General features: G+C 61.9%; 49 protein-coding genes and 1 tRNA gene (1 of these 50 running past the window's edge). 24 read left to right on the plus strand and 26 right to left on the minus strand.

Annotated elements, in window-relative coordinates; translation table 11 throughout:
* Positions 1-105: 105 nt before the first annotated feature.
* Entirely contained in the window at positions 106-1788 is a 1683-nt protein-coding gene (locus ACLCGK_RS17895; protein WP_410952581.1) for an AMP-binding protein, read from the minus strand.
* Positions 1789-2148: 360 nt separating this feature from the next.
* Here ACLCGK_RS17895 and ACLCGK_RS17900 point away from each other — a divergent pair, with 360 nt between their 5' ends.
* The 4 genes from ACLCGK_RS17900 to ACLCGK_RS17915 are packed head-to-tail and all read left to right on the plus strand — an operon-like array spanning position 2149 to position 7707.
* Positions 2149-3312: an isovaleryl-CoA dehydrogenase gene (locus ACLCGK_RS17900; RefSeq protein ID WP_013973339.1), complete on the plus strand. Its 1164-nt coding sequence runs from the start codon at positions 2149-2151 to the stop codon at positions 3310-3312.
* Between the two features lie 19 nt (positions 3313-3331).
* Positions 3332-4939 carry a carboxyl transferase domain-containing protein gene (locus ACLCGK_RS17905; RefSeq protein ID WP_013973340.1) on the plus strand — a complete coding sequence of 536 codons (1608 nt, stop codon included), beginning with the start codon at positions 3332-3334 and terminating at the stop codon, positions 4937-4939.
* Positions 4940-4942: 3 nt separating this feature from the next.
* On the plus strand, positions 4943-5758 hold the full coding sequence (locus ACLCGK_RS17910; protein ID WP_039613144.1) for a gamma-carboxygeranoyl-CoA hydratase: 816 nt from the start codon (positions 4943-4945) through the stop codon (positions 5756-5758).
* Complete coding sequence (locus ACLCGK_RS17915) at positions 5755-7707, plus strand: acetyl/propionyl/methylcrotonyl-CoA carboxylase subunit alpha (protein WP_410952582.1); 1953 nt, start codon at positions 5755-5757, stop codon at positions 7705-7707. The genes ACLCGK_RS17910 and ACLCGK_RS17915 overlap by 4 nt, the downstream gene beginning before the upstream one ends.
* Before the next feature lie 134 nt (positions 7708-7841).
* On the opposite strand, the gene ACLCGK_RS17920 is transcribed toward ACLCGK_RS17915, so the two are convergent.
* Positions 7842-8507, minus strand: coding sequence for a LexA family transcriptional regulator (locus ACLCGK_RS17920; RefSeq protein ID WP_410952608.1), 666 nt, complete (start codon positions 8505-8507; stop codon positions 7842-7844).
* 107 nt (positions 8508-8614) lie between these two features.
* Positions 8615-9268: a LexA family protein gene (locus tag ACLCGK_RS17925; RefSeq protein WP_063912625.1), complete on the minus strand. Its 654-nt coding sequence runs from the start codon at positions 9266-9268 to the stop codon at positions 8615-8617.
* A gap of 130 nt (positions 9269-9398) precedes the next feature.
* Between ACLCGK_RS17925 and ACLCGK_RS17930 the strand changes: the two genes are divergently transcribed.
* The gene (locus ACLCGK_RS17930; protein ID WP_410952583.1) at positions 9399-9710 is read left to right on the plus strand and encodes a DUF6124 family protein; all 312 of its coding nucleotides are present in this window, start codon (positions 9399-9401) and stop codon (positions 9708-9710) included.
* A 438-nt stretch (positions 9711-10148) separates the two neighbouring features.
* Entirely contained in the window at positions 10149-10664 is a 516-nt protein-coding gene (locus ACLCGK_RS17935; protein WP_410952584.1) for a DUF4880 domain-containing protein, read from the plus strand.
* Positions 10665-10717: 53 nt separating this feature from the next.
* Here ACLCGK_RS17935 and ACLCGK_RS17940 read toward each other — a convergent pair whose 3' ends face one another.
* Positions 10718-11908, minus strand: a complete 1191-nt coding sequence (locus ACLCGK_RS17940; RefSeq protein WP_410952585.1) for an MFS transporter — start codon at positions 11906-11908, stop codon at positions 10718-10720.
* A 239-nt stretch (positions 11909-12147) separates the two neighbouring features.
* Positions 12148-13068: a LysR substrate-binding domain-containing protein gene (locus ACLCGK_RS17945; RefSeq protein WP_054572477.1), complete on the minus strand. Its 921-nt coding sequence runs from the start codon at positions 13066-13068 to the stop codon at positions 12148-12150.
* A gap of 197 nt (positions 13069-13265) precedes the next feature.
* On the opposite strand from ACLCGK_RS17945, the gene ACLCGK_RS17950 reads away from it, so the two are divergent.
* The 4 genes from ACLCGK_RS17950 to ACLCGK_RS17965 all read left to right on the plus strand — a co-directional run bounded on the left by ACLCGK_RS17950 (position 13266) and on the right by ACLCGK_RS17965 (position 17256).
* A complete protein-coding gene (locus ACLCGK_RS17950; protein ID WP_013973349.1) occupies positions 13266-14015 on the plus strand; it encodes an SDR family NAD(P)-dependent oxidoreductase in 750 nt (249 codons plus the stop codon).
* A gap of 75 nt (positions 14016-14090) precedes the next feature.
* Positions 14091-15389: an MFS transporter gene (locus tag ACLCGK_RS17955; protein ID WP_015271017.1), complete on the plus strand. Its 1299-nt coding sequence runs from the start codon at positions 14091-14093 to the stop codon at positions 15387-15389.
* 23 nt (positions 15390-15412) lie between these two features.
* Positions 15413-16261 carry a transketolase gene (locus ACLCGK_RS17960; protein WP_013973351.1) on the plus strand — a complete coding sequence of 283 codons (849 nt, stop codon included), beginning with the start codon at positions 15413-15415 and terminating at the stop codon, positions 16259-16261.
* Positions 16258-17256: a transketolase family protein gene (locus ACLCGK_RS17965; RefSeq protein WP_015271019.1), complete on the plus strand. Its 999-nt coding sequence runs from the start codon at positions 16258-16260 to the stop codon at positions 17254-17256. Before ACLCGK_RS17960 ends, ACLCGK_RS17965 begins: the two co-directional genes overlap by 4 nt.
* Positions 17257-17423: 167 nt before the next feature.
* On the opposite strand, the gene ACLCGK_RS17970 is transcribed toward ACLCGK_RS17965, so the two are convergent.
* The 4 genes from ACLCGK_RS17970 to ACLCGK_RS17985 are packed head-to-tail and all read right to left on the minus strand — an operon-like array spanning position 17424 to position 20266.
* Positions 17424-18158, minus strand: coding sequence for an amino acid ABC transporter ATP-binding protein (locus tag ACLCGK_RS17970; protein WP_015271020.1), 735 nt, complete (start codon positions 18156-18158; stop codon positions 17424-17426).
* On the minus strand, positions 18145-18792 hold the full coding sequence (locus tag ACLCGK_RS17975) for an amino acid ABC transporter permease (protein ID WP_013973354.1): 648 nt from the start codon (positions 18790-18792) through the stop codon (positions 18145-18147). The genes ACLCGK_RS17970 and ACLCGK_RS17975 overlap by 14 nt, the downstream gene beginning before the upstream one ends.
* Positions 18793-19458, minus strand: coding sequence for an amino acid ABC transporter permease (locus tag ACLCGK_RS17980; RefSeq protein ID WP_003258372.1), 666 nt, complete (start codon positions 19456-19458; stop codon positions 18793-18795).
* 22 nt (positions 19459-19480) lie between these two features.
* Positions 19481-20266, minus strand: a complete 786-nt coding sequence (locus tag ACLCGK_RS17985) for a transporter substrate-binding domain-containing protein (RefSeq protein ID WP_013973355.1) — start codon at positions 20264-20266, stop codon at positions 19481-19483.
* A 262-nt stretch (positions 20267-20528) separates the two neighbouring features.
* Here ACLCGK_RS17985 and ACLCGK_RS17990 point away from each other — a divergent pair, with 262 nt between their 5' ends.
* The 4 genes from ACLCGK_RS17990 to ACLCGK_RS18005 all read left to right on the plus strand — a co-directional run bounded on the left by ACLCGK_RS17990 (position 20529) and on the right by ACLCGK_RS18005 (position 25697).
* Positions 20529-21215, plus strand: a complete 687-nt coding sequence (locus tag ACLCGK_RS17990; RefSeq protein WP_061551121.1) for a FadR/GntR family transcriptional regulator — start codon at positions 20529-20531, stop codon at positions 21213-21215.
* A gap of 167 nt (positions 21216-21382) precedes the next feature.
* A complete protein-coding gene (locus ACLCGK_RS17995; protein ID WP_061551120.1) occupies positions 21383-21694 on the plus strand; it encodes a hypothetical protein in 312 nt (103 codons plus the stop codon).
* A gap of 170 nt (positions 21695-21864) precedes the next feature.
* Complete coding sequence (locus ACLCGK_RS18000; protein WP_061551119.1) at positions 21865-24111, plus strand: putative bifunctional diguanylate cyclase/phosphodiesterase; 2247 nt, start codon at positions 21865-21867, stop codon at positions 24109-24111.
* Complete coding sequence (locus tag ACLCGK_RS18005) at positions 24108-25697, plus strand: methyl-accepting chemotaxis protein (RefSeq protein ID WP_410952586.1); 1590 nt, start codon at positions 24108-24110, stop codon at positions 25695-25697. The genes ACLCGK_RS18000 and ACLCGK_RS18005 overlap by 4 nt, the downstream gene beginning before the upstream one ends.
* A gap of 30 nt (positions 25698-25727) precedes the next feature.
* On the opposite strand, the gene tssM is transcribed toward ACLCGK_RS18005, so the two are convergent.
* From tssM to vasI, 3 genes are read right to left on the minus strand one after another with little or no spacing between them, the layout of a single operon-like run.
* On the minus strand, positions 25728-29336 hold the full coding sequence (gene tssM, locus ACLCGK_RS18010) for a type VI secretion system membrane subunit TssM (RefSeq protein ID WP_410952587.1): 3609 nt from the start codon (positions 29334-29336) through the stop codon (positions 25728-25730).
* Positions 29311-30801 (minus strand): TssA family type VI secretion system protein, encoded by a 1491-nt coding sequence (gene tssA / locus ACLCGK_RS18015; protein WP_410952588.1) that lies wholly within the window; start codon positions 30799-30801, stop codon positions 29311-29313. Before tssA ends, tssM begins: the two co-directional genes overlap by 26 nt.
* The gene (vasI, locus tag ACLCGK_RS18020) at positions 30789-31361 is read right to left on the minus strand and encodes a type VI secretion system-associated protein VasI (protein ID WP_410952589.1); all 573 of its coding nucleotides are present in this window, start codon (positions 31359-31361) and stop codon (positions 30789-30791) included. Before vasI ends, tssA begins: the two co-directional genes overlap by 13 nt.
* A gap of 360 nt (positions 31362-31721) precedes the next feature.
* On the opposite strand from vasI, the gene tssB reads away from it, so the two are divergent.
* Both tssB and tssC read left to right on the plus strand, forming a co-directional pair.
* Positions 31722-32225 (plus strand): type VI secretion system contractile sheath small subunit, encoded by a 504-nt coding sequence (tssB, locus tag ACLCGK_RS18025; RefSeq protein ID WP_003258364.1) that lies wholly within the window; start codon positions 31722-31724, stop codon positions 32223-32225.
* A 17-nt stretch (positions 32226-32242) separates the two neighbouring features.
* A complete protein-coding gene (gene tssC, locus ACLCGK_RS18030; protein ID WP_410952590.1) occupies positions 32243-33688 on the plus strand; it encodes a type VI secretion system contractile sheath large subunit in 1446 nt (481 codons plus the stop codon).
* A gap of 2620 nt (positions 33689-36308) precedes the next feature.
* On the opposite strand, the gene ACLCGK_RS18035 is transcribed toward tssC, so the two are convergent.
* The 7 genes from ACLCGK_RS18035 to ACLCGK_RS18065 all read right to left on the minus strand — a co-directional run bounded on the left by ACLCGK_RS18035 (position 36309) and on the right by ACLCGK_RS18065 (position 41041).
* Positions 36309-36384: transfer RNA gene (locus ACLCGK_RS18035), tRNA-Gly, on the minus strand.
* 64 nt (positions 36385-36448) lie between these two features.
* Positions 36449-37009: a CDP-diacylglycerol--glycerol-3-phosphate 3-phosphatidyltransferase gene (gene pgsA, locus ACLCGK_RS18040; protein ID WP_025339908.1), complete on the minus strand. Its 561-nt coding sequence runs from the start codon at positions 37007-37009 to the stop codon at positions 36449-36451.
* Positions 37010-37041: 32 nt separating this feature from the next.
* Complete coding sequence (gene uvrC / locus ACLCGK_RS18045; RefSeq protein ID WP_013973365.1) at positions 37042-38865, minus strand: excinuclease ABC subunit UvrC; 1824 nt, start codon at positions 38863-38865, stop codon at positions 37042-37044.
* Between the two features lie 6 nt (positions 38866-38871).
* Positions 38872-39510, minus strand: coding sequence for a UvrY/SirA/GacA family response regulator transcription factor (gene uvrY / locus ACLCGK_RS18050; RefSeq protein WP_015271036.1), 639 nt, complete (start codon positions 39508-39510; stop codon positions 38872-38874).
* Positions 39511-39573: 63 nt separating this feature from the next.
* The gene (locus ACLCGK_RS18055; protein WP_410952591.1) at positions 39574-39963 is read right to left on the minus strand and encodes a helix-turn-helix domain-containing protein; all 390 of its coding nucleotides are present in this window, start codon (positions 39961-39963) and stop codon (positions 39574-39576) included.
* Between the two features lie 117 nt (positions 39964-40080).
* Complete coding sequence (locus tag ACLCGK_RS18060; protein WP_075045798.1) at positions 40081-40512, minus strand: GNAT family N-acetyltransferase; 432 nt, start codon at positions 40510-40512, stop codon at positions 40081-40083.
* A gap of 142 nt (positions 40513-40654) precedes the next feature.
* A complete protein-coding gene (locus ACLCGK_RS18065) occupies positions 40655-41041 on the minus strand; it encodes a DUF488 domain-containing protein (RefSeq protein WP_410952592.1) in 387 nt (128 codons plus the stop codon).
* A 128-nt stretch (positions 41042-41169) separates the two neighbouring features.
* Between ACLCGK_RS18065 and ACLCGK_RS18070 the strand changes: the two genes are divergently transcribed.
* Positions 41170-42786, plus strand: a complete 1617-nt coding sequence (locus tag ACLCGK_RS18070; RefSeq protein ID WP_410952593.1) for an inorganic phosphate transporter — start codon at positions 41170-41172, stop codon at positions 42784-42786.
* A gap of 132 nt (positions 42787-42918) precedes the next feature.
* Here ACLCGK_RS18070 and ACLCGK_RS18075 read toward each other — a convergent pair whose 3' ends face one another.
* The 3 genes from ACLCGK_RS18075 to ACLCGK_RS18085 form a co-directional block, all read right to left on the minus strand.
* Positions 42919-43614: a glutathione S-transferase N-terminal domain-containing protein gene (locus ACLCGK_RS18075; RefSeq protein WP_085614405.1), complete on the minus strand. Its 696-nt coding sequence runs from the start codon at positions 43612-43614 to the stop codon at positions 42919-42921.
* Between the two features lie 87 nt (positions 43615-43701).
* Positions 43702-44199 carry a PaaI family thioesterase gene (locus ACLCGK_RS18080; protein ID WP_410952594.1) on the minus strand — a complete coding sequence of 166 codons (498 nt, stop codon included), beginning with the start codon at positions 44197-44199 and terminating at the stop codon, positions 43702-43704.
* A gap of 61 nt (positions 44200-44260) precedes the next feature.
* Positions 44261-45643: an amino acid permease gene (locus tag ACLCGK_RS18085; protein WP_054572495.1), complete on the minus strand. Its 1383-nt coding sequence runs from the start codon at positions 45641-45643 to the stop codon at positions 44261-44263.
* 255 nt (positions 45644-45898) lie between these two features.
* On the opposite strand from ACLCGK_RS18085, the gene gcvA reads away from it, so the two are divergent.
* Together gcvA and ACLCGK_RS18095 are read left to right on the plus strand one after the other, a co-directional pair.
* Positions 45899-46795 (plus strand): transcriptional regulator GcvA, encoded by an 897-nt coding sequence (gcvA, locus tag ACLCGK_RS18090; RefSeq protein WP_410952595.1) that lies wholly within the window; start codon positions 45899-45901, stop codon positions 46793-46795.
* Positions 46796-47031: 236 nt separating this feature from the next.
* Positions 47032-48282 (plus strand): aspartate aminotransferase family protein, encoded by a 1251-nt coding sequence (locus tag ACLCGK_RS18095; protein ID WP_410952596.1) that lies wholly within the window; start codon positions 47032-47034, stop codon positions 48280-48282.
* Positions 48283-48285: 3 nt separating this feature from the next.
* On the opposite strand, the gene ACLCGK_RS18100 is transcribed toward ACLCGK_RS18095, so the two are convergent.
* Complete coding sequence (locus tag ACLCGK_RS18100; RefSeq protein WP_100413759.1) at positions 48286-48588, minus strand: hypothetical protein; 303 nt, start codon at positions 48586-48588, stop codon at positions 48286-48288.
* A 246-nt stretch (positions 48589-48834) separates the two neighbouring features.
* Between ACLCGK_RS18100 and ACLCGK_RS18105 the strand changes: the two genes are divergently transcribed.
* Both ACLCGK_RS18105 and fusA read left to right on the plus strand, forming a co-directional pair.
* A complete protein-coding gene (locus ACLCGK_RS18105; RefSeq protein WP_015271047.1) occupies positions 48835-49260 on the plus strand; it encodes a hypothetical protein in 426 nt (141 codons plus the stop codon).
* 73 nt (positions 49261-49333) lie between these two features.
* Positions 49334-51445, plus strand: coding sequence for an elongation factor G (fusA, locus tag ACLCGK_RS18110; RefSeq protein ID WP_054572494.1), 2112 nt, complete (start codon positions 49334-49336; stop codon positions 51443-51445).
* A 112-nt stretch (positions 51446-51557) separates the two neighbouring features.
* Here fusA and ACLCGK_RS18115 read toward each other — a convergent pair whose 3' ends face one another.
* Positions 51558-53000 (minus strand): SulP family inorganic anion transporter, encoded by a 1443-nt coding sequence (locus tag ACLCGK_RS18115; RefSeq protein WP_410952597.1) that lies wholly within the window; start codon positions 52998-53000, stop codon positions 51558-51560.
* Between the two features lie 164 nt (positions 53001-53164).
* Between ACLCGK_RS18115 and ACLCGK_RS18120 the strand changes: the two genes are divergently transcribed.
* Together ACLCGK_RS18120 and aceA are read left to right on the plus strand one after the other, a co-directional pair.
* Complete coding sequence (locus tag ACLCGK_RS18120) at positions 53165-53899, plus strand: secretin N-terminal domain-containing protein (RefSeq protein ID WP_410952598.1); 735 nt, start codon at positions 53165-53167, stop codon at positions 53897-53899.
* 489 nt (positions 53900-54388) lie between these two features.
* Entirely contained in the window at positions 54389-55714 is a 1326-nt protein-coding gene (gene aceA, locus ACLCGK_RS18125; RefSeq protein WP_013973380.1) for an isocitrate lyase, read from the plus strand.
* Between the two features lie 229 nt (positions 55715-55943).
* Here aceA and ACLCGK_RS18130 read toward each other — a convergent pair whose 3' ends face one another.
* Positions 55944-56207 (minus strand): DUF3077 domain-containing protein, encoded by a 264-nt coding sequence (locus ACLCGK_RS18130; RefSeq protein WP_023660664.1) that lies wholly within the window; start codon positions 56205-56207, stop codon positions 55944-55946.
* Positions 56208-56362: 155 nt separating this feature from the next.
* Positions 56363-56605: a hypothetical protein gene (locus tag ACLCGK_RS18135; protein ID WP_023660665.1), complete on the minus strand. Its 243-nt coding sequence runs from the start codon at positions 56603-56605 to the stop codon at positions 56363-56365.
* Between the two features lie 466 nt (positions 56606-57071).
* On the opposite strand from ACLCGK_RS18135, the gene ACLCGK_RS18140 reads away from it, so the two are divergent.
* On the plus strand, positions 57072-57671 hold the 5' portion of the coding sequence (locus tag ACLCGK_RS18140; protein ID WP_410952599.1) for a lysoplasmalogenase. It continues 63 nt past the right edge of the window; the window shows 600 of its 663 coding nt (coding positions 1-600); it begins with the start codon at positions 57072-57074; its stop codon lies beyond the right edge, outside the window.

The following is a 57671-nucleotide window of genomic DNA, read 5'->3' on the forward strand; positions in this document are numbered from 1 at the left end:
TCTTCGCGGGCACGCCCGCTCCCACAGGTATTTCACAGAGCCCGAGGGCAGTGAAGTACCTGTGGGAGCGGGCGTGCCCGCGAAAGGGTCGGAACGGCCAATGCATCAACCAGCAGTAACCGCCGAGATCTCCGCCACACTGATCTCCCGCATGCGGAACTTCTGCACCTTGCCGGTCACCGTCATCGGGTATTCGTCAACGAACCGGATATGCCGTGGCACCTTGAAGTGTGCGATGCGCGCCTTGCACCAGCCCTGCAGTTCCTCGACCGTGGCACTGTGCCCCGGGTGCAGCTTGATCCAGGCGACGATCTCCTCGCCATACCGGTTGCACGGGATGCCGATCACCTGCGCATCGGCCACCGCCGGGTGGGTGTAGAAGAACTCTTCCAGTTCACGCGGGTAGATGTTCTCGCCGCCGCGAATGATCATGTCCTTGTTGCGCCCGACAATGCGCACGTAGCCGTGCTCGTCCATCACCGCCAGGTCGCCAGAATGCATCCAGCCGGCCGGGTCGATGGCATCTGCCGTGGCCTGGGGGTTGTCCCAGTAGCCGAGCATCACGCTGTAGCCGCGGGTGCACAGCTCGCCGATCTCGCCGCGCGGGACGATGCAGCCGTCGGCGTCCACCAGCTTGTTCTCCAGCTGCGGCTGGGTGCGGCCGACGGTGGTCACGCGCAGCTCAAGGTCGTCGTCCGGGCCGGTCTGCAGTGACACCGGGCTGGTTTCGGTCATGCCGTAGGCGATCTGCACTTCGGCCATGTGCATCTGGTCGATGACCCGGCGCATCACCTCGATCGGGCAGGTGGCGCCGGCCATGATGCCGCTGCGCAGGGTCGACAGGTCCATTTGCGCGCGCGCGGGGTGGTCGAGCATGGCGATGAACATGGTCGGCACGCCATAGAGGATGCTGGCGCGCTCTTCGGCCACGGCGCGCAGGGTGAACTCGGCGTCGAAGGCGTCGTTGGGGTAGATCATGGTGCTGCCATGGGTGATGCAGCCGAGGTTGGCCATGACCATGCCGAAGCAGTGGTACAGCGGTACCGGGATCACCATGCGGTCGCATGCGGTCAGGCCCAGGCTTTCGCCGACCATGAAGCCGTTGTTGAGGATGTTGTAGTGGCTGAGCGTGGCGCCCTTGGGAGCGCCTGTGGTGCCGGAGGTGTACTGGATGTTCACCGGCTGGTCGAACTGCAGGCTTTGCTGGCGCTTCGCGTAAGCCTCGACGGAGGTCTGCCCTGCCCGCTCGGCCAGCGCTTGCCAAGGCAGGAAGCCTGCCGGCGGGTTGGCGGCCAGGCTGACCACACCACGCAGGTCGGGCAGGCGTTCACTGGCCATTTCACCGGGGGTGGCGCTGGCCAGCTCCGGCGCCAGTTCCTGAACCATGGCGTGGTAGTCGGACGTCTTGAAAGCATCGGCACACACCAGCCAGCGGCAACCGGACTGGCGCAGCACGTATTCCAGCTCGCCCACGCGGTAGGCCGGGTTGATGTTGACCAGAATCGCACCGACCTTGGCGCTGGCCAGCTGCAGGATGCACCACTGGGCGCAGTTGGGCGACCAGATGCCGACCCGATCGCCGGTGTTCACGCCCAGGGCCATCAGGGCACGAGCATGCACCTCGACCTGCTCGGCCAACTGCCGCCAGCTGTAGCGCAGGCCCTGATGGCGCGACACCAGGGCCTCGCCGTCGGCACAACGGGCCACGGTGGCGTCGAAGGCCTGGCCGATGGTCTGGGTCAGCAAGGCTTGGTCCTGGCGACCGCGGGTATAGCTTGGTTGACTCATGGGTGTCCCTTCTTGTGGTTGTTCTGGGCACGACTGAAGCAAGCGGGAATACTCTGGCGCAGATTTACGTTTACGTAAAGGTGATGAGTCGATTGACAGTGAGCGCACGCAGGTTTACGTTAACGTAAAGGTGATGAACGACACCGCCCCTCAGGCATGACGCCGAACCCTGTGGGAGTGGGCGTGCCCGCGAATGCGATCACTCAGGCAATGACGGTGGTCCTGCTGACGCATTCGCGGGCAAACCCGACCCCCCAAAGGCCGTCGCCAGACCCCTTCGCCAGAGCTCCCACAGGGTCCGGCGCCAGATCCTTGAGCCAGAGTGTTTCCCATATTTCAAGAACAACAAGGTGCCCCAGCATGCATTACCCCACCCTGAACTTCGCCCTGGGCGAAACCATCGACATGCTCCGCGACCAGGTGCGCACCTTCGTCGCCGCCGAACTGGCTCCGCGCGCCGCGCAAATCGACCACGACAACCTGTTCCCTGCCGACATGTGGCGCAAGTTCGGCGACATGGGCCTGCTGGGCATCACCGTGCCGGAAGAATACGGCGGTGCCGGCCTGGGCTACCTGGCCCACGTGGTTTCGATGGAAGAAATCAGCCGTGGCTCGGCCTCGGTGGCCCTGTCCTACGGTGCCCACTCCAACCTCTGCGTCAACCAGATCAACCGCAACGGCAGCCACGAGCAGAAGCTCAAGTACCTGCCCAAGCTGATCAGCGGCGAGCACATCGGCGCCCTGGCCATGAGCGAGCCCAACGCCGGTTCCGACGTGGTGTCGATGAAGCTGCGCGCGGAAAAGCGCGGCGACCACTACGTGCTCAACGGCAGCAAGACCTGGATCACCAACGGCCCGGACGCCAACACCTACGTGATCTACGCCAAGACCGACCTGGAAAAGGGCGCGCACGGCATCACCGCGTTCATCGTCGAGCGTGACTGGAAAGGCTTCAGCCGCAGCAACAAGTTCGACAAGCTGGGCATGCGTGGCTCCAACACCTGCGAGCTGTTCTTCGACGGCGTCGAAGTGCCGGAAGAAAACATCCTCGGCCAGCTCAACGGTGGCGTGCGCGTGCTGATGAGCGGCCTGGACTACGAGCGCGTGGTGCTGTCCGGCGGCCCGACCGGCATCATGCAGAGCTGCATGGACCTGGTAGTGCCCTACATTCACGACCGCAAGCAGTTCGGCCAGAGCATCGGCGAGTTTCAGCTGATCCAGGGCAAGATCGCCGACATGTACACCCAGCTCAACGCCAGCCGCGCCTACCTGTATGCCGTGGCCCAAGCCTGCGACCGTGGCGAGACAACCCGCAAGGACGCCGCCGGAGTGATCCTGTACACCGCCGAGCGCGCCACGCAAATGGCCCTGGAGGCGATCCAGATTCTCGGCGGCAACGGCTATATCAACGAATTCCCGGCAGGCCGCCTGCTGCGCGACGCCAAGCTGTACGAGATCGGTGCCGGCACCAGCGAAATCCGCCGGATGCTGATCGGCCGCGAACTGTTCAACGAAACCCGCTGAGCACAAGGGACGGGCGCACATGGCTACCTTGCACACCCAGATCAACCCGCGTTCGGCGGAGTTCGCCGGCAACAGCGCGGCCATGCTCGAACAGGTCCAGGCCCTGCGCGGCCTGCTCGCCCAAGTGGCCCAGGGCGGTGGGCCCAAGGCTCAGGAGCGGCACACTTCGCGTGGCAAGCTGTTGCCACGCGAGCGTATCGACCGCCTGCTGGACCCGGGCTCGCCGTTCCTCGAAATCGGCCAACTGGCTGCCCATGAGGTGTATGGCGAAGACGTGCCCGCTGCGGGCGTGATCGCCGGCATCGGCCGCGTCGAAGGCGTGGAATGCATGATCGTGGCCAACGACGCCACGGTCAAAGGCGGTTCCTACTACCCGCTGACGGTGAAGAAGCACCTGCGTGCGCAGACCATCGCCCTGCAGAACCGCCTGCCGTGCATTTACCTGGTGGACTCCGGCGGCGCCAACTTGCCACGGCAGGACGAAGTGTTCCCCGACCGCGAGCACTTCGGGCGGATCTTCTTCAACCAGGCCAACATGAGCGCACTGGGTATTCCGCAGATTGCCGTGGTGATGGGCTCGTGCACCGCCGGCGGTGCCTACGTGCCCGCGATGGCCGACGAAGCGATCATGGTGCGCCAGCAGGCGACCATCTTCCTCGCCGGCCCGCCACTGGTGAAGGCGGCCACCGGCGAGGTGGTTAGCGCCGAAGACCTTGGCGGTGCCGATGTGCACTGCCGCACCAGCGGCGTGGCCGACCACTATGCCGACAACGACGAACACGCCCTGGCCCTGGCCCGACGCAGCGTGGCCAACCTCAACTGGCACAAGCTGGGCAAGCTGCAGCGCCTGGCCCCGGTGGCACCGCTGTATGCCGCCGATGAGCTGTATGGCGTGGTGCCGGCCGACGCCAAGCAACCGTTCGACGTGCGCGAGGTGATCGCGCGCCTGGTCGACGGCTCGGTGTTCGACGAGTTCAAGGCGCTGTTCGGTACCACCCTGGTGTGCGGCTTCGCCCACCTGCACGGCTACCCGGTGGCGATCCTCGCCAACAACGGCATCCTGTTCGCCGAAGCGGCGCAAAAAGGCGCGCACTTCATCGAACTGGCCTGCCAGCGCGGCATCCCGCTGCTGTTCCTGCAGAACATCACCGGCTTCATGGTCGGCAAAAAGTACGAAGAAGGCGGCATTGCCAAGCACGGCGCCAAGCTGGTCACTGCCGTGGCCTGCGCCCAGGTGCCGAAGTTCACGGTGATCATTGGCGGCAGCTTTGGCGCCGGCAACTACGGCATGTGCGGCCGTGCCTACGACCCGCGCTTCCTGTGGATGTGGCCCAATGCGCGGATCGGCGTGATGGGGGCCGAACAGGCCGCCGGCGTGCTGGCCCAGGTCAAGCGCGAACAGAGCGAGCGCAGTGGCCACCCGTTCAGCGCCGAAGACGAAGCCCGGCTCAAACAGCCGATCCTTGACCAGTACGAGCACCAGGGCCACCCCTACTACTCCAGCGCCCGCCTGTGGGACGACGGTGTCATCGACCCGGCCCAGACCCGCGACGTGCTCGGCCTGGCGTTGTCCGCCGCGCTGAACGCACCGATCGAACAGAGCCGCTTCGGCATTTTCCGGATGTGATCCATGAGCGATTTCAGCACCCTCGAAGTGATCCGCGACCCGCGCGGCTTCGCCACCCTGTGGCTGAGCCGCGAGGACAAGAACAACGCCTTCAACGCCTTGATGATCCGCGAGCTGATCGTCGCCCTCGACCAGTTGGCCGAGGACGCCAGCCTGCGCTTCGTGCTGCTGCGCGGCCGCGGCCGGCACTTCAGCGCCGGCGCCGATCTGGCCTGGATGCAGCAGTCGGCGCAGCTGGACTTCAACACCAACCTGGATGATGCCCGCGAGCTGGGCGAGCTGATGTACGCCCTGCACCGCCTCAAGGCGCCGACCCTGGCCGTGGTGCAAGGCGCGGCCTTTGGCGGCGCGCTGGGCCTGATCAGTTGCTGCGACATGGCCATCGGTGCCGAAGACGCTCAGCTGTGCCTGTCGGAAGTGCGCATCGGCCTGGCCCCGGCAGTGATCAGCCCGTTCGTGGTCAAGGCCATCGGCGAGCGTGCCGCGCGCCGCTATGCCCTCACCGCCGAGCGTTTCAGCGGCGTGCGGGCCCGCGAGCTGGGCCTGCTGGCCGAGGTCTACCCGGCCAGCGAACTGGACGCCCAGGTCGAAGCCTGGGTGAGCAACCTGCTGCAGAACAGCCCGCAAGCGCTGCGCGCCACCAAGGACCTGCTGCGTGAAGTGGACGACGGTGAACTCAGCCCGGCCCTGCGCCGCTACTGCGAAAACACCATCGCCCGCATCCGCGTCAGCGCCGAAGGCCAGGAGGGCCTGCGCGCCTTCCTGGAAAAACGCCGCCCCGCCTGGCAAACCGACGACAAGAAGGAGCCGCGCCCATGAGCCGCCCCGCTTTGACCACCCTGCTGGTCGCCAACCGCGGCGAAATCGCCTGCCGGGTGATGCGCACCGCCAAGGCCATGGGCCTGACCACCGTGGCCGTGCACAGTGCCACCGACCGAGATGCCCGGCACAGCCGCGAAGCCGATATCCGCGTCGACCTCGGCGGCACCAAGGCTGCCGAAAGCTACCTGCTGATCGACAAGCTGCTGGCCGCAGCCAAGGCCAGCGGTGCCCAGGCCATCCACCCGGGCTATGGCTTCCTGTCCGAGAACGCAGGCTTCGCCCGTGCCATCGAAGAGGCCGGGTTGATCTTCCTCGGCCCACCGGCCAGCGCCATCGACGCCATGGGCAGCAAGTCGGCGGCCAAGGCGCTGATGGAAGCCGCCGGCGTGCCGCTGGTGCCGGGCTACCACGGCGAAGCCCAAGACCTGGACACCTTCCGCGCCGCCGCCGAACGCATCGGCTACCCGGTGCTGCTCAAGGCCAGCGCCGGCGGCGGTGGCAAGGGCATGAAAGTGGTCGAGGAAGAAAGCCAGCTGGCCGACGCCCTGGCGTCGGCCCAGCGTGAGGCGCAGTCGTCGTTCGGCGATGCGCGCATGCTGGTAGAAAAGTACGTGCTCAAGCCGCGCCATGTGGAAATCCAGGTATTCGCCGACCAGCACGGCAACTGCCTGTACCTCAACGAGCGTGACTGCTCGATCCAGCGCCGCCACCAGAAGGTGGTGGAAGAAGCCCCTGCGCCAGGCCTGTCAGCCGAATTGCGCCGGGCCATGGGTGAGGCGGCGGTACGCGCGGCCCAGGCCATCGGCTACGTGGGCGCCGGCACCGTTGAGTTCCTGCTCGATGCCCGTGGCGAGTTCTTCTTCATGGAGATGAACACCCGCCTGCAGGTGGAGCACCCGGTTACCGAGGCCATTACCGGGCTCGACCTGGTGGCCTGGCAGATTCGCGTGGCCTGCGGCGAGGCTCTGCCGATCACCCAGGACCAGGTGCCGCTGATCGGCCATGCCATCGAAGTGCGCCTGTATGCCGAGGACCCGGCCAACGAATTCCTGCCCGCGACCGGCAAGCTGGCGCTGTACCGCGAGTCAGCAGCCGGCGAAGGGCGACGGGTGGACAGCGGGGTCAGCGAAGGTGATGTGGTGTCGCCGTTCTACGACCCGATGCTGGGCAAGCTGATCGCCTGGGGCGAAGACCGCGAGCAGGCGCGCCTGCGCTTGCTGGCCATGCTCGACGAGTTTGCCATTGGCGGGTTGAAGACCAACATCGCCTTCCTGCGGCGCATTCTCGCCCACCCGGCGTTTGCTGCAGCGGAGTTGGATACTGGCTTCATTCCGCGTCACCAGGAGGTTTTGCTGCCCGCGCCTCAAGCGCTGCCGGCAGGCTTCTGGGAAGCCGCGGCCGAGGCCTGGTTGCAGGGCCAGGCCGCACACCAGCGAGAGGACGACCGCAGTTCGCCGTGGGCCGAGCGCAACGGCCTGCGCCTGGGCCTGCCGGCGCGCAGCAGCCTGCACCTGGCGAGTGGTGGGCAGGACCAGGCGGTTGCCCTGGAACGCAGCGCTGCGTCTACCTGGCAGTTGCTGGGCGAGCAATTGGTGCATGACCAGGCTGGCGTGCGACGCCAGCATCTGGCGATTCGCCGCGGTGGCACGTTGTACTTGCAGTGGGATGGCGAGATGCATGCCATCGAAGCCTTCGACCCGATTGCCGAGGCCGAGGCCAGCCACAGCCACCAGGGCGGCCTGGGCGCGCCCATGAACGGCAGCATCGTACGGGTGCTGGTGGAGCCTGGGCAGGTGGTGGAAGCAGGTACGGCGCTGGTAGTGCTGGAGGCCATGAAGATGGAGCACAGCATCCGCGCGCCGCATGGCGGCACGGTGAAGGCGTTGTTCTGCCAGGAAGGGGATATGGTCAGCGAAGGGACGGTGCTGGTCGAACTGGCGGAGTAAGTCCTGGGGGCCGCCTTGCGGCCCTTTCGCGACACAAGGTCGCTCCTACAGGTACGGTGCATGCCCTGAGGTTGGTGCGGTACTTGTAGGAGCGGCCTTGTGTCGCGAAAGGGCTGCGCAGCAGCCCCGGCAATCTAGAAGGAGCCATGCACTCGCACGACCACACCCAGAAACTCGCAGCCTTCCTCACACAACAGCGCCGGGTAGTTGCTGTTGAGTGCCTTCAGGTACCGTTGCCCACCTTCCTCCGCCAACTCACGGAAAATCGCCGGTTTGCCCGGCTGACGAGCGATAACCAGACGCCCTGGCTCGGCATCTACCCCAGGATCCACCAACATCCGCATGCCCTGCGGCACACTGCGGCCACTGGCGGCACTCATCGCATCATTCTCGACAGTCAGCCAGAACGCCTTGCCTTGGGCCAGGTAGTCCGTCTGCTCGAACACACCTGGCTCCGCCCCCTCTGCGATACCTAACTCATCCCAGCCCAGCACCGGGTAGCGGAAGCACACGATGTATTGCATGAGGTCCAGGTCATCATCGGAGTCATCGACCTCGTAAACACTCCGCTCCCCGTCAACCTGCCCCTGAATGCGCAGCTGCAAGCTGACGCTGTAATGGGGCATGCCAATCTCGACGAGCGTGCGATTCATCGACTCGATCTTCGGCTGTCGCCGCTTGTTCACCCAATGCCCCACGCTGCCTTGAGACACGCCAACGCGCTCGGCCAGCTGTTCTTGAGTGAGCCCTAGCTCTTCCATCCGGTTACGGACCAGGGCGATCCATTTATCCATATTCATCGCTGCCATCAGCCTCCTGCAAAGGCGTGCGTCACGATAAAACCCGACGCGACCGCTGTAGGAGCGGCCTTGTGTCGCGACAGGGCTGCACAGCAGCCCCCGGCAAGCTAGAAAACCTCGTGCCCCCGCACGACCACGCCCAGAAACTCGCAGCCTTCTTCACACAGGACTGTCGGATAGCGCGTATTCAGCGGCTTGAGCATCTTGTCTCCGCCCTCCTCGACCAACTGCCGCAATACTGCCGGCCGCCCGGGCTGCCGCGCGATTACCAACCTCCCTGGTTCTGCCGGCAGGCCGGTATCCACCAGCACACGCATGCCCTCAGGCACGCTCTTGCCGCTGGCGGCATTCATCGAGTCGTTTTCTACCACCAACCAGAATGCATTGCCTGCGGGCATATAGTCCGTCTGTTCGTGGGCCTTGCTTGTCTCTGGCAAAGGCCCCTGCAAGTCAGCCCAACTCAGCACCGGGAAGCGAAAGCTCGCATACAGCAGCGCTTCGGCCGAAACCGGCTGTTCAGCCGCATAGTGACCAGGCGATTCGCGCACGATATCGCGCTCCACCACCATGACTTGGGCTTCCAGAAACACCAGCCCAAGCTTTTCGAGCTTTTCGTTGATGGTTTCCAGCGTCGGCCGCCGCGTGCCACGCAGCCAATGCCCCACGCCCCCCTGAGTCATGCCCAGGCGCTCGGCCAGTTTGAGCTGGCTGAGATTGTGTTCGCGCTTGTAGCGCTTGAGAAATGCGTTCCAGTTTTCCATGAGCGGCAACAATACGGACTGTATTACTCGCAGCAATACACAATCTGAGTTATTTATTTTTCGATAGATAGTACAGACTGACCTATCCTGTGATTCCCGCGTGTTTGAAGGGAAATCAGAAGGTATCGCGATGAAACATCCGAAAAACGACGAAACAGATCTCGACAGCGAAGCCGCCCGCCGCGCCCTCGACTACTACCTCAACCCCAACCCGCCGCGCCCCACCCTGGACAACAGGATCTGGACCCTGCACGAGGGTGTAACCGGCGACCAGGCCCAGGAACATGCCATCGCCCTGCTGCGCTGCGCCGCCGCCACCGCGCAGGAAACCGCCACCCACCAGCACGGTAGCCAGCGCGAACTGACCTTTGCCCTGATGCACATGATGGACATGGCGCGCGCACTGCTCGAGCACAAACGCACCGTGGAATCGGGTTTGTAAACAAGAAAGAAGGGAGAGAACGTGATGGCCGGGTAACGGCGAAGGCCCCGATTGCCGGGACAAGGAAGCGCGCCGGTAAAACTTTTTTACCGGATTACCGAAAATTCATTTGACTGGCAAATGATAACGATTATTATTGCACTCAGCTGATCGCAAGATCTGCTGGATAACCTGGAGCTTAGGTCGCTCTCAGATTATCTCCTCATCAGGCTAATCACGGTTTTTGACCCAGCTTTTTGCTGGGTCTTTTTTTTGGCTCTTCAGGCTAATGAAGATCGTGATGGCGCGCATGATAGCAAAGGTGTTTCAGGGCGTGAACGCTCATTACAAAACTTTGCGGAATCAGCACTTGAGAATCAATCTCGTTTCACCTACGCTGATCACGCATCACGGAAGATGCCCCCATCCCTCCCCCCTCCATAGAGCAAGGAGCTGTCCATGAGCCGTCTGCTGCTGCCCCTTGAGCACCCAAACCCTGCTGCCGAACATCATGCCGACGACGCCCTGCTGCACGCCCTGAGACGCCTGCCACGGCGTGTGCAACAAGTATTCCTGCTCAACCGCCTCGACCAGCTGGACTTCGCCATCATCGCCGCCCGCCTCGACCTGCCATTGGCGAGCATCGAGCGGCACATGGACCAGGCACTGCAGGCCGGTCGCTCGCGCCGGGATGTGCTGGCGAGTGTTGCCGGACAATGGTATGTGCGCTTGCAGAGCCCACAGGTGACGGCGTGCGAGCGGATCGATTTTCGCCGTTGGCTGGATGCGGACACGGCGAACTTGCAAGCGTTTCATGACACGGAACTGCACTGGCGCAGCCTGTTGGCACCGGCACGGCAGCTGGGCCAGGATGGTTGGTACCGGCAAGGTCGGGCGGCACTGTCGTTGGGCGGCTGTTCGGTTGCGGTCGGGCTTGGCGTGGCGGCGTTGGTGCTGTTTGGTTTCTGGGCCTGATCAACACCTGCGCTACACCGTTATCGTTTTCACCGCGGATGGCTCGGTCGTTATCAAGTTCGAGTGCTGGTCAGCGTTTCCGTCAGGCATGCAAGCAGTAGCCATCCGCACAAACTGATACCCAGGAACAGAAGCCCCAGGCTCATCGGCAGCTCGCTTTCGACGCCAGCAACAAGACTGCCGGCCAAACCACCACCTGCGAACAACAATGTCGTATTGAGCGACGCTGCCGCACCGGCTTGCTGCGGGTAACGCGCCAAGGCTTGGGTCGTCGCAGCAGGACGCACCAGCGTTGTCCCCGTCGTGCAGATGATCATCGGCAGCATAAGACTCGCCACCGTCAATCCCGCTACCTGTTCCCAGATCACCAGTGTGATGCCCCCGGCAGCAATCAGCAGGAATCCCGTCTTGATCTGAAACTGCGGGGTTACGCGATTGTTCAAGTAGGTCGCGGCTACTCCGCCAGCGATATACGCAAGCCCATAGGCGATAAATACCACCGAGAATTGATATGGCGTCAGCCCCAGGCTGTCCATCAACGCCAATGGCGCGACAACGATGAAGGAAAAATGGCAGGCAAACGCGAGGCTGGACAACAGGGAGTGCGCAAGATAGGTCGTATCACGCAGCATGACCCAATAGCTGCGCATGCCCGACGTACGGCCTCGCGATGCAGGCGTGTCCTGCAGCAATGCATATGACAGGCATGAAACGGTCACGGCTATGAAAGCGAATACCGTAAAACTGCCCTTCCAGCCAAAGGATTGTTGGAGAAAAGCGCCTGCGACCGGTGACAACGAGATGAACAGCCCACTTGCGCTGGTCAGCAGGATACGCATGGCATTGCGCTGCCTACCACTGTACAGATCCTGCACGAGCGCCTGGCCCAGCACGAAACTCCCGCAACCCAAGGCCTGCAGCAAACGGAACGCCATGAACGTCTCATAGCGGGTTGAAAGTACACAACCCATTGCCCCTGCAATGGACACTCCCAACCCAGCGAGCAACAACCGCTTGCGCCCCATGCCATCCGACAATGGCCCGATCACGATTTGCGCCAAGGCGACACCAAACGCAAAGAAGCTCACCGAGTAAGCTATCTGCTGTGGCTCGACGTGAAACTCGCCTGCGAGCGCCGGGAATGACGGCAGGATCACATCCAGAGGGAATACGCCCAATAGACACAATAGAATCAGCAAGGCCGAGCGCAGAAAGCTACTGAGCGAACCCAAGGGCTGATTCACGCTACCAACCTCGCCTTCTTGTATTGCCGGAAGTAGTCACTGGAAACTCCATGAAAGCGCCGAGCCCTGATGGTAGCGACACCCTGAAGATGTACAACCCGAACCGGGCAGCGAAACTTCCGATAGCGTTGTAGGGCTTTTCCCTTGTTGCTTATTACCGTTGAGTTCTGGTGCTATCCAGCCTTCTGCTGACTCGATAGCCGGCCCCTAGCGCAGTTGATCTGTTGTGCAAACTGCTCTCAGTAATTGAAGTCATGACCGAGCTGGCCCTGCACCCATTCAAGGAACTGGCGAACCCTGGGAGCTTCAGCATGGCCTCGCGGAAATACCAGGTGGTGGGCACTGACGGGCGTCGCCAAGTCTTCCGCAAATACCGGTACCAACTCGCCCCGGGCGATATAGTCCTGCGCCAACAGGGAACTCTCCAAGGCCAACCCATACCCATGGCTGGCGGCCTCCAGGCTCATGTAGGAGCGATCGAAGCTCAGGGCGTAAGGGGTTTGTGGCAACGCCACGCCTTGCTGTGCGAACCATTGGGGCCATTGCACCAATGCGGCTTCCGACAGGATCAGGTTCTGCCCCAGCAGATCGCCCGGCTGCTTGATAGGCGTACGCTCGAGAAGCTGTGGCGAGGCCAGCACAGTTGCACGTTCATGCCGGATGGTACGCACTTCCAGGCTGGGCCAGTTGGGGTAGCCATGACGGATATCCAGATCGATCTGATGGCGGCCGAAGTGCAGCGACTCGTAGGAGCACGACAGGTTGATCTGGATCTGCGGATGACTGTTACGAAAATGGTCCAGGCGCGGCAGCAACCAGAGCAGGCCGAAGCTGGGCGCGGAATGAAGCCGCAAGCAATCGAAGCCCACCGAGTTGCCGGCGCGCTCGGTGGCCGTAGCCAGGCTTTGCAATATGCCTGATACCTCGCGCAGGTACTGCTCTCCGGCCGGGGTCAATGCAACACCGCGCGCCTCGCGAATGAACAATGGACGACCGATCAAGGCTTCCAGGTTAGCGATCTGGTGGCTCACCGCAGAGGGCGTGAGGTTCAACTGCTCTGCGGCCCGTGCAACGTTGGCGAAGCGAGCGACTTGCTCGAAGGCCTGAATTGCTTTCAGGGAAGGGATCTGAGGCGATTTTCTGAGGATGTCCAGGCTCATGACCATTTCCTGAAGGATTCGAAGCGATACCAAGGCTTTTACCTTCCTGTAAGCCCAAGGCACAAGTCGAGGGCTGAATTTTTTTCAGCACCGGGTGAAGGAGGCAGCGTTGCTCGGGGTGCTGTCCGGGACGAAGCTGTGCCTATCGGTTCTGCCTGAACCACTGCTCACAACAACAACCATCTGGAGCACCTTCGATGCTGTTAACAGGAAAATTTGCCGTGATCACTGGCGCGGCCTCTGCCCGCGGCATCGGCCGCGCAACAGCCCAGGCGTTTGCCGCTCAGGGCGCCAAAGTCGCGATCCTGGACCTGGACGCCTCCGCCGCGACCGAGGCTGCCGCTTCACTGGGCGAAGGCCACCTCGGCGTGGCTGCCAACGTTGCCGATGAAGCACAAGTGCGTGATGCCATCGCTCAAGTGCTCGCGCAATTCGGTCGGATCGACGTGCTGGTAAACAATGCCGGCATCACTCAGCCGGTGAAAACCCTGGAAATCACCGGGGCTGACTATGACCGGATTCTCAACGTGAACCTGCGTGGCACATTGTTGATGTCCCAGGCGGTGATCCCAACCATGCGGGCGCAACGCGCCGGCAGCATCATCTGCATGTCATCTGTGTCTGCCCAGCGTGGTGGCGGCATCTTCGGTGGCCCTCACTACAGCGCGGCGAAGGCTGGCGTGCTCGGTCTGGGCAAGGCGATGGCCCGTGAACTGGGACCGGACAATATTCGCGTCAACTCGATCACGCCAGGCCTGATTCACACTGACATCACCGGTGGCCTCATGCAGGATGAGCGCCGTCACGCCATCATCGAAGGCATCCCCTTGGGCCGCCTGGGCGAGGCGCGCGATGTCGCCAATGCAGCTTTGTTCCTGGCCAGTGACCTGTCCAGCTACCTGACGGGCATTACCCTGGATGTCAACGGCGGGATGCTGATCCACTGAGCACCCGGTGCATCGTGACCTGCACCCGAGCCCGGCGCAGGCCACGCGTTCGATAACAACAAGAGATCAGAACGAATGACCACATTAGCGCTCGATGCGGTATCCGCCGCACGCAGCAGTGCCTACCGTAAAACGGCCTGGCGACTGATGCCTTTTCTCATGCTCTGCTACCTGTGCGCCTATCTGGACAGGGTCAATGTCGGCTTTGCGAAGCTGCAGATGATGGACGACCTGGCCCTTTCCGAAGCGGTCTACGGGCTGGGCGCCGGCATGTTCTTCATTGGCTACTTTCTCTGCGAGGTGCCCAGCAACATCATTCTGCACAAAGTGGGCGCTCGACGCTGGATCGCTCGCATCATGATCACCTGGGGCATCATCTCGGCGATGTTCGCCCTGGTGGAGACAGCCTGGCAATTCTATACCCTGCGGTTTTTGCTGGGGATCGCCGAAGCAGGCCTGGCACCAGGGCTTCTGCTGTACCTGACCTATTGGTTCCCGTCTTACCGCCGAGCGAAGATGACCGCGCTGTGGTTCATCGCGATTCCGCTGTCGGGCATGATCGGCGGCCCCTTGTCGGGTTGGATCATGGAGCGCTTTGCCGGCGTTCACGGCTGGGCGGGCTGGCAGTGGATGTTCCTGCTCGAAGCCATCCCCACGGTACTGGTGGGCGTTCTGGTGCTGAGCTACCTGAAGGATGGCGTCGATCAGGCTCACTGGTTGAGCGACGAAGAAAAAGCCCTGGTGCGCAAGGAGCTGGCTGAAGACGAACAACACAAGGTAAACCACGGCTCGGTGGCCGACTTCATCCGCGACCGTCGGCTCTGGTTGCTGGCGGGCATCTACTTCTGCGTAGTGATGGGCCAGTACGCAATCACGTTCTGGCTACCCACACTGGTACGCAATGCCGGCGTCAGCGAACCTTTGCACATCGGCCTGCTGACCAGCCTGCCGTACCTGTGTGCCATCGTCGCGATGCTGTGGGCCGGGCGCAGCGGCGACCGTCACCGTGAACGCCGCTGGCACCTGGCGATCCCCATGTTGATCGGTGCACTGGGCCTGAGCCTCGCCGCAGCACTGGGCAGCAACCTGACGTTGTCGATCCTCAGCCTGTGCCTCGCTGCGGCTGGAGTGCTATCCGCCTCTTCACTGTTCTGGATGCTGCCCACCACGCTGTTGGGAGGTGTATCGGCGGCGGCAGGCATCGCGGCGGTGAACAGTTTCGCCAACCTCGCCGGCTTCTGCTCGCCCTACCTGATCGGCTGGGTCACTACCACCTTGGGCAGCAATGCCATCGGCATGTATCTCATCACGGCGGTACTCATGTCTGGCGCCTTCCTGGTGTCGCGAGTACCGGCCCATCTGGTCAATCGTTGATTCGAAAAAAAGGAGTCACTTCAATGACTGCTGTGCCTACCTACACCGAGGCGCTGCCGCTGGCTGTGCGCGCTCGCAATATCCGCCGCCACGCATTGCGCATGGGGCAAGTCCAGGGCCAGGGCTATGTCGGCCAGGCGCTGGGCGCCGCCGACCTGCTGGCGGTCGCGTATTTCCATGCGCTGCGCCTCGACCCCGGCAACCCCGAATGGGAGCAGCGCGACCGTTTCTACCTGTCCATCGGGCACTACGCGATTGCCCTCTATGCCGCACTGATCGAGGCCGGCGTAATCCCAGAGGATGAGCTTGAAACCTACGGTAGCGACGATAGCCGCTTGCCCATGTCTGGTATGGCTGCCTATACCCCAGGCATGGAGATCACCGGTGGCTCGCTCGGCCACGGCTTGGGCATCGCCGTCGGCGCCTGCCTCGGGCTCAAACGCAAGGGGTCGGACAGCTGGGTGTACAACCTGCTGTCCGATGGCGAGCTCAACGAGGGCTCGACCTGGGAGGCCGCCATGTCGGCCAGCCATTGGCGCCTGGACAACCTGATCGCCATCATCGATGTGAACAACCAGCAGGCGGATGGCCATTCCAGCGAAGTACTGGCCTTCGAGCCAATCGTCGACCGCTGGCAAGCCTTTGGCTGGTTCGTTCAACGCGTGGACGGCAATGACCTGGATGCGCTGGTCGGCGCCTTCGACCAGGCCCGTGCCCACGCCGGGGCGCAACCGCGCGTGATCATCTGCGATACCCGCATGGGCAAAGGTGTGCCTTTCCTGGAAAACCGCGACAAGACGCACTTCATTCGCGTCGATGAAAACGAATGGGACCTCGCCCTGAAAGCGCTGGACGCCGGGAGCCAAGCATGAGCACAGTGAACTCACCCAAGAAACGCCTGACCACCTCGGCCATGATCGCCTCGATTGCCGCCGACGGCCAGCCGACCCGCCCTGCCCCGTTCGGCCATGCCCTGGCAAGCCTTGCCGAGCAACGTCAGGATATAGTTGGCCTAAGTGCCGACCTGTCCAAGTACACCGACCTGCACATCTTCGCCAAAGCCCACCCCGAGCGCTTCTATCAAATGGGCATGGCCGAACAGCTACTGATGAGCGCCGCTGCCGGCATGGCACGGGAAGGCATGACCCCCTTTGCCACCACCTATGCGGTGTTCGCCTCCCGTCGGGCCTACGACTTCATCTGCATGGCGATTGCAGAAGAGAACCTCAACGTCAAGATCGTCTGCGGGCTGCCTGGCCTGACCACCGGTTATGGTCCTAGCCACCAGGCCACGGATGACCTGGCCATCTTCCGGGCGATGCCCAACCTGATGATCGTCGACCCCTGTGATGCGCTGGAGATCGAGCAGGCTGTGCCAGCGATCGCCGCCCATCAGGGGCCGGTCTACATGAGGCTGCTGCGCGGCAACGTACCCTTGGTGCTCGATCGCTACGATTACCAGTTCCAGCTGGGCAAGGCACAGGTGCTGCGCGGTGGCCGAGACGTGCTGTTGATAGCCAGTGGCCTCATGACCATGCGCGCCCTGGAGGCTGCCGAGCAGTTGCAAAAGGACGGAGTGGACGTGTCGGTACTGCACGTGCCTACCATCAAACCGCTCGATGAACAGACCATTCTCGCCGAGGCACGCAAGCCTGGTCGCCTGGTGGTCACTGCGGAAAACCACTCGATCATAGGGGGCCTGGGGGAAGCTGTGGCCGGCGTACTGCTGCGCAACGGGGTCACACCAACCTTCCGCCAGATCGCGCTACCGGATGCGTTTCTCGATGCAGGGGCACTGCCGACTTTGCATGACCGATACGGGATCTCCACTGACGCTGTGTCGAGGCAGATCAAGGCATGGCTTTGACCGTAGACGTGGGTCAAACCTGAAGCTCGGTGGATGCAAGCGTGATGGATACCTGGCCCATGGCAAAGGCACACCGCAGCCCCTGGGATCCAGGCAATGATGAAAAATGCTCCGTAACATTCGATACGGAGCATTTTTTTTGGGGCGACGAAACCTGCAGACGCTACCTAACCTCCTGCCACGCTACCGATGAAATTCGCCAGCTCAGCTGTTCGGGGCGCCGCAAAAACCTCGCGTGGATGGCCAGTCTCGTGGACCTTGCCTTGATGCATGAAGACCAGCTTGTCACCGACTTCCCGGGCAAAACGCATTTCGTGGGTGACCATGATCAGGGTCATGCCTTCACTGGCCAGTTGGCGCACCACACCGAGCACTTCGTTGACCAACTCGGGGTCGAGCGCCGAGGTGATCTCGTCGCACAGCAACACCTTTGGCGACATGGCAAGCGCCCGGGCAATCGCCACCCGCTGCTGCTGGCCGCCGGAAAGGCGGTCCGGGTAGGCGTCGAACTTGTCGCCCAGTCCAACCCTGGCGAGCATCTGCTCGGCCAACTGGCGGGCCTCGGCCTTGCCGGCCTTCTTCACCACCTGGGGTGCAAGCATCACGTTCTGGCCCACTGTCAGGTGAGGGAAGAGGTTGAACTGCTGGAACACCATGCCAACCTTCTGCCTCAGCGAGCGCAAGTCGGCGCGGCCGGCATCCAGGTATTCGCCATCCACCTCGATCACCCCATCGCTGATCGACTCCAGGCCGTTGAGGGTACGCAGGAAGGTACTCTTGCCGGAACCGCTACGGCCGATGATGGCGACCACCTCGCCCTCCTCGATCGCCAGGTCGACACCCTTGAGCACATGATTGTCGCCGTAGTACTTGTGCAATGCGGACACTCTAAGCAGGGGCATGCAGCCTCCTCTCCAGGTAACGGGCGCTCAGCGAGAGCGGGTAGCAAAGGACGAAGTAACCCACGGCCACCAGACCGTAGATCAGGAACGGTTCGAAAGTGGCGTTGGCCAACATGCCGCCGGTCTTGGTCAGCTCGGTGAAACCGATGATCGAGGTCACCGCCGTGCCCTTGACCACCTGCACCGAGAACCCGACGGTCGGCGCGACGGCAATGCGCAGGGCCTGGGGCAGGATCACGTGGCGCAACTGCTCCAGACGGCTCATGGCCAGGCTGCCGGAGGCCTCCCACTGGCCATGTGGTATGGACTCGACGCAGCCTCGCCAGATCTCGGCGAGAAAGGCACTGGTGAACAACGTCAAGGCGATGGCCGCCGCCATCCAGGCCGAAACATCGATGCCGAACAGGGCGATGCCGAAAAACACCATGAACAGCTGCATCAGCAGCGGCGTCCCCTGGAACAGCTCGATGTAGCTCCTGGCCGCGCCACGCAGCATCCGGCTATCGGAGATTCGCGCCAACAGCAGCAACAGCCCGGCAATACCACCGCAGACGAACGCCACCAGCGACAGCAGCAAGGTCCATTGCAAACCTGCGAGCAGGTTGCGCACGATGTCCCACAAGGTGAAATCCATTCAGCGTCTCCCCGTCAAAGCGCGCCGGCCGATCCATGCCAGCAGTTGGCGCACCAGGATAGCCATGACCAGGTACAGAGCCGTGGTCAGCAGGTATGTCTCGAAAGCCCGGAAGTTGCGCGACTGGATGAAGTTGGCAGCGAACGACAGTTCTTCTGTGGCGATCTGCGAGCACACCGCCGACCCGAGCATTACGATCACGATCTGGCTCGACAGGGCCGGCCAGACCTTGGCCAGTGCAGGTTGCAGCACCACATGGCGAAAAGCCTCGAAACGACTCATGGCCAATGCCGCCGCAGCCTCCAGTTGCCCTCTGGGAATGGCCTGGATACCCGCCCGAATGATTTCGGTGGAATAGGCCCCAAGGTTGATCACCATGGCCAGTACCGCCGCCTGCCATTCCGTCAACCGAACGCCAAGCGAGGGCAGGCCGAAGAAGATGAAGAACAACTGGACGATGAAGGGCGTGTTGCGGATCAGCTCCACGTAAAGGCCGAACAACGCATCGAAGGGCCGTAGTCGCCAGGCGCGCACCACCGCACCAAGCACACCGATGGCCACCCCGAACAGGGTGCCGATCAACGTCAGCTCCAGCGTGAACACAGCCCCTTCGAGCAGCAGGCCGCCTTGGGCCAGCACCGGGGAAAAGTCAAATTGATAGGCCATGGGTCGGCGACTCCAGGGCCGTTCAAAGGTCGGCCGGCAATGGCTGCTTCAGCCACTTTTCGGCATTGCGGTCGAGGCTGCCGTCGGCCTTGGCCGCATTCAGAGTGGCGTTGACCTTCTCGAGCAAGGCCGGCTCCTGCTTGGCCAGCCCCACGTACACTGGCGAGTCCTTGAGTTTGACCTTCATGACCGGCACCTTGTTCGGGTTCTTCTCGGCAATGACAGCCATTACCACGCTGCCGCTGGCGATCAGCTCGACCTGGCCCGACAGGTAAGCGGCGATGGTCGAGTTGTTGTCCTCGAAGCGCTTGATGACCGCACCCTGAGGGGCGACCGCGGATAACTCCATGTCCTCGATCGAGCCACGCGTGACACTGATGGTCTTGCCGGCAACGGCACCGATATTGTCGATCGACGTCTCGGCCGGCCCGAACACTGCCAGGTAGAACGGTGCGTAGGGGCGGGAAAAATCGATCACCGCTTCCCGCTCCGGGTTCTTGCCCAGGCTGGAAATCACCAGGTCGACCTTGCCGGTAGTGAGGAACGGAATGCGGTTGGTGCTGTTGACCGGGGTCAGCGCCAGCTTGACGCCGAGCCTGTCAGCCAGTAGCTGCGCGGTGTCGATGTCCAGGCCGCGAGGTTTGAGGTCCGGCCCCACCGAGCCGAAGGGAGGGAAGTCCTGGGGTACGGCTACCTTGAGCACGCCCCGGGCAGTGATGTCGGCCAGCGCATCGGCCTGGGCGTGGGAAACGCTCATGACGCCGCCACAAACCAGGGCGGCCAGAAGCAAGGAACGGATGTTTTTCATGGAAAATGCCTCGGGTGCATGCGAAGAAGTTGCCTAGCCCGAAAAGCACAGGCCGTGCCAGTGTTGCCCGGCAGCCCCGGAATACGCTTTCGCCCCTTGGCATCACGCGGTCTTACTGGTCTGAACAGCTAGCGCCTACCCTCTGCCATCGCCCCCCTTTCGTGCAGCCACCTGCCCCGCTGCGTCAGCATGGGGCGATACTTGCCAGGCAACCGGTAAAGCCTTTAAAAAGCGCAGACCCCTTGCCAGCTGGTCTGAACAGATGCTCGAGACACTCCCCCGCGCAGTTCCGGAAATCGCCTTGCAGGCTATCCGCAAACTGATCCAGGAAGGCGACTACCAGCCCGGTGATGCCCTGCCCTCCCAACGTGACCTGGCAGAGCAGTTGGGTGTAAGCCGCGCCTCCCTGCGCGAGGCGCTGTCCTCCTTGAGCGCCTTGGGGCTGGTGAGCGTACAACCGGGCAAGGGGGTATTCGTCCAGGCGCCGCCATCCGCCACCGGCTTCTCCTGGCCCTATGCCGAACAGGTATCCGCCGTCGATACCTTCCAACTGCGCTATGCACTCGAAGGGTTCGCCGCCGGCTTGGCGGCGCTGTACCTGACGGCAGCGGACATTGATGCGCTCGAAGCCAATGTCGAGTCGATGCGCCAGGAGCTGCGTGCCGGCAATTTCGAGGCCGCAGCGCGCCTGGACTTCGCCTTTCACCGCCGCCTGCTGGAAGCGAGTGGCAACCACGCCATGCTGCAGGTGATCACCACCAGCCAGGACATTTTCCTGGAGAGCCAGAAGCTGCCTTTCATTCGCCCAGAACGCGCCATGGAGACCTGGCAGGAACACCGCAAGATCCTGCGCCAGCTTGCCCGTGGCAACCAGGCCGGGGCACAGCGTGCAATGCAGGAGCATATCCGCAACGCGGCATCGCGCACGAACGTGGTGTTCCCATGTTGACTGGTCAGCCAAACACCGGAATACCAGGCCAGCGACCCCGTGCATGACAACACACGGCAACATCACCCTCACAGGGTAAGTGGAAAGGCTTCAGCATTGACCTGAATCAGTCAAACGCCATGGGCGGTGTTGTAAACAGCACACCAAACATATGGGAATGCAGTTTGATGAGCGAGTCCAACCAGGCAACCAGAATTATCTGCAACAATCTTGAACTGGCCGATCAATTGCGCCAGTTGTTGGCGCCTGTAGCACCCGATTGCGAGGTGCTGAGTACGCCTGGCAATTGCAGCGTCGCCCCGCTTTGCCGCTGGCTCGGTGAAACCCAGTTGGGCTCGGCTGGGCAGATACAGGCTGCCTTGCTGGATGCCACCGAGGTTCTCGAACAGACCCGACACGCCTTCAAATCCCGCGAACTGGGGCTGCTGCGGCGACGCCTGGTTGCATTGCTGGATAAATTGTCGGAAGATCCCCAGTGATGTTAATGCGCCATCACCAGGTTCCGCCCTGCGGGAACCGGCTTTGCCGAGCAGGATAATAGGCCTGAAAGACGAAGCGCCGTGACAACAAGTTCTTGAGCAGAACTTGTTGTCACGGCGCTTTTTTTTGTTCAGCAAAAAGGAATCTTCTCCAACACCGGGGGATGTGAATGAAGGTGACAAAAGACCTCGAGGAATTACTCAAGCGTATCCGTCTCGATCATGCGGAGATTGTCGAACGCTTTCGCTTTCTCGACTGGAGCGCCGAAGATGCCAGACGACTAGGCGTAGCAGCTCAGTACATGGCCCCGTCCCAGCAAGCTTTCGTCGACCATCTGTACCGTCACCTGGCGGAATTTTCCACGCCGTCCGCGTTGCTTCGCACGCCGGAAGTCACCGCCCGTTTGAAGCAGAGCCAGGCTGAGTATTACCAGCGCTTGTGGAGCGGCCCCTACGATGAAACCTACGTCAACGGCCGCCTGCGCATCGGTGTGATCCATCAGCAGATCGGCCTGGAGCTGAAGTGGTATCTCGGCAGTTATCGGCTTTACCTCGACGACATGCTTGAAAGCGTGTTCGGCGACAGCCCGGATGCCACGCTGTATTCCAGCCTGTTGAAGGCAGTGTTCTTCGACATGACGCTGGCCATCGATACCTACAGTGCGGCCCAGCACAAGGCGCTGGAAGATAGTGAGGCTCGCTTCGCCCGCGCGCTGCGCGGTGCCAACGACGGGCTGTGGGACTGGCATGTCGATCAGGACCGGCTTTACGTTTCAGAGCGTTGGGCCAGCATGCTTGGCCTCAGCCGCGACAGCATCGGCGAGAGCAGTTCCAGTTGGTTCGGTCGCGTGCACCCGGACGACCTGCCCGATTTTCGCCATGCCATCGATGCCCATCTTCAAGGGCAGACATCATCCGTTCACCACGAGTACCGTATCCGCAAGCACAACGGCGACTACATCTGGGTCCTCGTGCGAGGGGTCGCCGAAATGACCAACCCTGGCGAGCTACGCATGGCTGGCTCGCAGTCTGATATCAGTGCACGCAAGGATGCCGAGCAGCGCCTCCAGCATACCGCCCAGCACGACCCGTTGACCGGCCTGGCCAACCGCATCCGGCTTGACGAGCAAATGCAGAAGACCTTCAGGAAGCAGCGCAAGGGCGGTGACTACGAAGCGCTGCTGTTCATCGATCTGGACCGCTTCAAGTTGATCAACGATAGCCTCGGCCATAACGTCGGTGATCGCGTGCTGGTGGAAGTGGCAAGGCGCTTGAAAGAGTCGCTGCGCCCCACTGACCAACTGTTCCGCTTCGGCGGAGACGAATTCATCGTTTTGCTTCACGACCTCACCTGCGACCGCGACGCCGAGCAGATATCCCAACGCATCCTCGACAACCTGCACCAACCGCTGCACATGGACGGTCGAACCCTGGTGGTCAGCGCCAGCATCGGCATCGCTCCGTTGCACGACAATGGCAAAGCCCTGGATGTGCTGCAGGCTGCCGACCTTGCCCTCTACCGAGCCAAGTCTGCCGGCAAGGCGCGGTACGCCCACTACGACGAAACATTGCAAGATACCGCGCAGCAGCATCTGGAACTGGAATCCGCGCTAGGCCAGGCACTGCAACAGAATGAATTCGAACTGTACTACCAACCGATCTATCACCTGGACCAAGGGACACCTCTGGTGACCGGGGTCGAGGCGCTGTTGCGGTGGCGCCATGGCGAACGTCTGATCTCGCCACTGGAGTTCATCCCTGCGCTGGAGGAATCGGGAGAGATCATCCGCGTCGGCGAATGGGTACTGCGCCAGGCCTGTCGGCAGGCCCGGGCCTGGCAACTGGCCGGGCATGAGCGCCTGCGCTGCTCGGTGAACATTTCCAGCACGCAATTGCAACAAGCCGACTTCACCCTCCGGCTGATCGATATCCTGCAAGAAAGCGGCCTGCCTCCCGCCAGCCTGATCCTGGAGATCACCGAAAGCCAACTGATGCATGACGACATGGACACGCTGGCCTGTCTGCATGAGCTGACCAGCCTTGGTGTTCTGCTGGCGCTGGACGATTTTGGCACGGGTTACTCCTCGCTCGGCTACCTCACGCGCTTTCCGTTGCACATCCTCAAGCTCGACAAGAGCTTCATCACCGGCGTTCCTTACGAGAACAAACAGAGCGCGATCAGCCAGGCAATCATCGTTCTCGGCCGTAGCCTCGGCCTGGAAGTAGTGGCCGAAGGCATCGAGAGTTCGGCGCAACTCGAATTCGTGGTCGGTGAAGGCTGCCACTACGCCCAAGGCTACTGGTTCAGCCGGCCACAACCCGCCGCTCAGATACAACACCTGCTCAGCACAGAAGACCGTTTCGAAGGAAGCGCAGTTACCCGGCGCGTACCTGTCAGTTCAGGAGAAAAACAATGAAAAGCAATCTTCCGGTCAGTGGTCGTGCCGTCGAATTCAGCGCAAACGCGAACATTCTTTCAACAACCAACCCAAAGGGCGCCATCACTTACGTCAATCCCGACTTCATCAACATCAGCGGATTCAGTGAAGCCGAATTGCTCGGCGTCAATCACAACATCGTGCGCCACCCGGACATGCCGCCAGAAGCTTTTGCGCATATGTGGCAGACACTCAAGGATGGGCGCTCGTGGATGGGGCTGGTAAAAAATCGCTGCAAGAACGGTGACCACTACTGGGTCAGCGCCTATGTCACGCCGATGCAGCGCAATGGCGAAACAGTGGAATACCAATCGGTTCGCACGCTACCGGCCAAAGCGCTGGTGGAGGCTGCTGAACATCTCTATGCACAGTTGCGTAGTGGTAAAAAGACCAACTGCCTGCGTATGTCACGGCTGTCCGTCGGCATGCGCCTGGCACTTGCCAGCACTGGCGTGAACCTGCTGTGCTTTGCTGCCTTGGGCTTGCTGGGTGCGTTGCCCTGGAGCCATGCCGCTTTCTCCATGACGCTATCGAGCTTGCTGCTTGGCGGCGTGTTGCGCTTCAGCCTGCGCCCCCTCGACGCCCTTGCCCGAAAAGCCAGGAATATCGCCGACAATCCGCTGAGCCAGATTCTCTACAGCGGCCGCCGCGACCAGTTTGGCCAGATCGATTTCACCCTGCAAATGCTCGAAGCCGAGACCCGGGCAATAGTCGGACGCATTGCCGATTCGTCCCGCCAGTTGAGCAAGGAAGCCGAAGAGCTTCTTTCTGCAGTGGACAACAACAATTGCGCGACCCTCCGCCAGCAGGGGGAAACTGCCCAGGTTGCCAGCGCAATAACCCAGATGGCCAGCAGTGTGCAGGAAGTGGCGCGCAACGCTCAGCTCACCGCCAGCGCCGCGAACCTGGCCAACCAGGAATCCGACCGCGGCCACCAACTGGTCGAGCAGACCCGCCAGCACATTGATAGCCTCGCCAGCGAAGTGCAACAGACCAGCTTGGTGATTCATCAACTGGAACAGCATGGCAATGAAATTGACCGCGTACTCGAGGTCATTCAAAGCATCGCCGAACAGACCAACCTGCTTGCCCTCAACGCCGCCATCGAGGCTGCCCGCGCTGGAGAGGCGGGCCGGGGTTTCGCGGTGGTCGCCGACGAGGTGCGCGGGTTGGCTTCGCGGACTCAGCAATCCACTGCTCACATCCAGGGCACCATCGACACCCTGCGGCGTTCCACGGGGGATGCCGTGCTTGCGATGCAGCGCAGTCACAGCAAGGCCGGTGTCAGTGTAGAACAGGCACTGCTGGCTGCCCGGGCGCTGGACGGGATCACCCAGCGCGTAGATGAAATAAGCGGCATGAGCGTGCAGATCGCTGCCGCCGTAGAGGAGCAGAGCGCGGTGGGTGACAGCATCCAGTGCAACCTGGCCGATATCAGTCAAACCACCCAGAAAAGCGTGCACGCCAGCAACCAGAGTCGAACCACTGCCGCCCATGTCGCCAAGCTGGCCGAGCGCCTTCAACTGCTGTCGGCGCAACTTTGGGGGCGCCAGCGCAATGGGTGACCGGTTCGCACCGTACTCCCAAGCCAACCCTCACAAGCCGGCCTGCGTGGTCGGCCCCAGCTTGGGCGACTTCTGCAACAACCCTCGTGGCAACTGGAAACCTTTGAAAGGCTCTTGGGTTATAGGGTTGAAGGCTTTCTGCGCGTTAAGCCTGTAGCGCATCACGCCATCGCCGGTCCTGAAGCTCAGGTCCACGCTGGTCGCCGTGCGCCCATTGAGCGAGCCACGGCTGAGCAAGCGGAACATCGACCAGGGGCCACGGTACTCAAGGCTGCTGCTGTTCCCGTTCTGCCGGAGCAAGGTCAGGTTACTGCGCACCTGCTGCCCCAAGGTATTGGGCCAGACGATACCGGTGATCTGGCTCGGGCCATGGGTGTAGGGAATCAATTGGCCGTCCAGGTCCAGCAAGCTTGTACGCTGGTTGGCACTCAGGCCCAACGGCTCGATGCTGAACTGCACACTCAGGTTGCCGCGCTGATCAAAGAAGGTCTCGCGGATACGATCTGCCTGCTCCAGCTGTTCGAGCACATCACTGCGGATCAGCGACTGCCCCTGCTGGCCGGCCTGCAGGGCTTCGAGGTTATCCCTCAGGAAGACCTTCAGGTATTGATCATGGAACTGCTGCAGCCGCCCCTTCGGCCCGAAGAAGGCCTCAAAGTCGTCCAGCGAGGCGTCGGGAGCTTTCACGACGAAGGGGTAGCGCCCTGCCAGACGCTGCTGGAAGAAGCTGTACACCTCGGCGTCCCAGCGTCGTTCCAACTCGCGCAGGGCTTCGACATTCAGCACTTGTGCTGTTTGATCGGCCATTTTTCTGACCTGGTGGTTGATCGGTTCCGGTAAGCCGGTGGCCACCCGCTGCAGGGTGCCGATGGGGTCTTGCCCTGTCATCGAGAATCGCTGATGCACGGCCTGCAGCGCGGCCTTGCCTCGGTCGGGGCTGTCCTGCACCGCCTTGGCGTAGTCGTGCACGGCTGCGATGGCAGCAAGAGTCTCGTCGTAGTAGCTGGGTTTCTCACCGGTTGCCTGCAACATGGCACTCAGCCCGGCAAAGGCCCGCTGAATGGCCCAGGCCTGTTGTTGATCAGGCCTGCCACTTGTCGGCTGCAACGCTTCGACCTCCCCGGCTGCCTCAGCGACAACGGCTGATGAAAGCGAAGTGTTGTCCCTCACTGTGTCCAACAACCGATGCAGGGGCGCTGCTGGCCCGGTCAACTGCTGCAGGATCGCTACGCCATGATCCAGGTCGTGGAAGTCAGCCACCGAAAAGGCATTCAAGGCACGACGCCAACTGTCAATGAAATCGGCGCTGTACAGGTTACGTAGCCGCTCGCCCAGTGCCTCCCGGTCGGCATCCGAGTAATCGAGCTGGCCACGCTCTCCAAGTGCCCACTGGTCGATCATGGCCATATCTGCAAACCTTTGACTACGTGGTTCGAAGTACTCTTTGAAGCCCTTGGCGGTGAGCATCGGCGCTATCAGGACACCATCGCCCTGCCTGAAGCCAGGAGACGACTGATACACCACATCGAACGCTGGCCCCACCTGATGACGCAGGTCCAGGCCGGCATTCAACTGCTCTCCAGCCTGCTGTTTCAGGCTCGCGTACACCCGCTCTGGCAAAGGTACCTTGCGCAGGACCTGCTGCACCTCTGCAATACGCTGGCGATACTGCGGCAGATCGGTATCGGCATAGGCCAAGGCATACTGCAGGTGCCGCATGAGGTCGCCTTGCAATTGCCCCTGCCCGGGGAACTTCTGTTGCCACTGGCGCGCCATCCAGTCCTCGACCCATTCGGGGCGGCGGCTCTGGCGGTCCTCCAGCATTCGATAAACCCGAAGCGCAGCCATCTGCTGTTCACTGCCCGGCGGCGCAGCGTCCATGGCATCGATCACACCGCTGGCCAAGGCTGGCAGGAAGCGCCTGGAGAGCAAGCTCAGGTAGGCCTCATCGACGCGAGGGCCAATGGCGCGCCCCTGATACAAGCCTAGGTCGGAAACACCCGGCCACGCGGCACGATAGTCGCCAAACACCGACACGGCATCGCGTATCTGGTCCAGCGGTTCCAGCAGGTTGCGTCCGGTGGGGTCCAGACGCTGGTCCACTTCGTGATGACTGTACTCTCTGCTCTTGGCGAGCACGTTGGCGGCCTTGGCGCCATTGATGTCAAAGTAGCGTTGCCAACTGGCGATGGCGACACTGAAGGCCAGCACGCCTACTGCAGACCCCACCCAGAGCAACCGACGTTTGCTGCGCGCTACCTTGATGTTGTCCCCGGCAAGGCCGGCCTCCTGGTAGATGACTCGCCGGAAGGCGTGCTGAATGAAGTAGACCAGCGCCTGCCCCTGCGCCTTGCCTTCACGCAGTGGAAACTCGGTCTTGTACGGCTGTGCCGCCTCACGCACGAACGCATTGAGCATGTCGCCCTGCTGCAAGACCGACGACCAGTACACGCCACGTACCAATGCAGGCGTGGTGAAGCGGTCACTTGCGAGGGTTTCTTTCAGGAAGGCCAACAGTATCGGACGCAGCCCGATCAACTGGGCATGCAACGAGAACAAGCGAACTCGCGACGGCGCACCGGCCAATACATCGAGCCGGTCCACTACCTGTTCAAACAATTGCCTTATCAACCGATCGTAATGATCGCCATATTCATCCAGCCAGGCATCGAACGTGCCGACCGCATCCAGTTTGAAGGTGAAGCCCAGCATGTTTTCCCGCATGGCGGCAGGAAGCCCAGCGTACAGCTGGTCGAAACCGTCCAGCAGATCGAATTTGGCCAGTACCACATACAGCGGCAGGCGCGAGCCCGACTGACTGCTCACTTCATACAACCGCGTGCGTAGCACATGCGCCAAGGCGACACGTTGCTCAGGCGTGCCATGCAGTAGCGCAGGCAGGTCAACGACCAACAGCAAGCCATTTAGTGCTCTCTGGCTTCGGTTACGTACCAGCCAGCCCAGCATGTGTTCCCACAACCTGGCCGAGGTGGCGGGTGGTGCTTTCGACGTGTCTGACTCCTCGGCTGATGAACCTGCCAACGATTCCTGACGGACGAAAGCGCCCGGCGGGTCGATGATCACCGCATCGTTACTGACCCACCAGCCTATCGGATAAGCCAGCACCTGCGCTTGCCTGCCTCGCGCTTGTGCCTTGTCGATGCGGGTCAGGGAAAAACTCTGTTCGGTACGGTCGATGAAGCTGGTCTTGCCGGCCTGTTGGTCGCCCACCACCAGATACCACGGCAGTCGGTACAAGGCACGCCTGCCACCCGCATTGTCCAGATAGCGTGCCAGCCCTTGGTCCAAGGCTTTTTCCTGTGCCTGGACGAAAGGCAACACGTTGTCCAGTTCAGCGTCCACCGCCTGCTTGCGTTCGGCCTGCAAACGGCGAAAACGCCTGCGCAGCACCACAAGCCAGCAGAGTAGCGGCACCAACACCAGCGCCAGGCTGGCCAAACCGCGATGCGCCACGCTAGCCAGCGGCTGCTGCCCGCGCCAGACCCATTGCGGGCCGAGCCACCAGATTGCAACCAGCATCAATGCGGCACCCAGCCCGAGCAGCAGCGGCATGGCCAGGCCAATACGGGCCACCAGGGGCAAGCCCCAACGTTTAAGATGCTTCCACAGTTGATTCATCCTGACTCCCGTTCCTTGTTCCAATCAGCCCTTGATGGACCGTGCACGCGTACTGCTGAAGGTGTTGAAACACCGCAGGCTCCCAGGCGCTGGCGGTGGTTTCCTGCATCGTTCGGGCAACGCCTGCGCACAAGTCCTGGGCCAGCCAGGACACGCCCCGAGCAGCCAGCAGATCAGCCGCGATCACCGTGGTATGGCAGCGCTCACGCAGGCTGCGGAAGTCCGCCTGCATGCCCTGCAGCCTGAGCAACACCGCTTCCACGCCGCTGGTTTCCAGTTGGCAGGCCAGCTCCTCTCGCAACGTGGCGAATTCCTGAGAGGCTGCGTCCGAATCGGATTGCCCTTGTGCCCCCCTGAGCCACGCCAGACATTGGTCATCGACAAATACCTTGCCGTCGCTGAAGCACAACTGCTGCAGCGCGGGCATGCGCTGCACGAACCGCGCGGTTGCAGCGCGAATGGCCTCAGCCACCTCGCCCATCGCCAGCCGCGTGGCAGCGCTCGCTGCCAGAAAGCTGCCGCGAATCCAGTAGGGGCAAGCCGTCACGCTCTTTTCGATCCGCTGCAGCAGGGCCGCGTCGATTGCAGTAGCGGCAATGGCATCTTCATAGTCCCCGGCAATGTCCTGCGGCACCGCCATCAGCTCCGTGCGGTTGCCCTGCCTGGTTTGAGGCGGCGTCTGGATGTGCGCCCACAAGCCGAACCGACGCAACTGGTAGCCAGCAGGATCGTAAGGGTCCTGTTGATTGATCAGCTCGGCCATGGTCAGCATGGCCCTTCGTGATTCGCGCTCGTTGCCCAACGACACACGGGGCGTCGGCGTGGCAATGACCTCGGCCAGTGGCGCAGACTTGAAGGCGTTTGCAGGGGGCTTGTCCGTGGTGGGCTCGGCAAGGCCGTTTGAAAGCTCCGTGTGCTTGCGTAGCAGGCGCTCCAGTTCGCCAAGGGCCGCTTCATCGAGCTGCGCTGCTTCCCGCTGCTGTTGCAGGCGTTGCAGCGCGCCCTGAGCCGCCGCGGCGTGCGCGGGGCTGAACGTGAAGCGGTCCAGGCGCGGCAACGCCACGAGCAAACGGTTAATCATCAGGCCAACCAGCTTGCGCTTGCCGAGGAACCCTTTGGGGCCCGGTTTCGGGTATGCGCTTTCCCAATAGGCTTCGACCATGCCGGCCAGCAGTGCGACGGTAAAACCCCAGCGCTCCCAGCATTGGCTGCGCAGCCAAGCGACACCCAGGTGCGCGACGATGCGCAGGTGCTTGCACTCCTGGCCCAGGTACTGGCGGGACGCTTCTTCGATATAGGCCCAGTCGATGGAAGGCTCCTGCAGCCCACCCAGCTTGACCATTTCCTGGTCAATGGCCTGGTAGGTTTCGTTCTCCACATCGAACAGACCGGCAGGGTTCTGCGCGTCGATGGGGGCAAGCAACCGGGCAATTTCCTGTGCGGTGACCTCTGCTACCAGCGACATGCCTTGCGCGCCTCATCGATAAGTGGGTCCAGCCCCTGAGCGTCGAAAACCAGCCCATCAACGGCTGGGTTGTCGCTCTCGACCTGAATGCGATGGGCCCCGATCAGTGGCTTGATCTGCTCGATGCCCGGCAAGCCCCTGCCAGCGTCAAGCACCTGGCCGTTCTCCGTCACCTGCCAGGGTGTAGCGAGGGTGGAGCCACGCTCCCCCTGCAATCGCACCCTCACCCGGCCGGCATCGATGGGTTGTGCGGTAACCAGTTGCAACCTGGAAATGTTCTGCACACAACTGATCACCAGGTAGGGGTGCGGTGCGACCGAAGCGATTGCGGGCGCCGAGATCATCAGCCCGTCATCCCCTTTTTCGAGGCGAAACGTCAGCTCCTCCGGCGACCGCCCCGCCTCATGGGTCATCACACGACGCAGCGTGGGCGAATCCTGCTCCGGCGCGGACCATTGCAGTTTCGTCACATGTGCCGGGGTGCCAGCGGCCTGGTCGAAACAAGCCAAGCGCTCGACGTTGGAGACGATCTGCGGGCAGTCCCTGGTCTGGCTTGCCAAACTTGGCGCCAGGGAGAGCAACATCGAAAGGCCAACGCCATATGCATAGCGAAGAATCATATTGGCTTTACTCACTCGTAAAATATCGCAACAGTGCCACCCGACTGGCCAGTCACGATTTAATAGCAGTCATCCACACAACTACCGAATAGTGGAGCACCGAAACGAAACAAAGGCTAGTACAGAAAAAATCATATTCACAACCAAATATTTCCTTACACTTTCACGCTCGACGCACAATATTTTTTCGGTGCATGGTTTTTTACACGCACATAGCGAGACTCCAATTACGTTTAAATTTAAACATAACTTTGTAGGACGATTCCTACATATATCCAAACTTCACGAAGGCTGACATCCATGAATAAAAGCTCAGGCTCCGTTGCACCCAAAGAACGCATAAACATCAAGTACGTACCGGCCACCGACGGCGAACAAGCCGAGGTAGAGCTGCCGCACAAGATGTTGGTACTAGGCGATTTCGGCCTGGATGATGCGCGCGCGCTGGAAGACCGTTCGATCATGCGAATCGACAAACACAGTTTCAACAATGTGTTGAACGACGCCGATGTCAGCCTCGCCATGTCCGTGCCATCCATGCTCAGCACTGCCCCCGACGCAGAGCTGGCTGTCAACCTGCAGTTCAAGTCCATCAACGATTTCGGGCCAGACAGCATCGCCCGCCAGGTACCGGAGCTGAACAAGCTGCTGGAGCTTCGCGAGGCATTGGTCGCGCTGAAAGGCCCACTGGGCAACGTGCCCACGTTCCGCAAGCAACTGCAGCACCTGCTGAATAACGAACAGGCACGCAAACAACTGGCTGAAGAACTTGACCTGGTGCTCGAGGCGCCAAAAGAAGACTGAGACAACGGAGCGTCCCCATGCCAAAGCAAAACAGCACGACCGTCGCGGTTGAAACAACAACCGAACCACTGAGCAACGCCACCCTGCTCGACCAGATCATGGCAGAAACCAAGTTGGCACCTACTCAAGAGGGCTATCAAGTCGCTCGCCAGGGTGTATCTGCTTTTATCGCCGAAATCCTTAAAAGCCATGACCCTGATCAACTCATCAACAAACATCGCGTCGACCAGATGATCGCTGAACTGGATCGGGTGCTCAGCAAACAGATGGATGCCATCCTGCATCAAACCGAGTTTCAGCAACTTGAATCCGCGTGGCGCAGCCTCAAACTTTTGGTCGACCGAACCGACTTCCGCGAGAACATCAAGCTTGAAGTCTTGCATGTCAGCAAAGATGACTTGCTCGATGACTTCGAGAATGCCGCCGACATCACTTGCAGCGGCATATACAAGCATGTTTACACCGCAGGTTATGGCCAATTTGGTGGTGAACCCGTTGCTGCGATGGTTGGCAACTACAGCTTCGGCCCCTCTTCTCCCGATATAAAACTGCTGAGTTACATGGCCTCGGTCGGTGCCATGGCACACGCACCTTTTCTCGCGGCGCCCTCTCCTGAGTTCTTCAATCTGAGCAGCTTTGAAGAGCTGCCCAATCTGAAGGAGATCAAGGACATTTTCGCCGGCCCCCGGCATGCCAAGTGGCGTGCGTTCCGCGAAAGCGAGGATGCCCGTCATACCGGGCTGACCGGGCCGCGATTCATGCTCCGCTCTGCCTATCACCCGCAAGAAAACCCGGTCCAGAGCTTCACCTACGACGAGGACATCGCCGGGCGGCACGACAACTATCTGTGGGGCAACTCCGCCTTCCTGCTGGCCAGCTGCATCAATGACAGTTTTGCCCGCTACCGCTGGTGCCCGAACATCATCGGCCCGCAGTCGGGTGGTGCCGTCGAGGACCTGCCGGTGCACCTGTACGAGTCACTGGGTCAGCTGCAGGCCAAGATTCCGACCGAAGTCCTGATCTCCGACCGCAAGGAGTTCGAGCTGGCCGAAGAGGGCTTCATCGCCCTGACCATGCGCAAGGACAGCGACAACGCCGCGTTCTTCTCGGCCAACTCGGTACAGAAACCGAAGAACTTCCCCAAGACCCCGGAAGGCCTGCAAGCGCAAACCAACTACAAGCTCGGCACCCAGCTGCCCTACCTGTTCATCGTCAACCGGCTGGCCCACTACATCAAGGTGCTGCAGCGCGAACAGATCGGTAGCTGGAAAGAGCGCAAGGACCTTGAGTCCGAACTGAACAAATGGATCAGGCAGTACGTCGCCGACCAGGAGAGCCCGCTATCGAGCGGAACGAGCTGCTGGTCAGCTACGGCTATACCGACAGTGGGCAGTTGCAAGAAGTTCTGGATGCAACGGGCCAGGTGGTGCGTAACTTCGGTTATACCGAAGAGGGCTATCTGAAGCGTCACCAACTGGCCAGCGGCGCCGTCCGCGAGTACGAATGGGCACGCTACACCATTCCTGAAAAACGTCCTACACCAAGACGGGCGGACGGAACACCCTATCGCCTGCCGCCTTTGCTTGAGCCGCAACCTGACCACGAATGGCGGGTGGTTCGTCACTGGGGTAGCGATGGGGAGGAGTACAAGTTCGAGTACAACCTCGAAGAAGGCGAAACCCTCGTAACAGACGGACTGGGACGTATAGACCGCTATTTCTGGGGCCCGCTGTACGACGTTTACAAGCATGTCGATGCACTTGGGAACTGCTGGCAAGCAGAGATCGTCGCCGGCCAGTTGGTCAAACGAACTGATCCGCAGGGCGGCGAGTGGGGATACAGCTATGACGATATCGGGCGTCTGATCGAGACACGTGACCCGCTTGGGCGAAGCGAACGCATAAGCTATCTGCGCCACTGGGCTTTGCCCGTTCAGGTCACAGACGGAGCAGGACGTACCCGGCGCTACGGCTACGATGCTCATGGCAATTTGCTGTGGGAGCAGGACCCACTGGGCCGGAGCACACAGTATCAATACAACCCGGAAGGACGTGTTACCCGCGTAACCGATGCCCTCGAAAAGACCAAGCACCTGGGTTGGAACACCCGTGGCCAGTTGCTCAGCTATCGCGACTGCAGCAACAACCAGACGCTGTACCACTACGACTTGCATGGCCGCCTGAGCGAAAGCATCAATGCCCGCGGAGAGCAGACCCACTTCCGCTATGACGCTCGCGGCTATCTCATAGAAAGCGAACGACCCGATGGTCGTATCGACCGCTACGAAGTTGATACCGCCGGCCAGCTGACGCGCTACATCGATCCCGCGCAAAAGATCTTGCAGTTTCGCTATGACCGCAGCGGCCGCCTGGTAAAACGCACCGATGCCATGGGGTACAGCGTGAAGTTTCGCTACGACGCCTATGGTCGCCTGCTGCAACTCACCAACGAGAATGAAGAGTCCTACACGTTTGGCTGGGACAAACTTGACCGCCTGGTGGCACAACAAGATCTGGATGGAAGTGGCCGGATATACGAGTACGACACACTCGACGGTGTCACCAGCCTAACCCATGTCCCCTCTTCATACGAACAGCCACCCCTCTCCGGCAACGCCCCGCCGACACGGGCCACTTCGATTCGCCATGATTTCCAACGTGATGCCGTTGGCCGTCTGCTGAGCAAACGCACCGAGGATGGCATCACCGACTACAGCTACGACACCGCCGACAACCTGTTGTCCATCACGTTCACGGACAACCAGGGTGAGCAACAGCAGCTTGATTACACCTATGACGCGAACGGGCAGTTGCTCAGCGAAACCAACAGTGCCGGGCTGCTGCAATACCGCTATGACGAACTGGGCAATCTGCAGACGTTGACACTGCCTGACCAGCGTCAACTGAACTACCTGCACTACGGCAGTGGGCACCTTCATCAGATCAACCTGAACGGCCGGGTCATCAGTGACTTCGAGCGCGATGCGGTGCACGACGAAGTATTGCGCACCCAGGGAAGCCTGATCACACGTACCCGCTATGACCAGAGCGGGCGACTGAGCAGCAAGGCCATTCACTATCGCGATGCTTCGGTTGAAGTGCTGCCGTTGCTGGAGAAGAGTTACCGCTATGACAACAGAGACAACCTGATTGCTGAGGTATTGACCCAGACCCAACGTAGTAGCTTTGGCGACATTGCAGCTGATGACATCGCGCATCTTGAGCAGATTATTGGCCATTTTCATCGTTCACCTAACACAGGCAAGAGCTACACCGGTAACAACCGTTATGGCTACGACCCGAACGAGCAGCTACAGAGTACTCACCAGTCTCGCCCCAACTGGCGAGCGACACAGGTTGAGGATTTCAAGTACGACAAGGCTGGCAACCCTGATAGTCACTGCGCCAGAGTGTATGGCCCTGTTCATCCGTCAACTGCTCGGGCAACTCGGCCAAGTTGGTGTGGAAATACTGTATGTCTTCCTGACCCGGTTTCCCGTCTATGCGTACCAACGGCCCATAGCCGTACAAACTCGCATGGACAAAAAGGCTGGGCAGCCCGCTTTGCACCTCCTGCAGTAACCGCAACCCCTGCCAGTGAAACAGCGTATGGCGTACCGGCTCGGCTTCGCCGTGCCTGTACACCGCCTTGCTGATCCGCCGCCCCAGAGGGTCGTAGCCGAACACAATGCGTTCGGTCTCCCCGTATCGCGCTTGCTCCACGCATACCAACCGCTGCTCGGCGTCATACTCGAAGCGCTGCACTAGATGGCTGCCGATTCGTTTTTCACACATACGCCCAAATCGGTCATAGCGGTAGCGCTTGTCCTGATAGACCAGCACACGGTTGTGCTTGATCAGGCCGTGGAGCTTCGGTCCGTCGAATAGGTTTCCGTCGATGCCGGGGAATTCTGCAAAGTTTCAGCGTTCGGGGCGGTGATTGGGTTATTTGGGATTTCGTACAAAGCCTGGAAAGGCCCGAATGCCCATGGATCCTGATGGATCTGACTGAAACGAAAAAAGACGCCGAAGCGTCTTTTTTCAATGATTTACAGACTTCCAAAGAACCCTGTAAATCTATATTTGGAGCGGGAAACGAGACTCGAACTCGCGACCCCGACCTTGGCAAGGTCGTGCTCTACCAACTGAGCTATTCCCGCGTCGTGATGGGTGCCATTCTAGCGATTTCTAAAACAGCGTCAACCCCTTGATTCAAAAAAACTTTTATTTCTGCTCAGAGCCTTCGCGCAGGTGCGGCCAGGCGGCCAGCAGGTAGTGCACCATCGACCACAGGGTCAGCCCCGCCGCCACCAGCAGCAGCGCGTAACCGAGGATTACCCAAAAGGTCACCGCCGGCGGGTTGCCCAGCAGGATCACCAGCGCCAGCATCTGTGCCGCGGTTTTCCACTTGCCGAGGTTGGACACCGCCACATGCGCCCGCGCGCCCAGCTCGGCCATCCACTCGCGCAGCGCCGAAACCACGATCTCGCGGCCGATGATCACCGCGGCCGGCAGGGTCAGCCAGAAGTTGGCGTGGGTCTGCACCAGCAGCACCAGGGCCACCGCCACCATCAGCTTGTCGGCCACAGGGTCGAGGAAGGCACCGAACGGCGTGCTCTGCTGCAGGCGGCGCGCCAGGTAGCCGTCCAGCCAGTCGGTGGCGGCGGCAACGGCGAACACGCTGCTGGCGGCCATGTAGCTCCAGTGATAGGGCACATAGAACAGCAGGATGAAGATCGGGATGAGCAGGACGCGTAGAACGGTGAGCAGGTTTGGAATATTCATCGGTACGACTGGCCGCAAGTTGAGCCCGCATTCTACTCGCTATGCAGGCTGGCATAAATCGACTCGGCAAGCTTTTTACTGATGCCGGGTGCTTTGGCGATTTCATCGACACTGGCGCGGTTGAGCTCCTGCAGGCCGCCGAAATGTTTCAGCAGGTCGCGCCGGCGCTTGGGCCCTACCCCGGCCACATCCTCCAGGCTGGACACCCGGCGGGCCTTGCCGCGGCGGGCGCGGTGGCCGGTGATGGCGAAACGGTGGGCCTCGTCGCGAATCTGCTGGATCAGGTGCAAGGCCGGTGAGTCGCCCTTGAGGGTGAACTCATGGTGCACGTCGTTCAGGTACAGGGTTTCGAAACCGGCCTTGCGCGTCACGCCCTTGGCCACGCCAAGCAGGGTCAGGTCGCTGAAGCCCAGCTCCTGCATCACGTCACGGGCCATGTTCAGCTGGCCCTTGCCGCCGTCCACCAGCAGCACGTCAGGCAGCTTGCCCTCGCCGTCCTTGATGCGCCCGTAGCGGCGGGTCAGGGCCTGGTGCATGGCGGCGTAGTCGTCACCAGCGGTGACGCCTTCGATGTTGAAGCGGCGGTAGTCGGACTTGAGCGGGCCTTCGGGGCCGAACACCACGCAGCTGGCCACGGTGGCTTCGCCGCTGGAATGGCTGATGTCGTAGCACTCCAGGCGCTGCGGCACCTCGTCCAGGCCCAGCACCTCGGCCAAGGCCTCGAAACGTGCGGCCATGTGCTGGCGGTTGGCCAGGCGGGCATTGAGCGCCTGCTCGGCGTTGGTCACCGCCAGCTGCTGCCAGCGGGCGCGGGTACCGCGTACCCGGTGGCTGATGGTCAGCTCGCGGCCACGCAGGGTCTGCAGGGCTTCGCTGATGGCTGCGAAGTCTTCGTGCACCACGTTGACGATCAGTTCGCCCGGCAGTTCGCGCTCGGCATTGCCCAGGTAGTACTGGGAAAGGAACGCGGCCATCACTTCGGCCACCTCCTCCTCGATGCCTACCTGCGGGAAGAAGTTCTTGCTGCCCAGCACCCGCCCGCCACGCACGCTGATCAGGTGCACGCAGGCGCCACCGGGGTTGACGAAGGCGGCGATAACGTCAACGTCGCCGCTGCCGCCTTCGATGTACTGCTGGTCCTGGACGCGGCGCAGCAAGGCGATCTGGTCGCGCAACTCGGCGGCCTTCTCGAAATTGAGGGCCATGGCGGCCTTCTCCATCTCGGCATTGAGCTCGTTGCCCAGTTGCTGGCTACGCCCTTCGAGGAACATCACCGAGTGGCGCACATCCTCGGCATATTCCTCGGCGGTCACCAGGCCCGTGCAGGGCCCTTTGCAGCGTTTGATCTGATACTGCAGGCATGGCCGGGTGCGGTTGGCGTAGTAGCTGTCTTCGCACTGGCGCACCGAAAAGGCCTTTTGCAGCAGGCTGAGGCTTTCGCGAATGGCGCCGGCGCTGGGGTACGGGCCAAAGTAGCGGCCCTTGGCCTTCTTCGCCCCACGGTGAATGCCCAGCCGCGGAAACTCGCCGTCGGAAAGGAACACGTAGGGGTAGGATTTGTCATCGCGCAGCAGGATGTTGTACGGCGGCCGCCACTCCTTGATCAGGTTCTGCTCCAGCAGCAGCGCCTCGGTTTCGTTGGCGGTGATGGTGGTTTCGACCTGGGCGATGCGGGCCACCAGCGCGGCGGTCTTGGGCGCCAGGCCGGTCTTGCGGAAATAGCTGGCCAGGCGCTTCTTGAGGTTCTTGGCCTTGCCCACGTAAAGCAGCCGGGCTTCGCCGTCGAACATCCGGTAGACGCCCGGGCGACCACTGCAGGTAGCCAGGAATGCGCTGGCATCGAAAACTTGGGACATGAGGTTTTACAGGCTTGCGTCGACCATACCGTGGCGAACGGCCAGCAAGGTCAGTTCGACGTCGCTGGTGACCGAGAGTTTTTCAAAGATCCGATAACGGTAAGTATTGACGGTCTTGGGCGAGAGGCACAACTTGTCGGAGATGATCTGCACTTTCTGGCAGCCGACTATCATCAGGGCAATCTGGATTTCCCGTTCCGACAAGGCATCGAACGGCGAGCCCTGTGGCTGGAATGGTTTCAGCGCCATCTGCTGGGCAATCTGGGGGCTGATGTAGCGCTGGCCGGCGAAGGCCAGGCGGATGGCCTGGACCATTTCGTCAAGGCCGGCGCCCTTGGTCAGGTAGCCAGCAGCGCCGGCCTGCAGCAGGCGCGTGGGGAACGGGTCTTCCTCGCACACGGTCACGGCAACCACCTTGATGTCCGGGTGGCTGCGCAGCAGCTTGCGGGTGGCCTCCAGGCCGCCGATGCCGGGCATTTTCACATCCATCAGCACCACATCCGGCTTCAGTTCACGGGCCAGCCTGAGCGCCGACTCGCCCGAATCGCCCTCACCCACCACCTGCAGGCCATCGATGTCGGCCAGCATGCGTGTAATACCGGTTCGTACCAGATCGTGATCGTCGACCACTAAGACCCTAATCAAGCACACACCTCGTCAGCAGGGCGATTGGATCCCGCCACCTTAACAAAATTTTTCACGGCGGACCTAACGCATTCCTTCTGTAAGAAACGCCTGACGTTCAACCGTAAGCGGCCTCACTGTCTGCCGGGATTTGTCGTTGTTGGTCAAACGCCGCAACAAGTGCCAGAGTGCCGCCTGATCGTCGAACGACAACTGCCGGAAAGCCCCCAGCAAACCGGACTCATCGGCGCTCAGCCCCTCGAGCGGTGCCGGGGTGCGGATACCGCTGAGCACATAGAGTGCATCCACGCCCCGGGTTGCCAATGCCGCCAGGTAATCGAGCCGCGGCGAGCGTTCACCACTCTCGTATTTGCCCTGGGCATTGGGTTCGACACCGCCGATATCGCCAAACACGCGCTGGGTCATCCCCAGACGTTCTCGCTCTTCCCGCAGCCGCGGACCGATTCCATTCATGGGGGGCTCCTTATCCCTGATCACACTCATGTACGGCCTACCCACCTGCAGGCGGCCGTGAACGCCTGAGGTCACTATGCCGATGCTCACCAGTCGCGACAAGCCATCATTGAGCTATTAGTCGATCGTGCGCTGCATGCGCACAAAGCATTCGTCCTCACCCATTTCGACGAAGCCGTGGCGCTGGTAGAGCACACGCGCCGGGTTGCTGCGAAACACCATCAGCCGCAGCAGCGGCAGGTGCCGCTGGCGGGCCCACAGTGCCAACTGCTCCAGCACCCAGCTGCCGACCCCACGCCCTCGGTGCTCGGGTAGCAGGTGCAACTCGCGGATGAACAGCGCCTGGCGGTCCTGGCTGAGGCTGCAGAAGCCGAGTACGGCGTCGCCTTCGGTCACCAGCCACTGCTCGCGCCAGCCCCAGGCTTCGTCGAAGGCTTCCTCTAGCCACAGCAGGTCATATTCGCGGTAGTACGGCAGCATGGCGCGGCGCGTGAGGTCGCGGGCGAAGGTGCGGTGGGTGTCGTTGGCGGGGGTCAGTTTCAGTGACATCACATTTCATACTCTTCGGTTTGCCAGGCCCGGCCTCATCGCCGGCAAGCCAGCTCCCACAGGTACGGCGATAGCCTTGAAGGCAGCACCGTACCTGTGGGAGCTGGCTTTCCGGCGATGGGGCCAACACAACTAATATCAATCATGGGGCATAGCACACGGGCGAACTACCGGGCCCACGGCGATCCAGTTCGTCCTCCAGCCATTCAGCCAACACCCGGGCATTGTTGTGCTCGGTATCCTTGCCCGCATAAAGCAATGTCAGCGTGCCCTTTCCGGCCAGGTCCAGCAGCGGGTACCAGTGCTCGGGGTGGGCCGCCAGCTCTTGCTGGTAACGCTTGGTGAAGCCGGCGAAATCCACTTCACCCTGGTGAAACGCCTTGCGCAACTCATCCGAGGGTGCAACTTCGCGCAACCACTGCGCGTGCAGGTCTTCCTTGCGCTTGTTACGCGGCCAAAGGCGATCGACCAGCACGCGCTGGCCGTCGTCTTGCTCAACCGCATCGTAGACACGCTTGCAGCGAATCATGGGTTTCTCCTGCCACTACCGTCCGTCTTGAGCCTAGATAAATCATTGATCGAGGTCACGGCCAGGTTACGAATTGTTTCTATGCTCAAGGCCTTCGGCACCCTTGCCACACCCCAACCGGAGCCATCATGGCAACCCCTTCACTGGCCAGTCTGCCGCAACTGGCCGAACGCGATGCCCGCCCGCAACTTGCCCACAAGCCCGGGCGTGCCACCCTGGTGTTGTTCTTCGGCCTGTTGCTGGCCGGCATTGCCTACACCGCCTGGAGCCTTAAACAGGATGTGACGGCCAGCGGCACGGTAATAACCACGGTCACACCATTCCTGCTGCTGGGCCTGGCGTTGCTGATTGCCCTGGGCTTCGAGTTCGTCAATGGCTTCCATGACACCGCCAACGCAGTGGCCACCGTTATCTACACCCACTCGTTGCCTGCCCCCGTCGCCGTGGTCTGGTCCGGGCTGTGCAACTTCCTCGGCGTGCTGCTTTCCAGTGGCGCGGTGGCGTTCGGCATCATCGCCCTGCTGCCGGTGGAGCTGATTCTGCAGGTCGGCTCCTCGGCCGGCTTCGCCATGGTCTTCGCCCTGCTGCTGGCGGCGATCATCTGGAACCTCGGCACCTGGTGGCTGGGCCTGCCGGCCTCATCCTCGCACACCCTGATCGGTTCGATCATCGGCGTGGGCGTGGCCAATGCCCTGATGCATGGGCGCGACGGCACCAGTGGCGTGGACTGGGCCCAGGCCAGCAAGGTCGGTTATGCCCTGCTGTTCTCGCCACTGCTCGGCTTTGCCTGTGCCGCCCTGTTGCTGCTGGCACTGCGCGCGCTGGTCAAGCGCAAGGCGCTGTACCAGGCGCCGGAAGGCCAGACACCGCCACCGTGGTGGATCCGCGGCGTACTGATCCTGACCTGCACCGGGGTGTCCTTTGCTCACGGCTCCAACGACGGCCAGAAAGGCATGGGCCTGATCATGCTGATCCTGGTTGGCACCCTGCCGATGGCTTACGCATTGAACAAGACCATGCCCAATGAACAGGCCCTGCAGTTTTCCGCGGTCGCCGAGGTAACCCGCCAGGCACTGGTGCGCGGCGCCCCGCAAGCAGCACCGGCCGACCCACGCCAGGTGCTGACCACGTTCATTGCCGAGCCCAGGGCCAACCCGCAACTGATACCGGCGCTGGCGGCACTGACCGGCATGATCGGCGAAGAGGTCAAAGGTTATGGCTCGCTCAAGCGGGTACCGGCCGAAGCCATGGCCAACGTGCGCAACGACATGTACCTGACCAGCGAAGCCATCCGCCTGATCGAGAAGAACCAGCTGGTGGTATTCGATGCAGGTACACGCAGCCAGGTGCTGCTGTTCAAGACCCAGCTGGACGACGCCACCCGCTACATCCCGCTGTGGGTGAAAGTGGCCGTGGCCATCGCACTGGGGCTGGGCACCATGGTCGGCTGGCGGCGCATCGTGGTGACGGTAGGCGAGAAGATCGGCAAGACCCACCTCAGCTATGCCCAGGGGGCTTCGGCCGAAGTGGTGGCAATGTGCACCATTGGTGCGGCGGACATGTTCGGGTTGCCGGTGTCGACTACCCATGTACTGAGTTCCGGGGTGGCCGGGACCATGGTGGCCAACGGGTCGGGGATTCAGAAGCGCACGCTGGTCAACCTGCTGATGGCCTGGGTGCTGACCTTGCCGGCAGCGATGCTGTTGGCCGGCAGCCTGTACTGGCTGCTGCACCACATCTTCTGAGCCTGAAAACAGTTTCGCCTTCACTGCCCCTATCGCCGGCAAGCCAGCTCCCACAGGAACACCACAGACCTCAAGCCCTGTGCATTACCTGTGGGAGCCGGCTTGCCGGCGATAGGGCCCTTACAGCCAACCTCAACCTGGAATTTTCAGCCCGCGTTGCACGGCCGGCCGCTCGAGGAACGCCGCGAGCACCCGCTGCACTTCCTTGAACTGATCGAAGCCAACCAGGTCTCGGGCGTTGTAACGCTCAACCAGGTTACGCACCCACGGGAAGATCGCGATATCGGCAATGCTGTACTCGTCGACCATCCATTCCCGGCCTTTCAGATGCCGGTCCAGAACACCGAGCAGGCGCTTGGACTCGTTGACATAACGGTCCCGCGGGCGCTTGTCCTCGTATTCCTTGCCAGCAAAGAAATGGAAGAACCCGACCTGGCCAAACATCGGCCCGATCCCACCCATCTGGAACATCAACCACTGCAAGGTCTGGTAACGCTGGGCCGGGTCCTGGCTGAGCAACTGGCCGCTCTTCTCTGCCAGGTACTGCAGAATCGCCCCCGACTCGAACAGCGGCAGCGGCTGGCCGCCCGGGCCATTGGGGTCGAGGATGGCGGGGATCTTGTTGTTGGCGCTGAGCGAGATGAACTCGGGGCTCAGCTGGTCATCGTTGTCGAAGCTGACCTTGTGCGGCTCATAGGCCAGGCCGATCTCTTCGAGCATGATCGACACCTTGACGCCGTTGGGCGTCGGCAACGAATACAGCTGCAGGCGCTCGGGGTGTCTGGCGGGCCACTTGCGGGTAATGGGGAAAGCACTGAGATCGGTCATGATCAACCTGGCCTGGGGAATGAACCTCTCACTCTAGAGACATCCCCGGCCGCTGACCATCACCGACCACTCATCAGCACCGGCGGTTCAGGCCTGGCCGTGGGCCTTGAGCTTGAGCTTTTCGGTATCGACGCGAACGAACACCGAGTCGGCAGTCACTGTCAGCACATCGTCGGCCCAGACTTCGCAGAGCACCCGGGTCTTGCGCCCCACCTCACCTTCCACACGCGCCTTGAGCAACAATTCGACCCCCATGGGCGTGGGCTTGAGGTAGTTCAGGCCAAGGCTGCCAGTGACACAGTCGATGCGCGGCAGGCTGCCCGCTTCGCGACCTTCGTTGCGGTAGTGGTAAGCCATTGCCGTCCAGTTGGAGTGGCAGTCGACCAGCATCGCCAGCAGCCCGCCGTAGACCAGGCCGGGCCAGCCGATGAAGGTGCTGTCGGGCGCGTGCCGGCACACCAGGTGGATGCCGTCGACGTCCCAGTGGCTTTGCAGGTGCAGGCCGCTGGGGTGGGAACAACCGCAGCCGTAGCAAGTGCCGTCGGGTGCGGCGAGGGCCTGGAGGGAAAGGGAGTGGTCGTTCATACGCTTCCTGTGCTTATTGATATGGGGGGGCGCGCAACGCCCCCACATTAAAACAGAAACATCAGGCCGTCTGGGCAACCACCCTGGCGCGCCGCTGGGTCAGCGAAACCAGCAGGATGAACGCGGTCACCCCGGCGGTCATCAGCGTCTCGTAGCGGTAGGCATCGCTGAACAGCATGTAGCCCAGCACCATGACGATGGTGCCGATCACCAGCCAGGTCAGCCATGGGAACAGCCACATCTTCAGCTCCAGCGGCCGCCCTTCGCGCTCGGCACGGGCCCGCATGCGCAGCTGCGAAACGGCAATCACCAGGTACACCAGCAAGGCGATGGCGCCGGTGGTGGACAGCAGGAAGCCGAATACCTTGCCCGGGAACACATAGTTGACGAAGCACCCGGCAAAGCCGGCCAGGGTCGAGAAGATGACCGCCACGGTCGGTACGCCCGAGCCGGAGATACGCTTGGTAACGCTCAGCGCCTGGCCACGGGCGCCCAGCGAATAGAGCATGCGCGACGCAGTGTACAGGCCCGAGTTCATGCAACTGGTCACGGCAACCAGCACCACGATATCCACCAGCAGCTTGGCGCCCGGCACGTTCAGCACTTCCAGCACGCGCTGGAACGAACCTACCGCTTTGAGGCCCGGGTCGTTCCACGCCACAAGCGACACCACAAGGAAGATCGACGCCAGGTAGAAGATGGCGATGCGGTACACAACAAGGTTGGTAGCGCGGCGGATCTTGTCTTTCGGATTGGCGGTTTCGTCAGCGGCAATGGTGACGATTTCGGCGCCGAAGAACGAGAAGATGGTGATCAGCACGCCACCGAGCACGGTGCCGAAACCGTTGGGCATGAAGCCGCCGTTGTCCCACAACCGGCTGACCCCGGACACCTCGGCCAGCGGCCAGACGCCGAATACCGCCAGGCTGCAGACCACGATGAAGGCGATGATCGCCACCACCTTGACCAGCGCGAACCAGTACTCGAAGGCACCGAAATTCTTCACGCTGATCAGGTTGGTACCCGACAGCACCAGCATGATCAGGAAGGCGAACAGCCACGACGGCACGCCAGGGAAGTAGGCATGCAGGATGTCGGCGCCGGCAATGGCCTCGACCGGAATGATCAGTACCCAGAACCACCAGTACAGCCAGCCGATGGTAAAGCCCGCCCAAGGGCCGATGGCTTCGGAGGCATAGGTGGAAAACGAGCCGCTGTTGGGGTTGGCGATGGCCATTTCGCCCAGCATGCGCATCACCAGCAAGACCAGCAGGCCAGTCATGGCGTAGGAGATGAGGATGGCCGGGCCGGCGGTGGCGATGGCGTTGGAAGAACCGATGAACAGGCCGGCGCCGATGATGCCGGCGATGGAGATCATGGATACCTGACGGGACGTCAGGCCGTGCTGCAGGGAGCGCTGTTTGTTGTTGTTTGGCGAAGCCATGAAGAACCCTCGAATGGGTCGGCCGCAGCGGGGCGGCTGAAGACTGGAGCAGAATTCTTATAAATTTCTGATGTTCGTTTTTGTTGTTTTGCAGATGCCGGAAGCGGGTACTGACCTCCTCTTCGCACGACCGGTTGTAATCGTTGATCCAGGTCAGTATTAATCTATAGGCCGAGGTCAACAAACGACCTTTTCGAAACACATGATTCCGTTATGGAATGAACTCCTTCCTTTTTTGCTCGGTATTTGCCCGTCATGTCCAAACGCCTGATGCCTTCGACCACCGCCCTTCAGTGCTTCGAAGCGGCCGCCCGCCACCTCAGCTTCACCCGCGCGGCCCAGGAACTGCACCTGACCCAGAGCGCCGTCAGCAAGCAGGTGGCGCAGCTCGAGGACATGCTGTCGCACTCGCTGTTCCAGCGCATTCGCCGGCGCCTGCACCTGACCCCGGCTGGCGCGCTGTACCTCACCGAAGTGAACAAGATCCTCACCCAGATCGACATTTCCAGCCGCTACATCCTCAGCTACGGCGACGAGACCGAAGTGCTGCGCATCGCCACCCAGCCCACCTTCGGCGCGCGCTGGCTGGTACCCCGGCTGAAGGGTTTTGGCGACCGCTACCCGCGCATTCACCTGGATATCCGCAATGAGCTGGAGCCGTTCGACCTGGTGCAGGCCAAGGCCGACATTGCGTTTTTCTTCGGCCAGGGCACCTGGCCCGGGGCAACCTGCATCGAACTGTTCAGCGAGGAAGTGGTGCCAGTGTGCAGCCCGCAGCTGCTGGCCAACCACCGGTTCGACAGCGCCCAGGCGCTGACCGAACACCGCCTGCTGCAGTGCGTGTCGCGCCCGGAGGCCTGGCACGAATGGTTCCTGGGGCTGGGGCTGCATAGCCAGAACAGCTACCACGGCCCCCGCTTCGACACGTTCTACCTGTGCATCCGCGCGGCCATTGCCGGCTGCGGCATCGCCCTGATTCCGCGCTACCTGGTGGCCGAAGAGCTGAGCGAGGGCAAGCTGGTGGTGGCCTGGGACCACCCGGTGGCGAGCAATGGCCGGCACTTCATCGCCCATGCCGAGCATGCGGCCGAAGTGCCCAAGATCAGGGCCTTCGTGCAGTGGATTCGGGAGCGGGTGGCCGAGGGGGATTGATTACTTCCTGCACTGGCCCTATCGCCGGCAAGCCAGCTCCCACAAGTACTCCACAGCCATCAAGACCTGTGCCTTACCTGTGGGAGCTGGCTTGCCGGCGATAGGGCCGGAATGGCAGATACAAAAATCAGCCAGTTCACGAATCCAGGGAATGACCGCAATCGAATAATTCGTTTGCGGAATAACCTGCCAACACGCTTGGATAATAAGAAATTCGAACAAAGGTCCGCGTGCCCATGAACCAGGAAAGTATCAGCCAATCCATTGCCATCGTTCACCCGATCACACTTTCCCATGGCCGTAATGCCGAAGTCTGGGACACCGACGGCAAACGTTACATCGACTTCGTCGGCGGTATCGGTGTACTCAACCTGGGCCACTGCAACCCGGCCGTGGTCGAGGCGATCCAGGCCCAGGCCGCTCGCCTTACCCACTACGCCTTCAACGCAGCCCCCCATGGCCCATACCTGGCGCTGATGGAACAACTGAGCCAATTCGTACCGGTCAGCTACCCATTGGCCGGCATGCTCACCAACAGCGGTGCGGAAGCTGCGGAAAACGCCCTGAAAGTGGCCCGTGGTGCCACCGGCAAACGCGCCATCATCGCCTTCGACGGCGGCTTCCACGGTCGCACCCTGGCCACCCTGAACCTCAACGGCAAGGTCGCCCCGTACAAGCAGCGGGTCGGTGAGCTGCCGGGGCCGGTGTACCACCTGCCCTACCCCAGCGCCGACACCGGGGTTACCTGCGAACAGGCCCTCAAGGCCATGGACCGCCTGTTCAGCGTCGAACTGGCAGTGGAGGACGTCGCGGCGTTCATTTTCGAGCCGGTGCAAGGCGAAGGCGGCTTCCTCGCCCTTGACCCAGCCTTCGCCCAGGCCCTGCGCCGCTTCTGCGACGAGCGCGGTATCCTGATCATCATCGACGAGATCCAGTCGGGCTTCGGCCGCACCGGCCAGCGCTTCGCCTTCCCGCGTCTGGGCATCGAGCCCGACCTGCTGCTGTTGGCCAAGAGCATTGCCGGCGGCATGCCGCTGGGTGCGGTGGTCGGGCGCAAGGAGTTGATGGCAGCACTGCCCAAGGGCGGCCTGGGTGGCACCTACTCAGGCAACCCGATCGCCTGCGCAGCGGCCCTGGCCAGCCTGGCGCAGATGACCGACGAGGCCGTCGCTACCTGGGGTGAGCGCCAGGAGCAGGCAATCGTGCGCCGCTTCGAGCATTGGAAGGCCTCGGGACTGAGCCCGTTCATCGGCCGCCTCACCGGCGTCGGCGCGATGCGCGGGATCGAGTTCGTCAATGCCGACGGCAGCCCGGCACCGGCGCAACTGGCCAAGGTGATGGAAGCGGCGCGGGCCAAGGGCCTGTTGCTGATGCCCAGCGGCAAGGCGCGGCACATCATCCGCCTGCTGGCACCGCTGACCATCGAAGCCGAAGTGCTCGAGGAAGGCCTGGATATCCTCGAGCAGTGCCTGGCCGAGCTGAACTGATACTTACAAGCCCAGCTCTGCGGGAGTGAGCATGTCGGACTCGAAGGCAATCCAGCCGCCTTCGAGTTCGGCGTGCCCGTTGACGATCGGGCCGTAGTAGGTCAGGCCGTTCTCCAGGGTCACGCAGATGTGCGTGGCGTTCTTTTCGGGGGCTGCGAGCGTACCGACGAAATGCACCTTCTTCAGCGTTTCGGTCACCGCTTCCAGGCCAACGCGCATATTGGGGTTTTCCGAGGCCTCGGCGTCGCCGCCACGGTCTTCGGCGCTGATGGTGATGGTGGCGATGTACGGGTACTTGGTGCTCAAGCGGGGTTACCTCAGTGGGTGTGTAGGCGTATGGGCGCGTAGAGTACGGCAGGTGATCTCCATTGTCTCTACCGGCCTCTTCGCGGGCACGCCCGCTCCCACAGGTACTGCGCACGCCTTGGGCAATGTGCGGTCCCTGTGGGAGCGGGCGAGCCCGCGAAGAGGCCGGGCCTGCAAAAGGTGATCTGAAGGGCCCGATCTGTTAGGGTGCCCGCCGATGCACGCCACACCACACGAGGATCCCGAGTGAGCGCCGAAGAACCCCTGATCGCCGACCTGTTCGAAGTCGACAAACGCCTGTCCCTCAAGCCCGTGGTGGACTTCAACAGCTACCTGCGCAACGCCTTCGGCGAAGGCCCGTGCCGTTGCCATCGCTGCACCGAAGGGGGCGACCAAGGCACCTACAGCCACGCCCACACCTTCACCTTCGACGGCCGCCAATGGCACCGCCGCTTTGCCAGCACCTCCGGCAGCGACGTCGCCCAGGCCCTGAAAAAGGCCTGGCTTTCGTACACCAAGGCCGATCTCAACCTGGTCGGCGCACTGGACCTGGCCACCCTCAAGACCTTCACCGAAGCCGCCCTGCACACGCGCCTGCTGGCCCTGCTGCCAGCCAGCGGCCTGGCCCGCGAAGTGGATGGCCAGTGGCAGCTGCAAGCCCAGGCCGACTGACGGCCCGGCGGTAAAGCAGGATTCTCCCGTTCTGCTACCGTGGGAGAATCCGCTCATCCGCAGGTAGTCCGCCATGGCCCGTACAACGCCCATCGAGCTGTACCGCAATATCGGTATCGTCGCCCACGTGGACGCCGGCAAGACCACGACCACCGAGCGGATCCTGTTCTACACCGGGGTCAACCACAAGATGGGCGAAGTGCACGATGGTGCCGCGACCATGGACTGGATGGCCCAGGAGCAGGAGCGCGGTATCACCATCACCTCGGCGGCGACCACTGCCTTCTGGCAGGGCTCGACCAAGCAGTTCGCCCACAAGTATCGCTTCAACATCATTGACACCCCGGGCCACGTCGACTTCACCATCGAGGTGGAGCGCTCGCTGCGCGTGCTCGATGGCGCGGTAGTGGTGTTCAGCGGCGCGGACGGGGTCGAACCGCAGTCCGAGACCGTATGGCGCCAGGCCAACAAGTACCACGTGCCGCGCCTGGCCTACATCAACAAGATGGACCGCCAGGGCGCCGACTTCCTGCGCGTAGTCAAGCAGATCGATCAGCGCCTGGGCCACCATCCGGTGCCGATCCAGCTGGCCATCGGCAGCGAAGAGAACTTCATCGGCCAGATCGACCTGGTGAAGATGAAGGCCATCTACTGGAACGATGCCGACCAGGGCACCAGCTACCGCGAAGAAGACATCCCTGCCGAGCTGCAGGCGCTGGCCGACGAATGGCGCGCGCACATGGTCGAGGCAGCGGCCGAGGCCGATGACGAACTGCTCACCAAGTTTCTCGAAGGCGAAGCGTTAAGCATCGAAGAGATCAAGGCCGGCCTGCGCAAACGCACCTTGAACAACGAGATCGTGCCGACCATTCTAGGCTCGTCGTTCAAGAACAAGGGCGTGCCGCTGATGCTCGACGCGGTCATCGACTACCTGCCCGCCCCGTCGGAGATCCCGGCCATCAAGGGCACCGACCCGGATGACGAAGAAAAGCACCTGGAGCGCCACGCCGACGACAGTGAGCCGTTCTCGGCCCTGGCATTCAAGATCGCCACCGACCCGTTCGTCGGCACCCTGACCTTCGCCCGGGTGTACTCCGGCGTGCTCAGCTCCGGCAACGCGGTGCTCAACTCGGTCAAGGGCAAGAAGGAACGCATCGGCCGCATGGTGCAGATGCATGCCAACCAGCGGGCTGAAATCAAGGATGTGTGCGCCGGCGACATCGCCGCGCTGATCGGCATGAAGGACGTGACCACCGGCGACACCCTGTGCGACATGGACAAGCCGATCATCCTCGAGCGCATGGACTTCCCCGACCCGGTAATTTCCGTGGCGGTGGAGCCAAAGACCAAGGCCGATCAGGAAAAAATGGGCATCGCCCTGGGCAAGCTGGCCCAGGAGGACCCGTCATTCCGCGTGCGCACCGACGAGGAGACCGGCCAGACCATTATCTCGGGCATGGGCGAGTTGCACCTGGACATCATCGTCGACCGCATGCGCCGCGAGTTCAACGTCGAGGCCAACATTGGCAAGCCACAGGTGGCCTACCGAGAGAAAATCCGCAACACCTGCGAGATCGAGGGCCGCTTCGTCCGCCAGTCCGGCGGCCGGGGCCAGTACGGCCACTGCTGGATCCGCTTCGCCCCCGGCGACGAGGGCAAGGAAGGCCTGGAGTTCATCAACGAGATCGTTGGCGGCGTGGTACCACGCGAATACATCCCGGCTATCCAGAAAGGCATCGAGGAGCAGATGAAGAACGGCGTGCTGGCCGGCTACCCGCTGATCAACCTGAAGGCGGCGGTGTACGACGGCTCGTACCACGATGTCGATTCGAACGAAATGGCCTACAAGATCGCCGCCTCGATGGCCACCAAGCAGCTGTCGCAGAAAGGTGGGGCGGTGTTGCTGGAGCCGGTGATGAAGGTGGAAGTGGTGACCCCGGAGGAGTACCAGGGTGACATCCTCGGCGACCTGAGCCGGCGCCGCGGGATGATCCAGGACGGTGACGAAACACCGGCCGGCAAGGTGATCCGTGCCGAGGTGCCGCTGGGCGAGATGTTCGGCTATGCCACCTCGATGCGCTCCATGACCCAGGGCCGGGCCAGCTTCTCGATGGAGTTCACCCGTTATGCCGAGGCACCGGCGAGCATTGCCGATGCCATCGTCAAGAAGAACCGCGGGGAGTGATTCGTTCGCCTGTGCTGGCCTCTTCGCGGCTAAAGCCGCTCCCAAAGGGAATGCATACCCCCTGTAGGAGCGGCTTTAGCCGCGAAGAGGCCAGCACAGGCACCAACCCTTCTCAGTGCTGCTCCCCAGCCCGCTTCAGCAGCTTCTTGCAGCGCTCGGACAAATGCACCACCCGCAACTGCTTGCCCGCCCTCGCATACCGCTCCCGCAAGGTCTTCAACGCCGCAATCGCCGAATAATCGACAAAGCTCAAATGCTGGCAATCCAGGGTCACCTTGGCCGGGTCGTTAGCCGGGTCGAACTGGTTCAGGAACACCGTAGTCGAGGCAAAGAACAGCGTGCCATGCACCTGGTAATGCTTGCCCTCCTCTGCATCCTCATGGCTGTCGGCATACAGCTCCCGCGCATGCTGCCAGGCAAAGTTCACCGCCGCGATGACGATGCCGAACAGCACGGCCACGGCCAGGTCGGTGAACACGGTGACCACGGTCACCGCAATGATCGCCAGCACATCGCTCAGCGGCACCTTGTGCAGCACCCGCAAAGACGCCCAGGCAAAGGTTTGCTGCGCCACCACGAACATCACCCCGACCAGCGCCGCCAGCGGAATACGCTCGATCAGCGGCGACAGGAACAGCACGAAAAGCAAGACCATCACCCCGGCCACCACACCCGACAGCCGACCACGGCCATTGGAGCTGAGGTTGATCATGGTCTGGCCGATCATCGCGCAACCACCCATGCCACCGCACAGGCCGGAAACCATGTTGGCCGCGCCCAGCGCCACGCACTCGCGGTCCGGGTAGCCACGGCTCTCGGTGATTTCATCGGTCAGGTTGAGCGTAAGCAGGGTCTCAAGCAGGCCGACCATGGCCATCAGCACCGCATAGGGGGCGATGATCTTGAGGGTCTCGAGGTTCCACGGCACGTCCGGCAGGGCCAGCTGCGGCAGGCCACCGGCGATGCGCGCCATATCGCCCAGGGTGCGTGTGGGCAGGCCAAGCAGGTACACCAGCAAACCAACGCCAAGGATCGCCACCAGCGCTGGCGGCACCGTACGGGTCAACTTCGGCAGCACGTAGACCACCGCCATGGTCAGCGCCACCAGTCCAATCATCAGGTACAGCGGCGTACCGCTGAGCCAGTGCCCGCCCTCCTTGAAGTGTTCCAGTTGGGCCAAGGCGATAACGATGGCCAGGCCGTTGACGAAGCCGAGCATCACCGGGTACGGCACCAACCGCACCAGCTTGCCCAGGCGCAACAAGCCGAACAGGATCATCACCACGCCGCCCAGCAAAACCGTGGCCAGCAGGTACTGCGCACCGTGCTGCACCACCAGCGCAACGATCACCACCGCCATCGAGCCGGCGGCACCGGAAATCATCCCCGGTCGACCACCGAAAAGCGCCGTCAGGGTGCAGATGATGAAGGCGCCATACAGGCCCATCAGCGGGTTCAGGTGAGCCACCAGGGCAAAGGCGATGCACTCGGGCACCAAGGCGAACGAGGTGGTCAGGCCGGCGAGCACGTCGGCGCGAAGTCGGGCGGGTTTCATGGGCATCCTGTGAGGCAATCCGGGCGAACGGTACAAAAACAAGGGGCGCGATGTTACGGAATTTGTCTGACAGCGGCCACCGCTCAAGGGGATCTGTAACGTGAAACCAGCAGAAGCTGGGCAAATTTGCCATCATGAACATTCCACCTGCGGAGATCATGGACATGCCGCTACGCCCCCAATTCGCCGCCTTGCTACTGGCCGCCAGCCTCACTGCCCAGGCCGCCACCGAGGTATTGCCGCTACAACACCGCAGCAGCGCCGAACTGCTGCCCGCCGCCCAGGCATTCATCGGCAAGGACGGCACGGTCAGCGCCTTCGAGAACAAGCTGATCGTCAACGCCAGCCCCGAACGCATCGACGACCTGCGCACCCTGCTGCAACAACTGGATACTGCACCCAAGCGCCTGCTGATCAGCGTCGACAACAACGACAGCAACTTCCAGGACAACCGTGGCAACGCGCGCGTCATCCACTATGGCACCAGCAACCGTGACGGCGGCATGCAGCAGATTCAGGCCAGCGAAGGCCAGCCGGCGCTGATCCAGATTGGCCAGAGCATCCCGATCACCAGCACCAGCACCGACGGCTACGGGCGCATCCAGAGCAATACCGAATACCGCAACGTGACCCAGGGTTTCTACGTCACCCCCAGCTTGAGTGGCGATACGGTTCGTCTGCAAATAAGCACCAATAATGACCGCATCAGCCAGGAACGTGCTGATGTAGTGAAAGTGCAAAGCACCGACACGACCATCACCGGCAAGCTCGGAGAATGGATCACACTGGCGGGCTACAACCAGCAGAGCCAAGCCGACCGTAGCGCATCAAGCCACAGTTACAGCACCCAACGGGGTGAAAACATGACTTTGCGCGTCAAAGTCGACCTTCTCGACTGATCCCAGGCAATTCAAGGCCTCGACCAAAGGCCTTGAAACTGACTGCCAAGTCGCATTAGACCAAAGATGTAGTAAGTGAAAAAAACCACTACAAAACATTTGACAGGGTCTTTTTCCAAAGGGCATGATGGCCTCGCTCCCGCTAATCAGGGGCCCTGGCAAGGGCCTTCGAGGCGCGCTCCTCCCACCCCTGGAGGCGTCTCGTGTCTATACGGCCCACAAGGCGGTTCGACGGGATTGCGACTGCAACGAAGAAGTTGTCCCGAGGGACGGAAGCGCATCACCGCAGTACTGGCAATCGCGTAGCACCGCAGCAAGGCAACCACGAGCCGACCTGCCGGAGCACCCTTTCGCCTGGCCTGCACACCCTTCCCCTTCGAGCCTTCGCGTTCGCCGCCGCACTCCTGCGAACAGGACAGCCGCCAGCTCCTGATCTGCTCCGAGCATCAGCACAATTACCCCAAGATCGATGCGACGAGGTTTATTTCCATGGCACTGACACGCGAACAGCAAATTGCAGCCCTCGAGAAAGACTGGGCCGAGAACCCGCGCTGGAAAGGCGTGACCCGTACCTACACCGCCGCTGATGTCGTTCGCCTGCGTGGCTCCCTGCAGCCGGAGCACACCCTGGCCCGCCTGGGTGCAGAAAAACTGTGGAAGCTGGTCACCGAAGGTGCCCACCCGTCCTTCCGCCCAGAAAAAGATTTCGTCAACTGCATGGGCGCCCTGACCGGCGGCCAGGCAGTGCAGCAGGTCAAGGCCGGCATCCAGGCCATCTACCTGTCCGGCTGGCAGGTTGCCGCCGACAACAACTCGGCCGAGTCCATGTACCCTGACCAGTCGCTGTACCCGGTCGACTCGGTACCGACCGTGGTCAAGCGCATCAACAACGCCTTCCGCCGCGCCGACCAGATCCAGTGGAAAGCCGGCAAGAACCCGGGCGACGATGGCTACATCGACTACTTCGCACCGATCGTGGCCGACGCCGAAGCCGGTTTCGGTGGCGTACTGAACGCCTACGAGCTGATGAAGAACATGATCGAAGCAGGCGCCGCCGGTGTGCACTTCGAAGACCAGCTGGCCTCGGTGAAAAAATGCGGCCACATGGGTGGCAAGGTACTGGTACCGACCCAGGAAGCCGTGCAAAAGCTGGTGGCCGCGCGCCTGGCAGCTGACGTATCGGGCGTGCCGACCATCATCCTGGCCCGTACCGACGCCAACGCCGCCGACCTGCTGACCAGCGACTGCGACCCGTACGACCAGCCGTTCGTGATTGGCGAGCGCACCCGTGAAGGCTTCTACAAGGTACGCGCCGGCCTCGACCAGGCCATCGCCCGCGGCCTGGCCTACGCGCCGTACGCCGACCTGATCTGGTGCGAAACCGCCAAGCCGGACCTGGACGAAGCCCGCCGCTTCGCCGAAGCGATCAAGAAGGAGTATCCGGACCAGATCCTGTCGTACAACTGCTCGCCTTCCTTCAACTGGAAGAAGAACCTGGACGACGCGACCATCGCCAAGTTCCAGCGCGAGCTGTCGGCAATGGGCTACAAGCACCAGTTCATCACCCTGGCCGGCATCCACAACATGTGGCACGGCATGTTCAACCTGGCGCACGACTACGCCCGCAACGACATGACCGCCTACGTGAAGCTGCAGGAGCAGGAATTTGCTGACGCCAACAAAGGCTACACCTTCGTGGCGCACCAGCAGGAAGTGGGCACTGGCTACTTCGACGACATGACCACCGTGATTCAGGGTGGTGCATCGTCGGTGACTGCACTGACCGGTTCGACCGAGGAAGAGCAGTTCCACTGATAGTGGGTTGCTGTTGAGGAAAGGCCCGAGGCTTGTTGAAGCCCCGGGCCTTTCTTTTTGGTCTGTACCCAGGAATATACGGAACCTGTAGGAGCGGCCTTGTGTCGCGAAAGGGCTGCAAAGCGGCCCCAGCTTTCTTTGCCTCGATGCTTAAATCCCGGGGCCGCTCTGCGGCCCTTTCGCGACACAAGGCCGCTCCTACAAAGCAATTGCGAAGCCCTGCAATACCTCAGTGCTTCATGCCCAGCTCGGCATCATCCATCAGTGCCTTGGCCATCGCGCTCAGATAGTGGGCGGCCCAGATCATCATGGGTTTCTCATCCATCAGGCCGGTGATGGTCAGTTCGCGCACATAGCCCATCAGCTCCGAGGACTGCTCGCGGGCATCCCGACAAGGAATGCCGGGCTCGATGCGGAACAGTGGGTGAGTACCGTTTTCACCTTGGTAGAAGGTGGTTTTGCCGACGGTGAACTGGGTGTCTTCTGTTGTCATTGATCATTCCCCTGAAAACTCTCGACTGCCAGGGCCGGCCTCTTCGCGGGCTCGCCCGCTCCCACAGGTACAGTACAAACCTTGAAGGCTGTGGTGATCCTGTGGGAGCGGGCGTGCCCGCGAAAGGACCGGCCCTGGCAACACATTAATCAGCCCTAGTGTGAAGTCCTGGGCTCTGCGGGCATCTGCACCTGAACCAATGCCGACTCAAGCAAAGCCCGCAGCGCCTCCAGCTCATGCATCGAGGTCATCATCAGGATCGAAGCCGGGGATTTGGGCTGCAGCAGCAAGGCCTGATGCACCACGGTCGCCGCGCACAGTGCGTAGTCGGTGGCCTGGATCAGGGTGTCTTCGAGGGAATGGGGGTTGTGGGGTGGATCGGGGACAACTTTCAGCATAGCTATTTACCTTCTATGGCCGGGCACCCGCCTGCTGTCAAACAGAAGGGTGGCAGCTGTACGTGGGTTGACAGACCGGCGGAAATAGCTAAGTTCCGGCGCACGCAAGCGTGCCCGCACGCACAGCCACCATAAGGGCGAGCCGCACACTATTTACCGTCACAGCCTGTCAAAGCTGTATCGTTGATGAGCAACGACATGCCGAGACTAGAGCGCTGCCTGAGCAGCGGCAACGGAAAATGCGCGGCAGGAGTATGTTTGGGAAATGGCCTACATGGAAGGGGACAAATCTGTTTTATGCCGCACTTCGGCAGCGCCTGCACCGGCCTATTCGCGGGTAAACCCACTCCTACATGGACCACCTATCGTTGTAGGAGCGGGTTTACCCGCGAAAGGGCCGGTACAGAAGGAAGCAAAACCCTGGATCAGGTCTATGCTTGAGGCAGCACAGCCGCAAGGACTGCCCATGCTTCGTCCAAGCCACCTGATGATTCTCGCCCTGACCGCCGCCGCCCTCTATATATATGCACTGGCCAGCGACAGCACCCTGCTCGCCCTCCTGGCCAAACCGATCCCGGTACTGACCCTGATCGCCTGGCTGCGCAGCACCCCTGCCACACCTTATCGCCGCTGGATCACCCTCGGCCTGGCCTTCTCGGTACTCGGCGACATCCTGCTGGCCATCCCCGCCGACCTGTTCGTGTTCGGCCTTGCTGCCTTCCTCTGCGCCCACCTGGCCTACCTGCGCGCCTATTGCAGCCAGACCCTGCGCCCAGCCCTGCCCGCACTGCTGCTGAGCGGCATCACCGGCATCACTCTGCTCGGCGTACTGGCCAGCCACGGCCTCGGCCCACTACTGATCCCGGTCGTGCTCTACGCCTTGGCCATCAGCGCCATGCTCTGGCGCGCCCTGGCCTGTGGCGGGCTCGCCGCGCTCGGCGCCTGCCTGTTCGTGCTCTCCGACAGCCTGATCGGTATCGACCGCTTCGTCAGCCCGTTCGCCGCCGCGCCGTACCTGATCATCCTCACCTACTGGCTCGGCCAATGGGCGATCGCTTCATCAGCC

Source organism: Pseudomonas sp. S1(2024), assembly GCF_046557535.1.

What these genes read in the sequence shown, in the direction of transcription:
- ACLCGK_RS17925 (WP_063912625.1), bottom strand. Translation starts at nt 9,268, where the DNA reads ATGGAAAACTGGAACGCATTTCTCAAGCGCTACAAGCGCGAACACAAT.
- ACLCGK_RS18070 (WP_410952593.1), top strand. Translation starts at nt 41,170, where the DNA reads ATGGCAACCCCTTCACTGGCCAGTCTGCCGCAACTGGCCGAACGCGAT.
- ACLCGK_RS18085 (WP_054572495.1), bottom strand. Translation starts at nt 45,643, where the DNA reads ATGGCTTCGCCAAACAACAACAAACAGCGCTCCCTGCAGCACGGCCTG.
- ACLCGK_RS18080 (WP_410952594.1), bottom strand. Translation starts at nt 44,199, where the DNA reads ATGAACGACCACTCCCTTTCCCTCCAGGCCCTCGCCGCACCCGACGGC.
- ACLCGK_RS17945 (WP_054572477.1), bottom strand. Translation starts at nt 13,068, where the DNA reads ATGAGCCTGGACATCCTCAGAAAATCGCCTCAGATCCCTTCCCTGAAA.
- ACLCGK_RS17900 (WP_013973339.1), top strand. Translation starts at nt 2,149, where the DNA reads ATGCATTACCCCACCCTGAACTTCGCCCTGGGCGAAACCATCGACATG.
- ACLCGK_RS18005 (WP_410952586.1), top strand. Translation starts at nt 24,108, where the DNA reads ATGAAAAGCAATCTTCCGGTCAGTGGTCGTGCCGTCGAATTCAGCGCA.
- ACLCGK_RS17950 (WP_013973349.1), top strand. Translation starts at nt 13,266, where the DNA reads ATGCTGTTAACAGGAAAATTTGCCGTGATCACTGGCGCGGCCTCTGCC.
- ACLCGK_RS17895 (WP_410952581.1), bottom strand. Translation starts at nt 1,788, where the DNA reads ATGAGTCAACCAAGCTATACCCGCGGTCGCCAGGACCAAGCCTTGCTG.
- ACLCGK_RS17915 (WP_410952582.1), top strand. Translation starts at nt 5,755, where the DNA reads ATGAGCCGCCCCGCTTTGACCACCCTGCTGGTCGCCAACCGCGGCGAA.
- ACLCGK_RS17930 (WP_410952583.1), top strand. Translation starts at nt 9,399, where the DNA reads ATGAAACATCCGAAAAACGACGAAACAGATCTCGACAGCGAAGCCGCC.
- tssA (WP_410952588.1), bottom strand. Translation starts at nt 30,801, where the DNA reads ATGTCGCTGGTAGCAGAGGTCACCGCACAGGAAATTGCCCGGTTGCTT.
- gcvA (WP_410952595.1), top strand. Translation starts at nt 45,899, where the DNA reads ATGTCCAAACGCCTGATGCCTTCGACCACCGCCCTTCAGTGCTTCGAA.
- ACLCGK_RS18095 (WP_410952596.1), top strand. Translation starts at nt 47,032, where the DNA reads ATGAACCAGGAAAGTATCAGCCAATCCATTGCCATCGTTCACCCGATC.
- fusA (WP_054572494.1), top strand. Translation starts at nt 49,334, where the DNA reads ATGGCCCGTACAACGCCCATCGAGCTGTACCGCAATATCGGTATCGTC.
- ACLCGK_RS17955 (WP_015271017.1), top strand. Translation starts at nt 14,091, where the DNA reads ATGACCACATTAGCGCTCGATGCGGTATCCGCCGCACGCAGCAGTGCC.
- ACLCGK_RS17965 (WP_015271019.1), top strand. Translation starts at nt 16,258, where the DNA reads ATGAGCACAGTGAACTCACCCAAGAAACGCCTGACCACCTCGGCCATG.
- ACLCGK_RS17905 (WP_013973340.1), top strand. Translation starts at nt 3,332, where the DNA reads ATGGCTACCTTGCACACCCAGATCAACCCGCGTTCGGCGGAGTTCGCC.
- ACLCGK_RS17975 (WP_013973354.1), bottom strand. Translation starts at nt 18,792, where the DNA reads ATGGATTTCACCTTGTGGGACATCGTGCGCAACCTGCTCGCAGGTTTG.
- ACLCGK_RS18000 (WP_061551119.1), top strand. Translation starts at nt 21,865, where the DNA reads ATGAAGGTGACAAAAGACCTCGAGGAATTACTCAAGCGTATCCGTCTC.
- tssB (WP_003258364.1), top strand. Translation starts at nt 31,722, where the DNA reads ATGAATAAAAGCTCAGGCTCCGTTGCACCCAAAGAACGCATAAACATC.
- ACLCGK_RS17990 (WP_061551121.1), top strand. Translation starts at nt 20,529, where the DNA reads ATGCTCGAGACACTCCCCCGCGCAGTTCCGGAAATCGCCTTGCAGGCT.
- ACLCGK_RS17980 (WP_003258372.1), bottom strand. Translation starts at nt 19,458, where the DNA reads ATGGCCTATCAATTTGACTTTTCCCCGGTGCTGGCCCAAGGCGGCCTG.
- ACLCGK_RS18120 (WP_410952598.1), top strand. Translation starts at nt 53,165, where the DNA reads ATGCCGCTACGCCCCCAATTCGCCGCCTTGCTACTGGCCGCCAGCCTC.
- ACLCGK_RS17910 (WP_039613144.1), top strand. Translation starts at nt 4,943, where the DNA reads ATGAGCGATTTCAGCACCCTCGAAGTGATCCGCGACCCGCGCGGCTTC.
- ACLCGK_RS17920 (WP_410952608.1), bottom strand. Translation starts at nt 8,507, where the DNA reads ATGAATATGGATAAATGGATCGCCCTGGTCCGTAACCGGATGGAAGAG.
- ACLCGK_RS18065 (WP_410952592.1), bottom strand. Translation starts at nt 41,041, where the DNA reads ATGATTCGCTGCAAGCGTGTCTACGATGCGGTTGAGCAAGACGACGGC.
- ACLCGK_RS18075 (WP_085614405.1), bottom strand. Translation starts at nt 43,614, where the DNA reads ATGACCGATCTCAGTGCTTTCCCCATTACCCGCAAGTGGCCCGCCAGA.
- ACLCGK_RS18060 (WP_075045798.1), bottom strand. Translation starts at nt 40,512, where the DNA reads ATGTCACTGAAACTGACCCCCGCCAACGACACCCACCGCACCTTCGCC.
- pgsA (WP_025339908.1), bottom strand. Translation starts at nt 37,009, where the DNA reads ATGAATATTCCAAACCTGCTCACCGTTCTACGCGTCCTGCTCATCCCG.
- ACLCGK_RS17985 (WP_013973355.1), bottom strand. Translation starts at nt 20,266, where the DNA reads ATGAAAAACATCCGTTCCTTGCTTCTGGCCGCCCTGGTTTGTGGCGGC.
- ACLCGK_RS18130 (WP_023660664.1), bottom strand. Translation starts at nt 56,207, where the DNA reads ATGACAACAGAAGACACCCAGTTCACCGTCGGCAAAACCACCTTCTAC.
- ACLCGK_RS17960 (WP_013973351.1), top strand. Translation starts at nt 15,413, where the DNA reads ATGACTGCTGTGCCTACCTACACCGAGGCGCTGCCGCTGGCTGTGCGC.
- aceA (WP_013973380.1), top strand. Translation starts at nt 54,389, where the DNA reads ATGGCACTGACACGCGAACAGCAAATTGCAGCCCTCGAGAAAGACTGG.
- ACLCGK_RS18135 (WP_023660665.1), bottom strand. Translation starts at nt 56,605, where the DNA reads ATGCTGAAAGTTGTCCCCGATCCACCCCACAACCCCCATTCCCTCGAA.
- uvrC (WP_013973365.1), bottom strand. Translation starts at nt 38,865, where the DNA reads ATGTCCCAAGTTTTCGATGCCAGCGCATTCCTGGCTACCTGCAGTGGT.
- ACLCGK_RS17995 (WP_061551120.1), top strand. Translation starts at nt 21,383, where the DNA reads ATGAGCGAGTCCAACCAGGCAACCAGAATTATCTGCAACAATCTTGAA.
- ACLCGK_RS18115 (WP_410952597.1), bottom strand. Translation starts at nt 53,000, where the DNA reads ATGAAACCCGCCCGACTTCGCGCCGACGTGCTCGCCGGCCTGACCACC.
- tssC (WP_410952590.1), top strand. Translation starts at nt 32,243, where the DNA reads ATGCCAAAGCAAAACAGCACGACCGTCGCGGTTGAAACAACAACCGAA.
- ACLCGK_RS18055 (WP_410952591.1), bottom strand. Translation starts at nt 39,963, where the DNA reads ATGAATGGAATCGGTCCGCGGCTGCGGGAAGAGCGAGAACGTCTGGGG.
- tssM (WP_410952587.1), bottom strand. Translation starts at nt 29,336, where the DNA reads ATGAATCAACTGTGGAAGCATCTTAAACGTTGGGGCTTGCCCCTGGTG.
- ACLCGK_RS17935 (WP_410952584.1), top strand. Translation starts at nt 10,149, where the DNA reads ATGAGCCGTCTGCTGCTGCCCCTTGAGCACCCAAACCCTGCTGCCGAA.
- ACLCGK_RS17970 (WP_015271020.1), bottom strand. Translation starts at nt 18,158, where the DNA reads ATGCCCCTGCTTAGAGTGTCCGCATTGCACAAGTACTACGGCGACAAT.